Below are 56,685 nucleotides of genomic sequence, written 5' to 3'. Positions count from 1 at the left end.
ACGCAGCCCGGGTTCGTCGAGGCCAGCAGCTGGGAGTGGCCGTCAGCGTGCTGAAGGCCCTCACCCGTCAGGGTGGTCCGCCCGGCGGTCGCCCCGAGGACGAAACCGCGCGCCAGCTGGTCGGCCATCTGCCAGAACTGGTCACCCGTGCGCTGGAAACCGAACATCGAGTAGAAGACGTAGACCGGGATCAGCGGTTCGCCGTGCGTCGCGTACGCCGACCCCGCGGCGATCAGCGAGGCCGTGCAGCCCGCCTCCGAGATGCCGTCGTGCAGCATCTGGCCCGTCGGGGACTCCTTGTACGCGAGCAGCAGGTCACGGTCGACCGCCTCGTACTGCTGGCCCAGCGGGTTGTAGATCTTGGCGCTCGGGAAGAACGCGTCCATGCCGAAGGTGCGGTACTCGTCCGGGGCGATCAGCACGAACCGCCTGCCGATCTCCTTGTCCCGCATCAGGTCCTTCAGGACGCGTACGAACGCCATGGTGGTGGCGATCGACTGCTGGCCCGAACCCTTCTTGGCGCCCGCGTACGCCGTGTCGTCCGGCAGTTGCAGCGGCTTCGCGCGCACCACGCGGGTCGGCACGTAGCCGCCCAGCGAGCTGCGGCGGTCGTGCATGTACTGGATCTCCGGCGAATTGCGGCCCGGGTGGTAGTACGGCGGGGCGCCACCCTCCAACTGCGCGTCCGTGATCGGGATGTGCAGGCGGTCGCGGAAGCGCTTGAGGTCGTCGACCGTCAGCTTCTTCATCTGGTGCGTCGCGTTGCGGCCCTCGAAGTTCGGGCCGAGCGTCCAGCCCTTGACCGTCTGCGCCAGGATCACCGTCGGCTGACCCTTGTGGGCCTTGGCCGCCGCGTACGCCGCGTAGACCTTCTTGTGGTCGTGGCCGCCGCGGCCCAGGTGCTGGATCTGCTGGTCGCTCATGTTCTCGACCATCGCGCGCAGCCGCTGGTCGTCACCGAAGAAGTGCTCACGGATGTACGCGCCGGACTCGGTGGCGTACGTCTGGAACTGCCCGTCGGGGGTGATGTTCATCTTGTTGACCAGGATGCCGTCCCGGTCCTGCGCCAGCAGCGGGTCCCAGGAGCGGTCCCAGATCAGCTTGATGACGTTCCAGCCGGCGCCGCGGAACTGCGACTCCAGCTCCTGGATGATCTTTCCGTTGCCGCGCACCGGGCCGTCGAGCCGCTGCAGGTTGCAGTTCACGACGAAGGTCAGGTTGTCCAGGCCCTCGCGGGCGGCGATCGACAGCTGGCCGAGCGACTCCGGCTCGTCCATCTCACCGTCGCCGAGATACGCCCAGACGTGTGACGTGGAGGTGTCGGCGATCCCGCGCGCCTCCATGTACCGGTTCATCCGGGCCTGGTAGATCGCGCCGAGCGGGCCGAGGCCCATCGAGACGGTCGGGAACTCCCAGAAGTCCGGCATCGAGCGCGGGTGCGGGTAGCTGGACAGGCCGTACGGGGCCTTCGACTTCTCCTGGCGGAAGGCGTCGAGCTGCTGCTCGGAGAGCCGGTCCAGCAGGTAGGCGCGGGCGTAGATGCCGGGGGAAGCATGGCCCTGGAAGAAGATCTGGTCGCCGCCGTCGCCCTCGTCCTTGCCCCGGAAGAAGTGGTTGAAGCCCACGTCGTAGAGGGAGGCGGAGGAAGCGAACGTGGCGATGTGGCCGCCGACGCCGATACCGGGACGCTGCGCGCGCGAGACCATCACGGCCGCGTTCCACCGCGTCGCGTTCAGAACCTTCCGCTCGATCTCCTCGTTGCCGGGGAAGAACGGCTCGTCCTTGGTGGCGATCGTGTTGACGTAGTCCGTGCTGCGCATCTCGGGCACGGCCACGCGCTTCTCGCGGGCCCGCTCGATCAGGCGCAGCATCAGGTAGCGGGCGCGCTCGCGGCCCCGCTCGTCGACGGCGGCGTCCAGGGAGTCGAGCCACTCCTGCGTCTCTTCCGGATCGAAGTCCGGGACCTGGCTCGGCAGGCCGCCAATGATGATCGGATTGCGATCGGATGCGGAAGCCACGCTGTTCCTTCGCTGTCAGGGGAGTCGTGCCTTGGGTTCGCCGCCTCCCATGGTCTTACGCTCGGTCGGAATCGTCACCCGTACCACTGGGTAACCGCTGGCATCGGCGGCGATTCGGGGCGTCGTCGACGAGAGGTCCGGCCAAATCGCAACCTTACGCCCAAGAGGATCAGTCGGTTCGGAAGGCCGTTCGTCCCTCAAACAGGTAGGAAAGCCGGTAAGGGTTGCCGATGATGTCGTATGAGCTGGAATGGTGTGGGATGAATCACCAGAGGTGCACACGGGGAGGCTGAAAGTTGCGGCGAGACGGCCGCAATCGTCACCGTTTCGACGGTCTCGACGGCCGGGTACTTGCGCGATCCGCCGCGCCCGTGTGGACTACGCCCAATGCTGCGCGTACGCGCGCCGCCAGAAGACATTCACCGAACATGAGCAGGAGGCACCCCGTGAGCGCGACCGCGGACCACGCGGAGAGCCTGGCCGCCCGGCTGGGTTTCCAGTCCGAACAGGTGGTCCAGGAGATCGGCTACGACGAAGATGTCGATCAGGAGTTTCGCGACGTAGTCGAGGAACTGATCGGCAACGACCTCGTCGACGAGGACTACGACGACGTGGCCGACGCGGTGCTGCTGTGGTTCCGCGACGAGGACGGTGACCTGACGGACGCCCTCGTCGACGCCACTGAGCTGGTCGAGGACGCCGCGCTGATCCTGCTGCTGACCCCCAAGACGGGCCGCCCCGGCTACGTCGAGGCCAGCGACATCAGCGAGGCCGCCCAGACCGCCGGCCTGTCGCAGACCAAGAGCGTCAGCGTGGGCAAGGAGTGGAACGCCAGCCGCTTGATGACCCCGAAGGCCGCCAAGTCCAAGCGCTGAGCCGCGCCCCGCAGCCAAGCGGACACACACCCCGCCAGCCGGAATCACCCCGGTCGGCGGGGTGTGTGCGTTCCCGGCACCCGGTCCCCCTAGGCTGGGACCCACCCGAACGGCCCAACTCCCCCGGACTTCGTCCGGGGGCCCCAGATGCAGGAACGAAGGGATGCGACAGATGGCGATCGAGGTCGGCAGCAAGGCCCCGGACTTCGAGCTCAAGGACAACCACGGTGCCACCGTGCGGCTCTCCGACTTCCGGGGGGAGAAGGCCGTGGTGCTGCTCTTCTACCCGTTCGCCTTCACCGGTGTCTGCACGGGCGAGCTGTGCGAGCTGCGCGACCAGCTGCCGCGGTTCCAGAACGAGGACGTCCAGCTCCTCGCGGTCTCCAACGACTCGGTGCCGACCCTCCGGGTCTTCGGGGAGCAGGAGAGCCTCGAATACCCGCTGCTGTCGGACTTCTGGCCGCACGGCGAGACCTCCCGGGCGTACGGCGTCTTCGACGAGGAGAAGGGCTGTGCGGTCCGCGGCACCTTCATCATCGACAAGGACGGCATCGTGCGCTGGACGGTCGTCAACGGCCTGCCCGACGCGCGGGACCTGAACGAGTACATCAAGGCCCTCGACAGCCTCTGAGCACTCCGGGCGGGTTCCCGGCGCAGTTCGCCGGGAAAGACGCCGGCAGGCGGGAACCCGTCACTAGGATCGGAACGTTGATCCCGGTAGTAACCGCACGACGGGGCACCGCCCCACACTTGAACCCAATGGAGGACCCGTGGGAGTCAGCCTCAGCAAGGGCGGCAACGTCTCGCTGACCAAGGCCGCGCCGAACCTGACGGCGGTCATCGTCGGTCTGGGCTGGGACGCTCGCACCACCACCGGTGTCGATTTCGACCTCGACGCCAGCGCGATCCTGACCAACGACCAGGGCAAGGTCGCCAACGACTCGAACTTCGTGTTCTTCAACAACCTGAAGAGCCCCGACGGCTCGGTCGAGCACACCGGTGACAACACCACCGGTGAGGGCGAGGGCGACGACGAGGCGATCAAGGTGAACCTGGCCGGTGTCCCGGCCGACGTCGCCAAGATCGTCTTCCCGGTCTCGATCTACGAGGCCGAGAGTCGCCAGCAGAGCTTCGGGCAGGTCCGCAACGCGTACATCCGCGTCGTGAACCAGGCCGACAACTCCGAGCTCGCGCGCTACGACCTCTCCGAGGACGCCTCGACCGAGACCGCCATGGTCTTCGGCGAGCTGTACCGCAACGGTGCCGAGTGGAAGTTCCGCGCCATCGGCCAGGGCTACGCGTCCGGCCTGCGCGGCATCGCTCAGGACTTCGGCGTCAACGTCTGAGCCCGCCAGCTTCACCCGTCCGGCGCCGTGCACTGTGTGTACGGCGCCGGACGTGCTTTGCAACGTTCCACCGTCGGCCCGCCGCGCGAGCGTGCCGCGATCACCACGTCGTCCGGGGAGGACCACAACATGGGCGTCACACTCGCCAAGGGGGGCAACGTCTCCCTGTCCAAGGCCGCACCGAACCTCACTCGGGTCCTGGTCGGTCTCGGATGGGACGCGCGTTCGACCACGGGGGCCGACTTCGACCTCGACGCCAGCGCGCTGCTGTGCCGCGACGGCCGGGTCCTGGGGGACGCGTACTTCGTCTTCTACAACAACCTGAAGAGCCCCGAGGGCTCCGTCGAGCACACGGGCGACAACCTCACTGGTGAAGGCGAGGGCGACGACGAATCGATCATCATCGACCTGACCAAGGTCCCGGTCGAGGTCGACAAGATCGTCTTCCCGGTCTCGATCCATGAGGCAGAGGCCCGCCGCCAGAGCTTCGGCCAGGTCAGCAACGCCTTCATCCGCGTCGTGAACGAGTCGGACGGCCAGGAGTTGGCCCGCTACGACCTCACCGAGGACGCCTCCAACGAAACCGCGATGATCTTCGGCGAGGTCTACCGGTACGGAGGCGAATGGAAGTTCCGTGCAGTGGGACAGGGGTACGCGTCGGGGCTGCGGGGCATCGCTCTAGACTTCGGGGTCAACGTTTCGTAAAGCCTTACAAAGACGATGGGATGCCAGTGGTTCTCAAAACCTTCGGCTGGTCGTTCGCAGTCACTGCGCTCGGTCTGGTCGCAGCGGTGTTCTACGGGGGGTGGACCGCGTTCGGGATCGTCGCGATCCTGTCCATCCTTGAGATCTCGCTGTCCTTCGACAATGCGGTGGTCAACGCCGGAATCCTGAAGAAGATGAACGCCTTCTGGCAGAAGATCTTCCTCACCGTCGGTGTGCTCATCGCCGTGTTCGGCATGCGCCTGGTCTTCCCCGTCGTGATCGTCGCGGTCACCGCCAAGATCGGGCCCATCGAAGCCGTCAACCTGGCACTGACCGACAAGGACCAGTACCAGCAGTTGGTCACGGACGCCCACCCGGCGATCGCGGCCTTCGGCGGTATGTTCCTGCTGATGATCTTCCTCGACTTCATCTTCGAGGACCGTGACATCAAGTGGCTCGCGTGGCTGGAGCGCCCGCTCGCCAAGCTCGGCAAGATCGACATGCTGTCGGCGTGCCTTGCGCTGATCGCCCTGCTGATCACGTCCATGACCTTCGCCGCCCATGCGCACCAGCACGGCGGGGCCCACGTGGACAAGGCGCAGACCGTCCTGGTCGCCGGCATCGCCGGCCTGATCACGTACATGATCGTCGGCGGTCTCTCGGGGTACTTCGAGAACCGACTCGAAGAGGAGGAAGAGGCCGAGCACGAGGCCGAAGAAGCGGCCAAGAAGAGCGGCAAGCCCGTCTCGGCCGTCGCCATGGCAGGCAAGGCCGCCTTCTTCATGTTCCTCTACCTCGAAGTCCTCGACGCCTCCTTCTCCTTCGACGGGGTCATCGGCGCCTTCGCCATCACCAACGACATCGTGCTGATGGCCCTCGGCCTCGGCATCGGTGCCATGTACGTCCGATCGCTCACGGTCTACCTGGTCCGCCAGGGCACCCTCGACGACTACGTCTACCTGGAGCACGGCGCGCACTACGCCATCGGCGCCCTCGCCGTGATCCTGCTCGTCACCATCCAGTACGAGATCCACGAGGTCATCACCGGCCTCGTCGGCGTGGTGCTCATCGCCTGGTCCTTCTGGTCCTCGGTGCGCCGCAACAAGCGACTGGAACTGGAGGGTTCCACTGCCGAGGCATGACCGCGGCGGTAATGCGGGAACGCTCCATGCGGGGCGGCCGGGCAGGTCCACGGACCGGCCGGGCCGCCCCGTCCGCGTAGGAAGAGGGGGGTAGGGGAATGGGATTCTTCGACGGGATCCGGGGCAGCCGAGCCCTGCAGTTCGATTCGGGCAGCGCCTCGTCGAACGCGATCGAGCTGACCAAGCGACATCCGACGGTGTCGCTCACCAAACAGGGTGCGGTCCACGGCAATCTTCGAGTCAACCTGTCCTGGCGCATGCGCACCTCGGACATCGGCGGTCGCGGCGGCCGGAGCGGCGGGCTCCTGCGCCACCCGTTCAAGCTGTTCAAGCCGGACATGGTGCAGGCGCACACCCAGGGCATGGTCAACGTCGACCTCGACATCGGCTGCCTGTACGAGCTGGCCGACGGCACCCGCGGCGTCGTCCAGCCGCTGGGCAACCTGCTCGGCGACATCAACAGCCCGCCGTACGTCAAGCTCAGCGGCGACGACCGCTTCGGGGCACCCTCCGGGGAGACGGTCTTCGTCAACCTCGACCACGCCGACGAGATCAAGCGGCTGCTGGTCTTCGTCTACATCTACGACCAGACCCCGGCCTTCGACCGGACGCACGCCATGGTCACCCTCTACCCGATCACCGGGCCACGGATCGAGATCCCACTGGAGGAGCGGCACCCGCAGGCCCGCTCCTGCGCCGTGCTCACCCTGGAGCACGTCAAGGGCGAGCTGATCGTGCGGCGCGAGGTGAAGTTCGTGTACGGGTTCCAGGCCGAGCTCGACCGGCTGTACGGGTGGGGCCTGCAGTGGGGCCGGGGCTACAAGAGCAGCAAAGCCTGACCGGAGGGGGCGGGGCGGGGACGCGGAGGGGGAGCGGGCGGGACCCCGGTCTTCCGCGGCCTCCCCCCCCGGCCTGCCCCCCAGCCTGCCCGCGGCCTGCCTGGAAGGCGCCGGGCAGGGAACCCCGGCGCCTTCCGCGTCAGCGGCGGATGAACTGCGGGCCCTGCACCGGCAGCCGGAACGTCGGGTCGCCGCCCGGGCTCGGCACCGGGGCCGGGGACACCGGCTGTGGGTACCCGTACGCCGGCTGCTGGGCCGGCGGGGCCTGCGTCGGTGGGGCGTGCGGGGTCGGCGGGCGCATCGCGGCCGTCTGCTCGGCGGTGGGCCCGGCCGCGGCCCCGGACGCATCCTCGGCGGCGTTCTCGTCCACGGAGATCCCGTGGTCGGTGGCCAGCCCCACCAGTCCGTTCGAGTAGCCCTCGCCCAGCGCCCGGAACTTCCACCCGTCGCCCCGGCGGTACAGCTCCCCGCAGATCAGCGCCGTCTCGGCGCCGGTCTCGGGCCGCACGTCGAAGTAGGCCAACGGCTCGGAGCCGCCGCTCGCCGTGGCGTCGTACAGCAGGATCCGCAGGTCCTGGACCTGCTGGAAGGGCACGTCCTCGGCGGACGCCACCACCAGGATGCGGTCCACGACCGCAGGCACCGCGCGCAGATCCGCCTGCACGGCGTCGGTGATCCCGTCGCCGAGCTGCTTCTTGCCGAGTCTCCAAACGGCCCCCGAGGGGTGGCGGGGCTGGTTGTAGAACACGAAGTCCTCGTCCGAGCGCACCCGCCCGTCCGGGCCCACGAGCAGCGCCGAGGCATCGACATCCGGCACCTCGGGGCCGTCGGTCCAGCGCAGCACCGCCCGGACCGCGACGGCGGTCACCGGGATGTTCGAGCCCTTCTGCATCGCGTGCGTCATGCCCGTCATCCTGCCCTCCCGGGGCGGCGCGGAACAACGCGGCCCCCCGCAGGACCTTGTCGCGAACGAAAGACCTGGGCATGGTGCAAGAGGGTTACCTGAACTTCATGTGCTTGGGGAACTCTTGACCCACATTCGTACGTACTATTACCGGCCACGCCAGTTGGGCCGCCGAGGCAGTACGGGGGAAGCACATGCGTCACTTTGGGCACATATCGCCCGCTGTCCGAAAGGACCTCTTCCACCAGGAGCCGGTCGAGTTCACTGCCGCCTCCTCCGCCCGCATTCTCGCCGCCGCCCTCGGGGCCACCCTCTACAGCCCGGCCACCCGACCGAGCCTCGCCGCAGACGTCCACAAGCAGGCCGGCCGCGGAGTCGTCTCCATGGTTCTCTGCCTGGAGGATTCCATCAGCGACGCCGAAGTCGCGGACGCCGAGCAGAACCTCGTACGACAGTTCGCCGACCTCGACGCGGACGGGAGCGAGCTGCCGCTCCTCTTCATCAGGGTGCGTACGCCCGAGCAGATACCCGACCTCGTGCACCGCCTCGGCGGCTCCGCACGGAGGCTGGCCGGATTCGTGCTCCCCAAGTTCACGGAGGGTCGCGGAACCGCCTTCCTCGACGCCGTGGCCCAGGCCGAGACGGAAAACGGGCACCAGCGGCTGTACGCGATGCCCGTTCTGGAGACCCCCGACCTCCTCCACCTCGAAAGCCGCGTCGAAACCCTCGCCGGCATCTCCCGCACGGTCAACCGCTACCGCGATCGCGTACTGGCCCTGCGCCTCGGCGTCACCGACTTCTGCTCGGTCTACGGCCTGCGCCGCACCCCGGACATGACCGCTTACGACGTCCAGATCGTCGCCGGCGTGATCGCCGACGTGGTGAACGTGCTGAGCCGCGCCGACGGCACCGGCTTCACCGTGACCGGACCCGTCTGGGAGTACTTCCGCAGCCAGCAGCGCCTCTTCAAGCCCCAGCTGCGCCGCAGCCCCTTCCTGGAGGAGGGCGCCGAAGAACTGCGCACCGCCCTCATCGAGCACGACCTCGACGGCCTGCTGCGCGAGATCGAACTCGACCGGGCCAACGGGCTCCTCGGCAAGACCTGCATCCACCCCGCCCACGTCACGCCCGTCCACGCGCTGTCGGTGGTCTCCCACGAGGAGTTCAGCGACGCCCAGGACATCCTGCGCCCGGAGCGCGGCGGCGGCGGAGTCATGCGTTCCGCCTACACGAACAAGATGAACGAGGTGAAGCCCCACCGGGCCTGGGCCGAGCGCACCATGCTGCGCGCCGAGGTCTTCGGCGTGGCGAAGGAGCAGGTCGGCTTCGTCGACCTGCTCACGGCCGGACTTCAGGTGTGAGCGGACCCATGACGGCAGCGAGTGCGGAGAGTCCGGCGGATACGGCGAGTACGGAGAGCCCGGCGAGCCCGGCGGGTACGGAGAGAGGCAAGACGATCGACGCGGTGTGGTCGGGAACCTGGGTGGCGGACCGACTGGGCGTACGCCTGGAAGAGGCTGGCGCCCCGGACGCGCCGCGGCTGGACGAGCTCCTCGGGCTGGCGCTGCGGCGCAACCCCAAGCGGGCCCACCTGCTGGTCTCGCAGGTGCTGGGCAAGCACGTCCCGCAGTCCCCGCAGACCGTCTACGCCGCCGGGTACGGGCTCGGGCAGCGGGTCCGGGAGCTCCTCGGCGAGGACGCCGCCCGGGCGCTGGTCCTCGGGTACGCCGAGACCGCGACCGGGCTCGGCCACTGCGTGGCCGACGGCCTCGGGACGGCCCCCTACTTGCACTCCACCCGCCGCCCCGTGCCGGGCGTGGATCCCGCGGGCGGGTTCGAGGAGGCCCATTCGCACGCCACCTCGCACCTGCTGCTGCCCGAGGATCCGCAGCTACTGGCCGGAGACGGGCCCCTCGTCCTCGTCGACGACGAGTTCTCCACCGGCAACACGGTCCTGAACACCATCCGCGACCTGCACGCCCGTCACCCCCGCACCCACTACGTGGTCGTCGCCCTCGTCGACATGCGCTCCCCGGCCGACCGCGACCGGCTCACCGACTTCGCCGCCGAACTCGGTGCGCGCGTCGACCTGATCGCCCTGGCCTCCGGCACGGTCCACCTCCCGGACGGGGTCCTGGCCAAGGGCCAGGCACTGGTCGAGCGGCACGAGACCCAGGGAGCGGAGCCTCCGGCTGCCGGAAGCCGGCCCCCGGTCGGGCGCATCGCACTGGACTGGCCCGCCGGGGTCCCGGACGGAGGACGGCACGGTTTCACCCCCGAGCACCGCGCCCGGCTCGACGCCGCCCTGCCGGCGCTGACCCGCCAGCTCACCGACGCACTGGGCACCGAGTCCGGCCGGGTCCTCGTCCTCGGCAACGAAGAGCTGATGTACGCGCCGCTGCGCCTCGCGCGGGCTCTGGAGGCCACGGGCACCGCGGCCGAGGTCCGGTTCTCCACCACCACCCGCTCGCCCGTGCTCGCCGTCGACGACCCCGGCTACGCCATCCGCACCCGGCTCGTCTTCCCCGCCCACGACGCCCCCGCCGACGGGCCCGGCGACCGGTACGCGTACAACGTCGCGGGCGCCGGCTTCGACACCGTCGTCGCCGTGGTCGACGCGCACGGGGACACCGGCGCGCTGCACGCCCCCGACGGGCTCCTCGCCCGCCTGGCCCCGCACGTGGGCCGGGTCCTGCTCGTGGTGGTCCCTTCGTACGCCCCGGCCGTTGCCGGGGGCGCTTCCCCCGAGGCCGCCCCCGACGACGCTTCCGACGAGACCCCTGTTACCTCCGGCGTTATCTCCGGCATTTCCTCCGGCGTTCCATCCGACGTTTCCTCCGACCGGCGGGAGCCGATCATGCCCGAGCCGATGTTGCCCGAGCCCCTGCGCGGACCCGACTTCTCCTCGTACGCCGCCGAGGACGTCGGCTGGCTGCTCCAGGACCTCTCGGACGTGGCGCTCGAGGCCCCGACCGAGGAGCGGGAGGAGGCCATCCAGGCCGGCGGCGCGCACTACGCCGAGTCACTGCCCGTCGAGTACCAGCCGTCCCCCCGGTACCAGGAGCTTTACCAGAGCGCGCTGATCGCCTCGGCCGCCCGGATGGCCCGGGCCGTCGGCACGGTCACCGAGACCGTCCTGGCCGAGCGGTCCCCCTCCCCGGTCCTGGTCTCGCTGGCCCGCGCCGGCACGCCCGTCGGCGTCCTGATGCGCCGCTGGGCCCGGGTCCGGCACGGCCTGGACCTGCCGCACTACGCCGTTTCGATCGTGCGGGGCCGCGGCATCGACGCCACCGCCCTACGCTGGCTCGCCGCCCACCACGACCCCGCCGACGTGGTCTTCGTGGACGGTTGGACGGGCAAGGGTGCCATCACCCGCGAACTGTCCGCCGCCCTGGAGGAGTTCCCCGGCTTCAACCCGGAGATCGTGGTCCTCGCCGACCCCGGCTCCTGCGTGTCCACGTACGGCACGCGCGAGGACTTCCTGATCCCCTCCGCCTGCCTCAATTCCACCGTTTCCGGACTGATCTCGCGTACGGTGCTCAGGTCCGACCTGGTCGGACCCACCGATTTCCACGGCGCGAAGTTCTACCGCGAACTCGCCGGAGCCGATGTCTCCGTCGACTTCGTCGACACCGTCGCCGCCCACTTCGACGAGGTGGCCGAGGCGGTGGACGCCGAGGTCAAGGAGCTGCTGGCGGCCGACCGCACGCCCACCTGGGAGGGCTGGGCGGCGGTGGAGCGGATCAGCGAGGAGTACGGCATTCACGACGTGAACCTGGTCAAGCCCGGTGTCGGCGAGACGACGCGGGTGCTGCTGCGGCGCGTGCCGTGGAAGATCCTGGCCCAGCGCGGCGCCGGGGCCGACCTGGACCACGTACGTCTGCTCGCCGAGCAGCGGGGCGTGCCGGTGGAAGAGGCGGACGGACTGCCTTACACGTGCGTAGGACTCATCCACCCCCGCTTCACGCGCGGCGCGACCGGCGCCGACGGAAAGGCTGTGGCCTCCAAGTGACTGTCCTGGTAGCCAGTGATCTCGACCGTACGCTCATCTACTCGACGGCCGCGCTCGGTCTCACCATGCCCGACCCGGTGGCCCCGCGGCTGCTGTGCGTCGAGGTACACGAGAGCAAGCCGCTGTCGTACATGACGGAGACCGCGGCGGCCCTGCTGGCCGACCTGACCGCCGATCCCGCGGTGGTCTTCGTCCCGACCACGACCCGGACGCGCAAGCAGTACCAGCGCATCCGCTTCCCCGGCCGCCCGGCGAAGTACGCGATCTGCGCCAACGGCGGGCAACTACTCGTCGACGGGGTGCCGGACCGGGACTGGCGGCGCCGGGTGGCGGCGCAGCTCGCGCATGAATGCGCCCCGCTGGAGGAGGTGCACGGGCACCTGCTGGCGACGGCGGACCCGGCATGGCTGCGCAAGGCGCGGGTGGCGGAGGACCTGTTCGCGTACCTGGTCGTCGAACGGGATCTGGTGCCGCCGGAGTGGATCAAGTCGTTGACGCGGTGGGCGGAGGGGCGGGGCTGGACGGTCTCCCTCCAGGGCCGCAAGATCTACGCGGTGCCGCGCCCGCTGACGAAGAGCGCGGCCATGCGCGAGGTGGCCCGCCGTACGGGCGCCTCCACGGCGCTCGCCGCAGGCGACTCCCTGCTGGACGCGGACCTGCTGCTGGCGGCGGACGCGGCCTGGCGCCCGGGCCACGGAGAACTGGCCGACGCGGGCTGGAGCGCACCGACGGTCACCGCCCTGGCCACGGCGGGGGTCCAGGCGGGCGAGGAGATCGTGCGCGCCTTCGCCCGGGCCGTCCGGGAGGCGCGCGAAGTCGGCACACTGGGCGCATGACCAAAGGCAACAGCACCAAGATCACCGACGAGCTCTACCGTTACATGCTCGACCACAACCCTCCGCTGGACGCGATCCAGGAGGGCCTGGTGGCGACGACGTACGAGAAGTTCCCGGACGTCGCCGGCATGCAGTCGGCGCAGGAGCAGGGCCCGCTGCTGGCCTTCCTGGTCCGGTTGACGGGCGCCCGTCACATCGTGGAGATCGGCACGTTCACCGGTTTCTCGACCCTGTCGATGGCCCAGGCGTTGCCGGCGGACGGCGTGCTGATCGCGTGCGACATCTCGCAGGAGTGGACGGCGTACGGTCGCGAGGCCTGGGAGGCGGCGGGCGTCGCCGACCGGATCGACCTGCGGATCGCCCCGGCGCTGGAGACGCTGAAGGCGATGCCGCAGGAACCGCACATCGACATGGCCTACGTGGACGCGGACAAGGAGAGCCAGATCGCCTACTGGGAGGAACTGGTTCCGCGCATGCGCCAGGGCGGGCTGATCGTCACGGACAACACCCTGTTCCACGGCACGGTCCTCGACGCATCGGCCACCGGTTCGGCGGCGGGCGTACGGGCCTACAACGACCACGTCTCGGCGGATCCCCGCATGGACTCGGTCCTGCTCGCGATCTCGGACGGCATCACCCTGTCGCGCAAGCGATAGCTAGCAGCAACCGCCCCCGCCGCAGCAACCTCCTCCAGAGGGTGCGGGGGCACTGCTGGTCCCGCCGACGGCGACGGCGGAGAGCAACTTGACGGTGTCGGCGTGCCCGGCCGGGCAGTCTGCGGGAGCGGACGACTCGGCCATGGGCCGGCTGACCTCAAAGGTGTCGTCGCAGGTCCGGCAGCGGAATTCGTAACGAGGCATGGCCCAAGGCTACAGAGCCGGCCGCCTTCGGCTCCAGCGCCCGCCGGACGTCGCCGTAGACCGCGCCCCGGACGAGGCCCGGTCCTGGCACCGGGCCCGGTCAGGCCTGTGCCGTGCCCCGGTCAGGCCCGTGCCGGGTGGGTCCCGGCCCGTGCCCGGTCCTCCCGGGCGGCCTCCTCGGGGTGGCGGGCGCGCCAGTACGGATTGTCGTGCGGCAGCGCGCTGCCCACCCGCCCGTACATCCCGAACCACATCAGCATCACGCCGACGACGAAGCTGAACAGCACGTTCTGGATCCTGAAGGCCAGGAAGTTCAGGCCGGTGTCCAGCAGGGCCAGATTGACGAAGCCGCTCAGGATGAACGCCACCCCGAGCACGATGTTCAGAGTGGAGGCGAAAGTGCCGCCGATCACCATCCCGACGAACAACAGCCCTCCGATGACGATCGACAGGACACTCAGCGCGCCGTTGGTGTTCAGGGCGAGCACCGTGTCTCCGCCCGTGTCGAAGAACCCGATCCGGTCGATGATCCCAAGGATGCCGAAGGCGACCAGCAGTAGCCCGGTCAGGCCGGCGCCGACCCGGTAGACCTTGCTGAGCTTGTGATCGGTGGGCAGATGCTCGTCGAGCCGGGCGTTGACGGGGTGCAGAACGCGTCGCAGCATCTCGGTCCCGCGCGAGCCCTGCGGTGCGTGGGTCGGATAGGGCTCATGGGCTACGTACGGTGCATAGGATTCATGAGGCTCGTGGCACCCGTACAGCGCATGAGGCGCGTATGACTCGTGCGACTCGTGCGACATAGGGGGTACCTGGGAATTCTGAGATCCCCGAGACGCCCGCGGCGCACGATGCTTGTGAGAAGTGTGGGCAGACATACCGCCCTCCTCTGCTCCGTTCCCGGCACCTCCAGCATCCGCCGCTGCCGCCCCCAGGACAACTCCGCTCTCACCCGACGACGCGTCGGCCCCGCATCTCCGCCACCACCCGGCCCACTGCCACCCGGACCTCCTCCATCTCCAGGAGGAAATGCCAGTAGTCGGGATGCCGCCCCTCCAGCCCTCCCAACGCCCGATCCACCCGGGCCACCGCCTCGTCCAACGGCCTCGCATGCCGCGGATCGGGCACACTGCGGCCCTCCATCGCCAGACGCTGCGCATCCCGGATCGCGAACCGCGTCCGCTGCACCTCCGCCTGCGGGTCCCGCGCCACCGCCTCCAGCCGGGACAGCCGGTCCTGCGCGGCCGACACCGCCTCGTCGGTGGCGTCCAGCGCACCCCGGACCGACTCGATCAGCGCAGCCACGTCTGCCCAACGCTGCTCATCGCGCGCCCGGGCGGCCTGCCCCAACTGCTCCTCGGCCCGCGCCACGTCCCGTACCGCCTGGTCCGGCACCTGCTGGAGGTCCTGCCAGCACGCCGCACTGAACCGCCGACGCAGCTCACTGAGGACCGGATCCACCCGGTCCGCCCGATTGCGCAGCGCCTGTGCCCGGGTCCGCAGGCTCACCAGCCGCCGGTCAATCTCCGCAGCCCGCTCCGGCAGCCGAGCGACCTCGGCCCGTATCGCCTCCGCATCACGCAGGATGCGGTCCGCCCGCTGGACGGTCTCCTGCACCCCGTGCTGCGCGGCGCCCTGGTTCAGCAGGGTCAGCTCCGGCCCGAGCGCGGCCAACCGCGCCGCGAACTCGTCGGCCCGCATCCCCTTCCCGCGTACCTCGTCCAGCGCCGCACTCGCGGCGAGCAGCGCGGCCCTGGCCCGCTCCCGGGCGGGCGCCACGCGCGCGAGCTGCGTCTCGGCCCGGTCCAGCAGCGGCTGCAACCCCTGCGCGAACCGGTCCAGCTCTTCCCTGACCCGCACGAGCTCGTCCCGCGCCCGCACCAACTGATCCCGCGCCCGCGCGGCGACGGCCCCTTCGAGATCCACCCTGTCGAGATCGTGCGCGTCGACGGCCTCGATGTAGACCTGGCTGACCTGGTCGATCCGCTGCCCGAGCGCGGCGAAACCCTCCCCGGCCTGGCGCGCCGCGGGCGACCCGTCGGCAGCCGCGATGGTCTCCATCGAGATCCGCAGATCCCGCTGCGCCGTATCCAGCTCGTAGAACGCGGCCGCGGCGGCATCCTTCGCCGCCTGCGCGTCCGCCCGCCGACTCTCGTCCCGCCCGCCGAACCACCGCCGGGATGCCGTCGTCACAATCCCTCTCCCGTACCGTGTCCGCCATGCCCCGGTCCATTCTCCTCTACGGGAACGGGTTTGCGTGGGGGGTGTGCCTCCCGTGTACGCTGTCCACTCATCCACGGGTGCGTAGCTCAGGGGTAGAGCGCTGCTCTTACAAAGCAGATGTCGGCGGTTCGAAACCGTCCGCGCCCACCAGTACGAAGGCCCCCAACCAATCTTGGTTGGGGGTCTTTGACATCTATATCTGACATCAACGGGGACGGTCAGGAACGGCCGCGCCGGGTCCTGAGCAGCCGATCCATGTGCCCGACCGCCTCGCGCTGCGTGTCCTGCACGACGTGGGCGTAGACGTTCATGGTGACGGCGATCTGCGAATGCCCGAGGATCTCCATCACGACCCGGGGCGGTACGCCGGCGGCGGTCAGCAGCGTCGCAGTCCCGTGCCGGGCATCGTGCAGCCGGACGACCCGGAGCCCAGGAACATCGAACCGGCTCAACCTTGACCACGACGCTACAACCGACCACTGACAACGCCCGAGACAGGTTTCGCATCATGGCTGACTGGCCGCTTCCGTGCCCCGACTGTGACCGGCCCATGCAGTGGAAGGGGTACGTTCTTTGCAAGCGCGAGGAGGACGACAAGCGGGTCTGTCGCTCCCTGTGGCGCTGTCAGGACCGGACCCTTTGGTGGCACTGGGCCGACCGCCAGGATGAACCGCTGGAGCTCTGCCCCTTTCCCAACCTGGTCCGCTGACATCCAGCGTTGGGTATCGTCCGACCCGGTCAATCAGCCGATAGCGGGGGTGGCATGCACAACGAGCGGCTCGACGAGCGGCTGTCGGACGAGGAGCTGGCGTTGTTCGTCCAGTACCTGCACCGGTTCGCCAACCACGACGTGGACATCTTCCTGAACCCGGAAGTCGGGGACCCCGAGCACCCCGTCTACGTGATGTTCGGCAGGGACTATCCCCCGGTCGGGGAGGCTGCGGACTACCGGCGGCCGTTCGCGGACCGGCGACAGGTGACATCCGCATCTGACATCAACGACGGGACATGACAGCAGCTCTTCATAGCCCCTCACGGCTCCGCGAACTACGCCCATCTCCTGGCCAGGACCGCACAGCCGAACTGGGTTGTCAGTGCTGCTGCGTACTTTCTCGCTATGGCGAACAGACCCCCTGAGAACTGGCGTGCCTGGATGGCGCAGGTGGCCCGCGACGTCGAGGCCGGGATGCTGGAGCCCGAGTGCGCCGGTGCGGCGGAGATGTACTCGGAGTCCTTGCTGAGGGCGACGGACTCGGCGTTGGAGGCATTTGAGGCGGAGGTGCGGGGGTTTGTGAAGCCTTCCGACGAGGAGGTCCTCCGGGCGGTCGAGAGGGTCGTTCTGGCCCTCAACGCTGTCGACCGCGATCCCCGCCACAGTGGGATGCGTTTCTGCACCGAAGAACGAGAGCAGTTGTGCGAGTACGTCGACCTCACTTTGGGCGAGCACGGTGTGGACGTGGCAGCTCTGTTGGCAAGGAAGGGCATCATCCGAGCCGGGATCACCGACGCCTGGCGTGACTGGTGACCGTTGCTTCCTGGGCGCCCGCCAGTGTGCTGGGCGCTAGGGACAAGCCCCGGTTTCTGGGACCCTGCCCGTGCAGCGGCATCATGGGTTCCATGACTTCGGGAACCGGCTCAGCGCCGATCGAGAGCACTCACGTCACGGCCGCCGTCGAGGGCACGGGGCTCCGCTTCTCCTGGGATGCTGATGCCCGGATCGAGGTGCGGAACCTCGGGTCCGAGGTCGTCATCGAGGCGAATGCTGCGGGTCTCAGGACGCTTGCCGGGCATCTTCTGGTGCTGGCCGGCGAAGGGGTTCCGGATGGGGCTCATCTGCACCTCGAAGACAACAACGGACTGGAAGACGGATCCGTCGGCCTGGTCTTGGAGCGTAGCGACGAAGAGTGACCGGTTCCTCGCGGTTGTCACGGGAGCGGACATCCAAAACTGACATCAACGACGGTCGATGACGGCGGCCATGCGCGGTTGCCGTGGCAGGAGGAGCCAGTGGTCCGCTTCTGAACGGGGCACGGTAGACGGACTTACAAAGCAGGTGTTGGCGCCAGGGCCCGTGCCAGATCCGTGCCAGATCGAGCAGTCAACCACGGTCAATTGGGGTCCGCAGCGGTGCAGGCAAGCACGGGGCGCCCAGCGCTGCTGTACGCCCGTTGACCAGCCAAGACTGCTGTGTGATCGGCGCCAGGCTTACAAAGCAGATGTCGGCGGTTCGAAACCGTCCGCGCCCACCAGCCAGGAGACCCCCCGTCGATCACGGCGGGGGGTCTCCTGCATCTACAAGTGACATCCGTGCGCCGATCACGGGCGGGGGGTGTCGGGTCACCCCGTCCCCACCTGCTGACGAACTCCACCACGAAACCCCAGGCCGCACCGAGCGAAATGGCCTGTCATAACTGCACGGTTGATGTGACGGGAGGCTTGACGGCTTGTCGAGGGCTCGTGGGATCGTCGTCGCATGGGCGAGTGGATAGCGGGCGGTGTCGCGTGCCTGGCGGTTGTGGCCGGGGGCGTGGTGTACGTCGTGCTGAAGCAGATGGCCGGAAAGAAGTTCGACGAGCAGCGGGAAGCCGAGCGGGTGCGGCTGCTCGCGCAGGTGGCGGAGCCCGCGCCGGTCGTGGGGGATCCGAAGTACGCCGATGTCGGAGGGATCACGGCCGGGCGTGAGGAGAGCGACGCCGACTTCACCTCCGTCCTCGTGGAGTACTACGCGTACGGGCTGACCCAGGCCCGCACCAGCTTCGCCACCAGTCAGGGGTTCGCCGGGGCAGGAGCTGCCGTCCTGCTGCTCGGCGTGGCGCTGGCCGTGTGGAAGGCCGAGAGCAGCGGGGACCTGTACCTCGGGGTGGTGACAAGCTCGGTCGGGCTCGTCGTCACGCTCATCGGACAGCTCTTCCACCGGCGGGCCGACGCCGCGCTCAAGCACATGGCCGACCAGACCGCCTCGCTGCGGGAGGACCGGCGGGCCGCCGCCGCGCTGCGGCAGGCCGTGGAGCTGCTCGACGAGGTTGCGGATCCCGTGCTGCGGGCGCGCCTACAAGCCGGTTTGATCATGAAACTGTCCGGGGCTGAGCTGCCCCAGTAGCGCGATAGTGGGGGTATGTGCCGTTCCATTAAGACGCTGCGCCCGCCCGCCATCCCCGAAAAGGCCACCGAGGAGGAGATCCGCGCCGCCGCGCTGCAGTACGTACGGAAGGTGTCCGGATTCCGGGCGCCCGCCGCGCACAATGTGGAGGTCTTCGACTCCGCCGTGGACGCGATCGCGGAGGCGACGCGGGACCTGCTCGACGGGCTCCAGGTCAGGGGCGCACCGGCCCCCGCATAGAACCTAGACCGCCGCCGGTACGGCGTCCTCCTCCAGGGGGACCACCCCCACCGGGCAGCCGGCGTACAGCAGGACCGCGTGGTGACCGAACCCAGCCGTGGGGAGAGGGGGCGCCTGCGGTGGCGGCCGATGACGATCAGGTCCGCATCCCGGGAAGCGGCCACCTGGTGGCCGGCCGCGCCGGGGGCGCCATCAGCAGTTCGACCCGTACGTGGGGGAAACGCTGCGCGTGCGGGCGCAGGTGGGCCCAGACCGCTGTGGTCGGGTCGGAGTTGCCACGCGTGCCGGGCGCGTCCCCGGGTGCGCCGCCACGACCCGGAGCCGGAAGCCGCGCCGAGCCGCCTCGCGGAACCCGAAGGAGGTGGCGCTGTCGTCCGGGACCGTGGTGTTCAAGCCGAGTACGACCTGCCCGTACGGGTCCCGTACCGGCGGCCGAGCGAGCGGTACGACCACCACCGGGCAGGCGGCGCGGTGCGCGCAGGACAAGCCGTTCGGTGCGCGGGTCATGAGGGCCTGGGAGACGGCCCATTCCAGCGCGCGGTTGCCGTTCGGCGAACCGTCGACGGCGGCGATGACGGGGTGCCGTCCCCGGTGCTCGGTGTCCGACCGGGGGCCGGGAGACCGGGGGACTGGGGTGGGGTGGGGCGGCGTGTGCGGGACGGAGCGTGGCGGGCGCGGCCGGGGGTGGGGGAGCCGGCTGGGTAAGGCGGGCAGGTGGGTTGGGTAGGTGCGGCGCCTGCCGGGCGCGGGTCCGGTCTCCGCAGCCGCCCGGGCGGGGGAGCCAGGCGCTCGGGGCGGGCGGGTGGGGGTCGGTCAGGCCGCCGGGGCCGCCGTGGGGGTGGGGCGGCGGATGACGAAGGCGGCCAGGGCCCCCGCCGCGAAGAGGGCGATCACCGAGACCGCCGTGCCGAGCCAGGTGGCCCCGAGCCACTGGGCGCCGAAATACCCCAAGGCCACGCTGTAGCCGGCCCAGGCCATGCCCGCTAGGACCGACCAGGGCAAGAACTCCCTGACCTTGCGGTGCGTCTTGCCCGCGCCCAGGGACACCACCGAGCGGCCGGCCGGGGCGAAGCGGGCGATCACCACCAGGGCGCCGCCGCCCCGGGCCAGGGCCGTACCCAGGCGTTCGTGCGCCCGGGTCAGCCGACGGGACCGGGCGATGGCGCGGTCCAGCCAGGCTCCACCGCGGCGGGCCAGCCGGAACGCGGCCATGTCGCCCAGTACCGACGCGGTCGTCGCGATCACCAGCAGGGCCAGGATGTCCGGCACCTGCGCGGGAACCGGTACCGGCCCCGCCGCCCCGGCAGCCGCCGCAGCCGCCGCCGCGGTGATCACCAGAACCCCACTCGGCAGCACCGGCAAGAAGACGTCGAGCACGACGGACAGCGCCACCACGGCGTAGATCCATGGGCTCGTGGTCAACGACCCCAGAGTCTCAAGCAAAGCGGGACTCCCCAGTCCGATTGACGTGCTTCGGCGTGAAGCGCCGCGACGTCGCGGGGGAGCGGCAGGGGCGGCTTGACAGCCATACAGCGTACGCCTGGCGTTGGCCCGCCGTACGCCCGGGGGCGTCGCGGGCCCATGGTGTGTCAGCCCCCGAGCACGGCTCGCGAACCGCGCCCCGGCCTCCGTACCGGCCATCGGCTTGCCCGCCGCACCGCTGTACAGCCGCCCCCGGCCCACCGCATCAGTCCGCCGCTGTCAGCTCCCGGTCCAGGACCGTCACCAAACGAGCTCCGTTCTGCCCCCTCTGCCCCTTCTCTCCCCTCTGTCCCTTGTGTGCCTGATCCAACTGCAGCCGCGCCGACCGGCCCACCAACGCCAAAGTCATCAGCTGGTTCCCGAACCACGGCCCACCCGTACGCCGCCAGCTCAGCGGCGGCCGACCCGTCCGCCCGTGCCGCGAGAACCCCCGCCCCAGCCACCGCCCCGCCCGGGACCAGCCCAGCCGGAAACCCCACTTCACCGCCGTGTGGATCGAGTTGTGCACCGGCGAGCACGTCAACTGGAACACCCGCGCCGTACTGGGTATCCGGGGCTCGGCCACATACGCGTGATGCACGTCCCCCGACAGCACGCACACCGTCGCCGGAGCCCGCGGCCCCGTACCCACCTCCTCGATCAGATCACTGAGCGCCGCGAACGACGCCGGAAACGCCGCCCAGTGCTCCAGATCGCTGCGCCGCCGAAGACTTTCCCCGAACCGCGCCCACCGCGGCCCCCGCTCTCCCCGACACAGCGCCGCGTTCCACGCTTCCGCGTCATGGACCAGCGGAGGCATTAGCCACGGCAGCGAGGACCCGATCAGCAAATGGTCATAACTCCCGTGCCCGGACAGCGCATTGTCCCGGAGCCACTCCTGCTCCGCCGGATCGAGCATCGCCCGCCCGTCCTCGGCCAGCACCCGCGCCGCCCGCGTGTCCACCATCAACAGCCGCGACCGGCCGAAGTCGCGCCGGTAACTCCAGCGCACCGAACCCGGATCGGCATCCGCCGCGGCCGCGAACGCCCGGAGCGCATCCGTACCGTCCGGAGCCTCCCGTACGGCCTCGTACAGCGCGTCGGCCGCGAGCTCGGCCGGCGAGAGGTTACCCAGGTGCTGGTACACCCAGTACGACATCAGCCCACCGAGCACCCGCTCCTGCCACCACGGCGTCGCCCGCATCTCCGCCAGCCACGCCGCGCTGGTGTTCCAGTCGTCCACGACATCGTGGTCATCGAATATCTGCAGGCTGGGCACGGTGGAGAGCAACCAGCGGATCTCCGGGTCGAGCCAGGACTCGTAGTACAGCCGGGTGTACTCCTCGTAGTCCGCGACCTGGGCGCCGGGCGCCTCCCGCAGATCCCGGCGGGCCGCCAGCCACTGCCGCATCTCCCGCGAGAGGTGGTCCGCGTACACCTGGTCACCCAGCAGAAGGAGCACATCCGGCCGCACCGCATCCGCATCGGCGGCCAGTCGCGCCGCGAGGGTATCGAGCGCGTCGGGGCCGTGCGGCCCTCGCCGACCGGCGGGCGGCGCAGCCTGCCGACACGACCCGAACGTGACCCGCAGCGCCGGGGCCGGCCTCCCGGCCGACGTGACGGCGGGCGTCGTGATCGTGCTCTGCGGGAAGGCGCTGTCCTGTAGCGGCCAGACGCGCACGCCGTCGAGCAGCACCTCGTACGCCGTGGTGCTCGCCGGAGTCAGGCCGGTCACCGGCACCAGCGCGTAGTGGTGCCCGGCGACCTGGAAGGTGCGCACGCTGCCGCCGGCCCCGTCGGCGCAACGCACCTCGGCCGTGCACGGGCGGTCGGTCTCGACCCATATCGTGGCCGAACCGCCCGTGTCCCAGTCGACGTAGCGCAGCAGTGGTCCAAGGCGCAATCCGGCCATGCGACTCCCCCTCCTCCGTAGCCCCTTGGATCACGGTACGACGGGGAGGGGGAGCCTGGCCTCCCCCTGGCGGGGGATAGGGCGGGGGACGGAGCGAGCAACGACCGGCAGGCGCAACGGCGTCCGCTCGGTGGTCGGCTCAGCGCCCGCCCGCGCCGTGGTTGCGGGCACGGTTGCGACTGCGGGACCGGCCGCGGGCCGAGCCGACCGTCAGCAGCCGTTGAGGACGTTCACCAGGGCCGACTTCTCGCCGGAGTCCATGCTCAGGCCCCAGTACTGCTTCACTTCGACCCACATCCGGGCGTAGGTGCAGCGGTAGGCGGTCCGCGGCGGCAGCCACTTGCCGGGGTCGAGGTCGCCCTTGGCCTGGTTGACGTTGTCGGTGACCGCGATGAGCTGCGGGCGGGTGAGGTCGTTGGCGAACTGCTGGCGCTTGGAGGTGGTCCAGGAACTGGCACCGGAGCGCCAGGCCTCGGCGAGCGGGACGACGTGGTCGATGTCGAGGTCGGCGGCGGCGGTCCAGGTGGCGCCGTCGTACTCGGAGTACCAGCTTCCGCTGACGGAGGCGCAGGAGGAGTCCGTGACGACGTTGACGCCGTCGCGCTTGAGGACGGTCTCCCGGGTGTTGCACGTGCCGGAGACGGTGGTCCAGTGCGGGAACAGGCTGCGGCTGTAGCCGCTGGTGGAGCCCTCGGCCTGCGGCGTGACCGTGGCGAGGTAGGAGCGGGCGGCGGCGGCGCTGATGGGGGTGGGTGGGGCTGCCTGGGCGACGGGCGCGTTCACGATCGAGGTGAGGGCGGCGAGCGTGGCCGCCGACGCGAGCACGCCCATTCGACGCGCGTAGACAGAGGGTATGAGGGTCTTGAGGGCCATGAGGGGGCTCCCTGGATGCGGGGGGTGTGTGGCCGGACGGCCCCGGAGGGGCGCGGCCATGGTGGCGGCGCCAGATTGCGTGGCGGCGGGCGCAAGGTTACAGGCTTGCGACATGAGCACGTCAGGCCTGGGTCGCTAACTACCCCTGGTTTAAATGGAAGTTGGAATTCCATGCGGGAAGGGGGTGAAGCTGGACGTATGGATCGGGCCGGGCGAGTGCAGCGCTGTGGGAAGGCGAGAGGGGCGGCCCGAAGGTGCGAGGGGATCGATGTCACATTCCGGGCACCGGTGGGCTTCGCGTATTCTGGGGGAGCAGAAGGGGAGTAGCTCTTCGCCGGACCGTCGACATACTGCTGGGTCACCCCAGCCGGCGCCCGGAGGCAGGCCGCACGTAGCGGTCGGCCAGCGAGACCTTCGGCCGCAGTGTCCTGTTCCTGTTCATCTGCACCCGTTCACAATCGGGTGCATGGACGCAGTCAGGGCGCCGCCGAGCCGAAGCGACCCCTGAAGAACCCCAGGTCTCTCGGTATCGATGGCACCCTGCCCGACCGATTGAGGTTCCGCCTCCGTGTTCAGCACGAACTTCAGCTTCGCCGTCACGGCCATCGCCTTCGGCGTCGTCTTCCTCGCCGAACTCCCCGACAAGACGGCCCTCGCCGGCCTGATGCTCGGCACACGCTACCGCGCCTCCTACGTCTTCGCCGGTGTCGCCGCCGCCTTCGCCGTACACGTCGCACTCGCCATCGCCGCGGGCAGCGTGCTCACCCTCCTTCCGCATCGACTCGTCCAGGCCGTCGTCGGAGTCCTCTTCCTCGCGGGCGCGGCGATGCTGCTCCTGAAGAAGAGCGAGGGGGAAGAGGAGGTCAAGGCGCCCGCCGACCAGTCCTTCTGGAAGGTCTCGGGAGCCGGATTCATGCTGATCCTCGTGGCCGAGTTCGGTGACCTGACGCAGATCATGACCGCCAACCTCGCAGCACGCTACGACAACCCCGTCTCGGTCGGCGTCGGCGCCGTGTTCGCCCTGTGGGCGGTCGCGGGCATCGGCATCCTGGGCGGGCGCACCCTGATGAAGTACGTGCCGCTGCGGCTGATCACCAAGGTCGCAGCCGGCGTGATGGCGGCGCTGGCAGCGTTCTCGCTGTACGAGGCGATCGCGGGCTAGCGGGGGCGGAGCCCGTTCGGGGTGGGCGGTGGGCTGGGCGGGTGTAGCGGCTCGGCTCGGCTCTGGTCCGGCCCCGGGCGGGCATCAGTCCTGTGCCCGCGCCGCGGCCCCGGCCGGTGCGGCCGGTGGTGGCGCGGGCGATCGGGCCGGGCTCCGGAGGGGAAGGCGGGGGTCCCCGGCCATTCGCCGCCGACGGGCCGCGCCCGAATCCAGGCCTTTCGCGCCGAATCCGGGCCTTCCGCGCGCGTCCTCGCGTGCGGCCGCGGGGCACGCCCTCGCGTACGGCCCCCGCCTGGCAGCCCCGCCCCTCAGGCCGCCGGGTCCAGGGTGAGGCGGATCGAGCCGTCCGGGGTGTACGCCACCTGGATCGACGTCAGGTCGGGGGCATGGGCCGTCGGGGCGTGGGCCGTGGCCCGGGGGCCGATGCCGATCACGCGCATGCCGGCTGCCCGGCCCGCGGCGATGCCCGCCGCGGAGTCCTCGAAGACGATGCAGTCGGCCGGGTCCACGCCCAGTTCGGCGGCGCCCCTGAGGAAACCCTCGGGGTCGGGCTTGCTGGCCTGGACCGACTCGGCGGTGATCCGCACCTCGGGCATCGGCAGGGCCGCGGCGGTCATGCGGGCCACGGCCAGGGCCGCGTCGGCGGAAGTGACCAGGGCGTGCGGGAGTCCGGCGATCGCCGCCATGAACTCCGCGGCTCCGCCGACCGGGACCACTCCGTCGGTGTCGGCGGTCTCACGGGCGAGCATCACGGCGTTCTCGGCGTGGTTGAGCTCCATCGGGCGCTCCGGCAGCAGGATGGCCATGGTGGCGTAGCCCTGCCGGCCGTGGACCACCTTGAGGGCCTCGTGCGGATCCAAACCGTGGGAGACCGCCCAGTCGCGCCAGCAGCGCTCGACCACCGCGTCCGAGTTCACGAGGGTGCCGTCCATGTCCAGGAGCAGGGCCTTGGCGGTGAGGACGACGCGTGCGGTGGTGGGGCTGGCCGACATCGGCGGTGCTCCAGACGGGGCGGGAAAAGAGAACAAGCGGTTCCGCCCACCGGTCAGGGAGTGCGGGCGGAACCACTTTGTTTCTACACGATACAAAACAATGAGCGGTTCGCGCCACCACGCGAGCGTCAGCCCGTGCCCTCCAGGGCCCGGCGGGTCTCCGGACCGTAGACGCCGTAAGGGTCCCCGTAGATTTCGTTGTACGCCTGAAATGTCGACACGGCCTCCTCCGTACGGCTGTCGAACCTGCCGTTGAACTTGCCGCGGTAGATGCCCTGCCCCGCCAGGAGCCGCTGCATCTTCTCCACCTCCGGGCCCGTATCCCCGTACCTCAGCGTTGGCGCCTTCGAGGGGGGCGGGGTGCTGGGCGCGCGGCTCTTGCTCGCCGACGGACTCGGAGAAGCCGAGGTGCGGGAGGGGCTGGGCGAGGGGGACGCCGACTTGGAGGCGCTCCGCGAGGGTGAGGCCGAAGCCGAGGCCGAGGGGGACGGGCTGCCCGCGGACGCAGACTGCGTCGGGCCCGCTGGGTCCAGGCTCACCGCGGGAGCGGACGGCTTGGCGTCCAGCAGCACGGTGTCGCTGTCACCGGAGCGGGGGAGCATCCCCAGCGCCAGGGCCGCCGTGCCGACGGCGACCACCGTGCCGGCGCCGGCCAGGATCGTCGGGAGCCGCTTTCGGCTGCCGGCCCCGGACCGCTTCTCGGGGCCCCCACCCCCACCCCTCCCCCCGAAACCGTCCCTGCCGCCTGCTGCCGGGTCGAACGCCCGGAGCTGTACCGTCTCGGCCGGCCAGAGCGCATGCGGCGGCGTATCCGGCCAGGCCGCGGGTATGCCATACGCCGGGGTGTCGTCCCCCCGCGGCGCATCGCCGGGAGAGGCGTACCCGCCGGGGGCCCCGTCCACCACGCCCCGCACCGCTTGCGGGGGCGGCGGGGCGTCGGACCGGCCGGGGTCGGGAAGCGTCACGTACGGACGGATGCGCAGGGGCTCGAACCCCGTGCCCGCCGTGCACCCGCAGTCGACGCCCACGGCGCCGCATTCTGGACAGCGCTCAGCGCTCACTGGAATCCCTTCCTGGCCATTGCCAGCGATTATGCAGACCCGCGGGGGCCCGCCCAACCCGCCCGAGAGGCCATATCCGGCCACACCGCTCAGGATGGACATGTTGATCCGGCCTGAGGAGGAGCGGATGGCTCAGGATGTGACTGCGGACGCCGTGAACCCGCCTCCCGACCCCCGAAAATCCGACCCCGCCGCCCAACACACCTCCCGTGAGGTACTCGTCTCCATCGGCGCCCTGCTGCTCGGTCTGCTGATCGCCGCCCTCGACCAGACCATCGTCTCCACTGCCCTACCGACGATCGTCAGCGACCTGGGCGGCATGGCGCACCTGTCCTGGGTCGTCACCGCTTACATGCTGGCGTCCACTGCCGCCACGCCGCTGTGGGGCAAGCTCGGCGACCAGTACGGCCGCAAGAAGCTGTTCCAGGGCGCCATCGTGCTCTTCCTCATCGGGTCGGCGCTGTGCGGGCTCGCCCAGGACATGCCGCAGCTCATCGGGTTCCGCGCACTCCAAGGCCTGGGCGGCGGCGGACTGATCGTGCTGTCGATGGCGATCGTCGGCGACATCGTCCCGCCCCGCGAGCGCGGCAAGTACCAAGGCCTCTTCGGCGCGGTCTTCGGCGCGACCAGCGTCCTCGGACCGCTGCTGGGCGGCCTGTTCGTCGACACCCTGTCCTGGCGCTGGGTCTTCTACATCAACCTCCCCATCGGTCTCGTCGCGCTCGCCGTCATCGCCGCGGCCCTGCACATCCCCGCACGCCCCTCCCAGCACACCATCGACTACCTCGGCACCTTCCTCATCGCCTGCGTCGCCACCTGCCTGGTGCTCGTCGCCTCCATGGGCGGCACCTGGGGCTGGGGCTCGGCCCGGATCATCGGCCTGGCCGTGCTCGGTGCGGTGCTACTCGCTGCCTTTCTCCTCGTCGAACGGCGCGCCGTCGAACCCGTCCTGCCCCTGGGACTGTTCAGGATCCGCACCTTCACCCTCTGCTCGGTGATCAGCTTCGTCGTCGGCTTCGCGATGTTCGGTGCGATGGTCTACCTCCCGACGTTCCTCCAGGTGGTGCAGGGCGTCTCCCCCACCATGTCCGGCGTCCACATGCTGCCGATGGTGCTCGGCATGCTGATCTCCTCCACCACCTCCGGTCAGATCGTCAGCCGCACCGGACGGTGGAAGGTCTTCCCGATCGCCGGTACCGCGGTGACCGCGGTCGGGCTGCTCCTGCTGCACCGCTTGGAGCGCACCAGCGGAACCTGGGAGATGAGCACCTACTTCTTCGTCTTCGGTGTCGGACTGGGCCTGGTCGTGCAGGTGCTGGTGCTGGTGGTGCAGAACGCCGTCAGTTACGCCGACCTCGGCGTCGCCACCTCCGGGGCCACGTTCTTCCGTTCCATCGGCGCCTCCTTCGGCGTCGCGATCTTCGGCACGGTCTTCACCAACCGGCTCGACGACGAACTCACCACCGTCTTCGCAGGGCTCCGGGTGCCGCCCGGTACGACCGCGCAGGTGGAGGCCGATCCCCGGGCCATCGCCCAGCTGCCCGCCGCGTTGCAGCCCCGCGTGCTCGACGCCTATTCCGCCGCCATCACCGACGTCTTCCTCTACGCCGTCCCCGTCGTCCTCCTCGCCTTCGTCGTGGCCTGGTTCCTGAAGGAGGACAAGCTCCGCGGCTCAGTCACCGCACCCGATGTCACCGAGACCCTCGCCTCCAACCCCGTCCAGCGCTCCTCGCGCGAAGAGGTCGCCCGCGCACTGTCGGTGCTCGGAACCCGGGAGGGCCGCCGCCACGTGTACGAGAAGATCACCGAGAGGGCCGGCTTCGACCTGCTGCCCGCGGCCAGCTGGCTGCTGCTGCGGATCAACAGGTACGGCTCAGGCGACCCCGCCGTGCTCGCGTACCGGACCACCGTGCCCCTGAAGGTCATCACGGACGCCGCCCGCCAGCTGGAGGAACAACAGCTCGCGGTACGGGACGGACTGTCGTTGGTTCCCACCGCGCGCGGGCGGGGGCACGCCGAGAAGCTGGCCGAGGCTCGCCAGGAGTCGCTCGCCGAACTCCTCGGTGACTGGTGGGGCCCCGACCGCCCGACCGACCTGGTCGAACTGGTCAAGGAGATCAACACGGAGCTCTGCGGATCGGATGCCGAGGAGCCCTACGACGCCGCCGCCCGCCGGGACCACGCCGCGCCCTGATCCACCCTGACCCACCCCGAGCCGTCCTGACCCATCCCACTGGGCGACCTCGGCCGGGGTCGGCGGCTTCCGAACGGGGAGAGCCGGCCCAGCCGCGTTCAGACCATGGGCTTCTCGAACCAGTGCTCCGCGTACGGGCCGGAGTTGTACGCGGGTATCTCCACATACCCGTGCCGTGCATACAACGCCCGAGCCTCCACCAGGTCCGACCGGGTGTCCAGCCGGACCCGCTCGGCGCCCAACGCGCGCGCCTCGTCCTCCAGGGCGGCGAGCAACGCCGCCCCGCCGCCGGTGCCCCGGGCGCGCGGGTCCACGTACACCCTCGTGAGCTCGGCGGTGCCGAGGTCGAGCAGCCGTACGCCGCCGCACGCCAGGGGTGCGCCGGCCAGCCTGCCGACCACGAACCGGCCCGTCGGCGGGACGAGCCCGTCGGCCGGATCGTCGCGCAGGCCCTGGTCGATCTCGGCATCGGTGACGGACCGCTTCCAGTACCGGCCGGCGACCTCCGCGTAGTAGGCGCGGCGCAGGGCAGTGGCATCGGCGGTGGCGAAGTGCTCGGCCACGACGGTCCACGTGTCCGCTGCCGGGGCGGCGGCGGTGGAGCTGCTGCTGCTCGTTTTGGTGTTCATGGCGTCATTGTGGAGTCGGCGTGCGTCCCGCCGCGTGGAATATCCACAGGCACGGGCCGATGATGGGAAAAGGTGTAAATCACTCACACGGAAGGCGTGAGACGCCATGTCCGAGCACCCTGACGCTGCCCTGATCCGCCGCGGTTACGAGGCCTTCGGCAAGGGCGACCTGGAGACGCTGGGCTCGCTGATGACCGCCGACGTCATCCATCACGTGCCCGGCAACAACCCGATGTCCGGACACCACAAGGGTCGCGAAGCGGTCCTCGACCTGTACCGGAGGCTCGGCGAGGAGACCAACGGCACCTTCCAGGCCGATCTGCATGCGGTGCTGGTCGACGGGCGCGGGCACGGCATGAGCTTCCACACGGTGCGGGCCGACCGGGGCGATCGGGGGATCGAAATCCAGGAGGGCCTCTTCTTCACGATCGTCGGCGGGAAGATCACCGACATCGACGAGTGCACCCAGAACATCGACGAAGAGGACGCCTTCTGGAGTTGATCCCCGGCTCTGGTCCTGATGATCGGCCCTGGTCCCTGATGGCCGACCCCGGTCCTTGGTTCCCCGTCCTGCCCGTTCCCGTATCCAGCCGACCCGGCGTCGCCCGCCTCGCCTCGCCTCGCCCCGCCACCGTCCCGCCGGGTGGGACGGAGGCGAAGGCTGCTCGGGCCCGATGGGCCGGGTCCGAGCTCAGGCCTGCGGCTTCGGCGCCGCCTGCTGGACGACCTCGAACGACCACACCGTCGACCCCGAAGCCGCAGGCTTCGGCCGGTCGCCCGCGCCCGCGCCACCGCCCTGGTGCGCCGCCTTCATGGGCCCCTCCATCCACGCCTGGAAGTCCTCCTCCGAGCGCCAGCGCGTGTAGACGAGGTACTGGTCCGTGCCCTCCACGGGCCGCAGCAGTTCGAACCACTCGAAACCGTCCGAGCCTTCGACGGCACCCGCCCGCGAGGCGAAGCGCTGCTCCAGCACCTCTCGCTGCTCGGCGGGGACGGTCAGTACGTTGATCTTTACCACACTAGGCACATGGCACCTCTCAGGAATCACAGGCCGGGCCTTGCGCCTAGCCTTGACGACGTGCGTGCAGTCTCCTACATCCGTCAGTCGAAGCGTCGTGAGGACGATTCCCAGGCGTCCCCTATGGCGCAGCGCGAGCCGATGCGCGTCACCCAATAGCGCGAAGGGGTGGAACGACGCGGGTCACTTCGAACTGCAATCGCACGGCGTCCGGCTGGTCAGTATCGAAGCGCCGTACCGTGCTTCGACACGTCCACGCCGGTCGGTGGCGGAATCCTCGCCACCATCGCGGATCTGGCGCAGCAGGAATCCGACATGAAGTCGGCCTATGTGTCCGCCGCCCAGGACACGGTCCGGCGGCCCGGTAGCCACGTGTCCGGTGTCGCCCCGTACGGCTTCACGACGGAGCGTGAGATCCGGGGCAAGCTGCTGCCCGTCATCCGGCTCGTGCCGGACCCCGTAGAGGCCCCGCACGTCCGTGACATGGCCGAGTGGGCAGCAGACGGCCTGTCCGCCTCGCAGATCGCCAAGAGCCTCAATGAAGAGGGCGTGCCGACCACGCCCGAATCCCTGGGAGAGGCGGGGATGGAGCGGCTTGCCGCGCGGCGCGCTCGGGCGGTCTCGGAAGCCGCGGACCGACCTGCGTGGGTACTAGCGGAAGCCACGGTTCGAGTTCGCGCATCCCGCTCTAACGGGCTGTCCACCAGGCCGCCCCGGTTCCGGCTGTTGTTGTCACCAGCGTGACCAGCCATGCGGGGACTCGCTGAATCGTCAAGTGGAGTCCACCGCAGCGAAGTTCGAAGGCGGGTCGGAGACTCGGGAGCTTTGTTGTCTGCGTCATACCTCTGGTCCTTCCACCCCCCTACCCGCCGTAAGCGTGACCTAACCCACGGTGGCGGAGCATGAGGGGCGCATGGGGGCGCACAGTCAGAGCGACTGTCCTGCAGTCAAGCGATATGCGCGCTTTGCCCTGCTGGAAGTGTGGGGGTTCCGCGCTTCTGAGTTTTGTCAAGGTTCGTCATTTCCTTGGTGGATGAGCGCGCGTCTCAGGAGGTACCTCCGTGCCCCGAAAGCCCCGCCCCCCTTGCTCGGTACCCGGAGGCCCGGAGCTGGCCCGAGCCGGCGGACGCTGCGCCGAGCATGAGCGCGAGGCGAACGTGGACCGTGCGTCACGTGGTGGCGCTGTGCATGACCCGCACTGGCAGCGCATGCGTCGGGCCTACCTGTACCGGCATCCGTGGTGCGTGCTGTGCGGTCGACTGGCGAACATGGCGGATCACTTCCCGCTGCCTCGAAGGGAGTTGATCGCACGGGACGAGGCGAGCCCTGAGGGACCGAGTCATTTCGGTCGATCGGCTCGAACGCGCTGGCAGAGACCCGGAAGCGACGGGCACCAGGACCACGCGCAGAGGAGCAAGAGGAACGCGTGAGCCGTGACCCTCAGGGCGGTCGCGTGGATCGCCTGTGTGGTGTTCATCGTTGTTCGGGGTCGGGGCGCGTGAGCGGATGATCTCGGCAGGCGGTCCGGGTGATCAACGGCGACTCAGCCGGCCCGGTCCTGGTCTTTCGTTCGGGGGAATCCGTGCGCCCCGTGGCCCGGTTCCGCCGTGAGGGCTACTGGGACGGCTGGGGCGACGTCAACCCGTCGTGCGAGTGTCTGTGCTGCGCACTGGCCGAGTGGAGCACATCGGACGCCCCCCCCCGCTGAGGCCCCGTCGGCGACGGCGAGCGTCATCGCCGGATCGGGGCTTCTATGCTGATCAGGCCTGGGCGGATCAGTCGCAGGTCAGGGCCTGTGTGAATGCCTTGACGCCCTTGTTGATCTTCGCGATGTTCTTGCCCGCCATTCTGGGGATCCCGTGGGAGATATCGTCGTCCCCGGTAATGAAGTGGTGCACGAAGCGCGGCAGCCAGGCGAAGTCAAGGTTGCGGTCAACAGGGCGGGAGGCCTGCGAGGCGTGGCTAACGCGGCAGAGCACAGTGGTGCGAACGGACATGCCGGGGTCATAGGCAGTAGCAGCAGGTTGGGGGCGGCGCGCTTCTTCCTGTGGGCGCTGGCCGGGCTCCTCGCCGTCAGACAGGCCGCCGCCGTGCTGCGCGTGCCGCCCAGCGAATGGCTCGGCGCCTTCCGGCTCCCCGGCGGCCTTGCCGGTTCGCTCTACGACGGCGGCCAGTTCACCGGCACCCCCTTCGCCGGGCTGGTCCTCAGGCCGTTCCTCGGTCTTGCGGCGCCTTCGCTGGAGGTGGCCTGGACCTGCGCGACGCTGTTGCTCGTCGCCGCCGTCGGGCTCGTCGCCGCGCGCGGTCTGCCCGATCCGGTGCCGCGGCGCACCGCGCTGCTGGCCGCGCCCGCGTTGGTCGGCCTGATGATGGTTTCGCTGCCCGTCCGCGAGGCCGCCTCACCGGGGCAGACCGCCGTCCTGCCCGTACTGCTGGTGCTCCTGGCCGTCTTCAGGGTGCCCGGCGAGCGGCCGGCCGGCTTCCTCGTCGGTCTCGCCGCCGCGCTCCAGCCGGCGCTGCTGCTCTTCGCGCCGCTCCTGTGGCTCACCGGCCGCCGGCCCACCGCGAAGGCCGCCGCCGTGACGTTCGCCGGAGCCACCGCACTGTCCTGGGCGGCGCTGCCCCGCGACGCGTGGGCGTACTGGGTCCACCACCTGGCCGGCACCGGCCTCGGCGGCGCCCCCGACGGCCTCGCCAACCAGTCCGTGCACGGCGCGCTGCTGCGGCTCGGCCTGACCGGCCCCGGCGAGATCCTGCTGTACGTGGCCCTCGCGACCCTGATCGGGTGGATCGGGCTGCGCCGGGCGGCCCGCTACGCCCGTGACGGCCAACTGCTGCTCGCCGTCGCGATCACCGGCTGCGTGGCCGTCGCCGTGACGCCGACGGGCTGGCGTCACCAGTTGGTGTGGGTGCTGCTGGCGGTGGCCGGCAAGGTCGGCGCGCGGGCCGCGGACCGGCCCGTATGGCCGGTGGCCGTGGTGCTCGCCATGTCCCTGCCCAGCGATGTGCTGCTGCCCAACCTGGCCGCGCTGGCCCCGGTCCGCGACAACGTGCTGCTGCTCGCCGCGCTGGCCGCGGCCTGTGCCGTGCCGTTCCTGGAGCGGTCGTCGCCCTACTGGCGCGCGCCCGTACCCACCGCGTACGGGCAGCCCGCCGCCGCCCGCTGGGCGCGCGTGCCGCTGCTGCCGTTCTGGCGGCGCGTGCTCTCGCGCCCCAACCTGCTGCTGGAACTGCTGCTGATACGGGTCGGGTACTCGATGTACTCGCACATCCGGGCTGCCGCGCCGACCAGCCGCAGCCTCGCGGAGGCCAACGGGAGCCAGATCCACGGCATCGAGCGGGCACTGGGCATCGACATCGAGCATGCCGTCAACCACGCGGTGGTGAACACGCCGTGGGTGGAGAAGTTCTTCAACTTCTACTACACGTCGTTCCACTTCGTCGTTCCGCTGACGATCCTGGCGGTGCTGTACTGGCGCCGGCCCGGGGACTACCGCTGGGCGCGTGCCTCCCTGGGCCTGGCCACGCTCCTCGCACTGGTCGGCTTCTGGCTGTACCCGCTGTCGCCGCCGCGCCTGATGCCCGGCCTCGGCTTCATCGACACCGTGCACGGACCGCAGGACCTTGCCCATCCGCAGTACGGGGCGATGACCGCGATCTCCAACCAGTACGCGGCGATGCCCTCGCTGCACTTCGGCTGGTCACTGTGGTGCGGGATCGTGATCATTGTGCTTGCGCCGAAGGGCTGGCAGAAGCTCCTCGGGGCGCTGCACCCGCTGATCACGGTGTGCGCGATCGTCGCCACCGCAAACCACTGGGTGCTCGACGCGGTGGGCGGCGCCCTGGTGGTGAGCGCCGGTTTCGGGCTCGTGCACGTCCTGTCCGGGCCGCGCCGGCTCCAGCTGACGTTGCCGGTGCAGCGCCCCACCACTGCTCCGGAGGAGGAGCCCGCCGTACGGTCGGGGTCGGGGTCGGGCTCTGGCTCGGGGTCTGAGGCGGGAGCGGGGTCGGTGCGCGCCCGTATCTGAGGATGGCGGGCGCGGATGGCGGCGGATTCGTACGAGCCGCCGTCGCCGGCCAACCCGTCCCTGTTCACGACGAGGTGTCGGACCGTCGTCTGACCGGGCGTCAAGCTCGGGGCTCTTGCGCCGCTCGCCGCGCGTCCGGTCGGTGAGCCGGGCACACCATGGGGCACGGGGATCCTGAGTTCGGCATCGCGCCCAGGGGCGGCGCGGCCGACCGCGCGGAGCCCGGGTTCGCGGATGCGGGGCGTACGGGGGGGCACACTCGGGCGGCGCCAAGAGCAGTCACGGGCGAAAAGAACGGGCCGACGGGCCGGCGGGACGCCGAAGGGGCGCCGGGGCAGGGGACCGCCCCGGCGTCCCTTCGGTGGATCGTCGCGTCCTGTCAGGATCCACCCGGCGGGGCGATCCCGCCACCGCAACCAGCGGACGGCAGGGGCCGGGGCGTGGGAGGAGCGGCCCCTGCCGCCCTGGACTGCGGGTCAGCTCGCGCTGACCCGGAGCTCCTTGATGCCGTTGAGCCAGGCCGCGCGCAGCCGGCGCGGTGGCTCACCGGTCAGCCGCAGGTCGGGCAGGGCGTCGGCGAGCGCGTTGAAGATCAGGTCGATCTCCATGACGGCCAGTGACTTGCCGAGGCAGAAGTGCGGACCGCCGCCGCCGAAACCCAGGTGGGGGTTGGGGTCGCGGGTGATGTCGAAGGCATCCGGGTTCTCGAAGACCTCGGGGTCGTGGTTGGCGGAGGAGTAGAACAGCCCCACCCGGTCGCCCGCCTTGATCTTCTGTCCGCCCAGTTCGGTGTCCTGGGTGGCGGTCCGCTGGAAGGACACCACGGGGGTGGCCCAGCGCACGATCTCCTCGGCGGCCGTGGCCGGCCGGGTCGCCTTGTAGAGCTCCCACTGCTCGGGGTGGGTGAGCAAGGCGTGCATGCCGTGGCTGATGGCGTTGCGGGTGGTCTCGTTGCCCGCGACCGCGAGCAGCAGGACGAAGAAGCCGAACTCGTCCGAGCTCAGGTTGCCCTGGCCCTCTGCGGCGACGAGCTGCGTGACGATGTCCTTGGCCGGGCACTCCTTGCGGGCGGCGGACATGTTCATCGCGTAGCCGATGAGTTCCATCGCCGCGTGGGAGCCGACCTCTTCGGTGATCGCGTACTCGGGATCGTCGTACGCGACCATCTTGTTCGACCAGTCGAAGATGCGCAGCCGGTCCTCCTGCGGTACGCCGATCAGTTCGGCGATGGCCTGGAGCGGGAGCTCGCACGCCACCTGCGTGACGAAGTCGAAGCTGCCGTCGCCCCGGTCCGAGAGGGCCCGCGCCTGCGCGACGATCTTTTGGGCCCGGTCCCGCAGGGCCCCCTCCAGACCCCGGATCGCCCGCGGGGTGAAGCCGCGCTGCACGATCTGGCGGACGCGGGTGTGTTCCGGCGGATCCATGTTCAGCATGATCAGTCGTTGGGCGTCGATCTGTTCGCGCTGGATGTGTTCGTTGAAGCGGATGATCGCCGTGTTGGTGGCGGACGAGAACAGTTCCGGGTGTGTGGAGACGTACTTGACGTCCGCGTGCCGGGTCACGACCCAGTAGCCCTCGTCGTCGAAGCCCGTGATGCCGCGCGGCTGTGGGCACCACCACACGGGCGCGGTCTGCCGCAGCTGTGCGAACTCGGGGAAGGGCACCCGGTCCTGGAGGAGGTCGGGGTCGGTGGCGTCGAAGCCTTCGGGCAGCGCGGGACAGGGCATCGGGCGACTCCAAAGTCTGACGGCCCATCAGAAGTTGGCTCGAAGGTAGTAACGAGTTCTAGAAGTGACAAGGGCCCACGCGCCAACTGTTGCGTGTGGAATCCGTGCAGGGCGCGTGCAAGACCCTTGCGCGCCGGGGTTCCAGGTCATAAGACTGCGGGGAGAACTAGAACGCGTACTAGTTCGGGCGGGGCGCCGGGACGGCCCGCCGCGCCGGCGCAGTGCCGACACAGTGCAGGAGAGGACGAGCTCATGGCCGCGGAACCCGTCATCGTCGAAGCCGTACGCACCCCCATCGGCAAGCGTGGGGGTGCGCTCGCCAACCTCCATCCCGCCTACCTCCTCGGCGAGACGTACCGCGAACTCCTCGCGCGGACCGCGATCCAGCCCGACTGCGTCGAACAGATCGTCGGCGGCACCGTCACCCACGCCGGCGAGCAGTCCATGAACCCCGCCCGCAACGCCTGGCTCGCGATGGGCCTGCCCTACGAGACCGCCGCGACGACCGTGGACTGCCAGTGCGGCAGCTCCCAGCAGGCCAACCACATGGTCGCCAACATGATCTCCGGCGGGGTCATGGACATCGGCATCGCCTGCGGCGTCGAGGCCATGAGCCGGGTGCCGCTGGGCTCGGGATCCAAGCACGGCCCCGGAAAACCCTTCCCGGACGAGTGGAACGTCGACCTCCCGAACCAGTTCGAGGCCGCCGAACGGATCGCCCGCCACCGGGGTCTGACCAGGGAGGACGTCGACCGGCTCGGGGTGCTCTCGCAGGAGCGGGCCGCCACCGCGTGGGCCGAGGAGAGGTTCAAACGCGAGACGTTCGCCGTCCAGGTCCCCACCACCGAGGAGGAGCAGGCGGCGGGCCAGGGCATGTGGCGCCTGGTCGACCGCGACGAGGGGCTGCGCGACACCACGATGGAGGCGCTCGCCCGGCTCAAGCCGGTCATGCCGACCGCCGTGCACACCGCCGGGAACTCCTCGCAAATCTCGGACGGGGCCGCCGCCGTGATGTGGGCCTCCCGCAAGATGGCCCGCGCGCTCAAGCTCAAGCCACGCGCCCGGATCGTCGCCCAGACGCTCGTCGGCGCCGATCCGCACTACCACCTGGACGGCCCGATCGACGCGACGCGGGCCGTCCTCGGCAGGGCCGGCATGTCCCTCAAGGACATCGACCTGGTCGAGATCAACGAGGCCTTCGCCTCCGTCGTCCTCAGCTGGGCCCAGGTCTTCGACCAGGACCTGGAGAAGGTCAACGTCAACGGCGGCGGGATCGCGCTCGGCCATCCCGTCGGTGCGACGGGAGCCCGCCTGATCACCACCGCACTGCACGAGCTGGAACGCCGCGACAAGGAGTTCGCGCTGATCACCATGTGCGCCGGCGGTGCGCTGGCGACCGGGACGATCATCCAGCGGCTGTGAACGCGCACGGCGCGCACTGAGCCCTGTGGGATGGGAAGCCGAAGGCCCCGGTGGCCGGCCTGGGGAGGCCGGCCACCGGGGCCTTCGCACTACTCGTACTGCTCGTTACTACTCGTACCGCTCTTTACTGATCGTCCTGCTACGGAGCCACTGGTGGCTTAGTACCAGTGGTTGGCCTGCCAGAAGTTCCAGGCGCCGACCGGGCTGCCGTAGCGGGAGTTCATGTAGTCCAGACCCCACTTGATCTGCGTGGCCGGGTTGGTCTTCCAGTCGGAGCCCGCCGAGGCCATCTTCGAGCCCGGCAGGGCCTGAGCCAGGCCGTACGCACCCGAGGAAGCGTTCGTGGCGGTGGGGTTCCAGCCGCTCTCGTGGGAAATGATCTTGTCGAAGGCGGCGAACTGGGCCGGGTCCTTGATCATCTGGTGCGCGATCGCCTTCGCGTCCATCGGAGCCGCCTGGGCGGGAACGGTGGCGAGCATGGTGCCGGCGACGCCCAGGGCGACGATGGAGCCGGCGAGGGTCTTCTTGGAGGCGGCGATGCGGCGGATGACGGCGTTGGACACGGGTGGACCTTCCGAAGGGGGCAAGGGCGGTCGCGGCATGCCGAAGACATGCGTGAGCCACTCACGCGGAGGAGAGGGGTTCGTGGGCGGCGGTGGAGTTCGGGGATTGAACCCGGGGGAAGCTCCGTCCGCCCTGCGACTCATCCAGTTCTACAGACCTGCCGAAGGCCTGGCAATGACCCCCTCCTACTAGCACTCCTCGCAGTGGGGGGCCCGCAGCGACCCCGCACCGACCCCGCGCCGACCCCCACGGTTCGCGCAGTGGGCGCCCGCATCCGGAGGTCGGATATGTCGGCTTCGGGTCTACTATTCCGGTTCGTGTGTGACGTAGGTCCTGTGGGCCGCCTCACCGCCCGACCCCCCGAATGTCACCCTCCGCGTCCGTTCATGTCTTGTTGTGGGTGTGTCCCGGGCCACTTCCAGCCCCTGGATCGAAGGAAACGGGGGCGTCGAACGCCGCTTTCCTCGTGGCCCGCCGCAGCGCCTTCAGCAGGGTGGCGCCCAGCGCGAGGGTCAGTACGACCGTCAGCGCGGCCCGGCCCAGATCCCAGCCCAGCGACGTCGCCCCGCAGTACGCGAGGAAGCGCGCCAGGTTCGCGGCGACCGGATCCCCCGGACGGAACGAGACGCCCTGGCCCATGCCCTGAAGGATCACCCAGCCCTGCAAGTTCATGATCGTGCCGTACGCGAACGAGCCCACGAAGCCGTACGCCGCCAGCATCAGCAGCTCCGCCCGGCCCCGGATCCGCTCCGCGCCGGGCAGCAACCCCGCACCCAGGGAGAACCAGCCCATCGCCAGCATCTGGAACGGCATCCACGGGCCGACCCCGCCGGTGAGCAGGGCGGACGCGAACATCGTGACTGAGCCGAGGACGAAGCCGAAGCCCGGGCCGAGGACGCGTCCGCTGAGCACCATCAGGAAGAACATGGGCTCCAGGCCGGCCGTACCCGCGCCCAGTGGCCGCAGCGCGGCCCCGACGGCGGCGAGCACGCCGAGCATCGCCACCGCCTTGGCGTCCATCCCCTGGTCGGCGATGGTCGCGACCACGACGGCGACGAGGAGGGGGAGCAGGGCCGCGAAGAGCCAGGGGGCGTCCTGCGCGTGGGCGAGGCCGGACTGGCGGTCGGCGAGGAGGGGCCAGCCGAAGGCCGCGATGCCGATGAAGGTGACGAGGACCAGCGCGATGCCGGCCCGGGGGCCGATCCGCAGGGGGCCGGTCGCTGCGCGGCTCATGCGGGGTCCGTCCCGGGGGCGTCGGTCGCGGGGGCCGTCGGGGCCGTCGGGGTCGCGGGGGCGGTCGGGGTCGCGGGGGTTTGCGCGGCGTCGGAGGCGGCCTCCAGGGCTCGGGCGACCTGGGTCACCGTGAGCCAGTGGCCGGGGGCCAGGACCTTCGCCACCTGGGGGGCGAAGGCCGGGGACGACACGACGACCTCGGCCGTCGGGCCGTCCGCGACGATCTCTCCGCCCGCCAGGATCACGACCCGGTGGGCCAGCTCGGCGGCGAGCTCCACGTCGTGCGTGGCGAGGACGACGGCGTGCCCGTCCGCGGCCAGGGCCCGCAGGATCTCGATCAGGCGGCCCTTCGCGGCGTAATCCAGACCGCGCGTCGGCTCGTCGAGCAGGAGCAGGGATGGCCGGCCGGTGAGCACCAGGGCCAGCGCGAGGGTCAGGCGCTGACCCTCGGACAGGTCTCGGGGATGGGTGTCGTCGGGAACGTCGGGCAGCAGCTCGCGGACCAGAGCCCGACAGGTACCGGCCGGCCGGCCGGCATCGGCGTCGGCAGCGGCGCACTCGGCGGCCACGGTGTCGGCGTAGAGGAGGTCGCGGGGCTCCTGCGGGACGAGCCCCACGCGGCGCACCATCTCCCGCGGTGCGCCGTGGGGGGCCCGGCCGCAGACGGACACCGTGCCGGTGGTGGGGGCGAGGATGCCGACGAGGGCGCCGAGAAGGGTGGACTTGCCGGCGCCGTTGCGGCCCATGAGGGCGATGGTCTCGCCCGGCGCCACGGTGAGGTCGATGCCGTGCAGGACCTCGGCGCGGCCTCGGCGGACCGAGAGCCCCGCGACCCGGGCCACGGGCCCGCCCGCGGGGGCAGCGTCCGCGCCCATGCCCATGCCCGTGCCCGGGCGGGCGGCTGTGCCTATGCCCGTGCCCGTGCCCGTGCCCGTGCCTGTGGCTGTGGCTGTGGCTGTGCCCATGCCCATGCCCATGCCCATGTCCGTGCCCGGGCTGGTGCTGGGGGCTGGGGTCGTGCCCTTGTGCGTGCCCGTGGCCGTGCCGGTGCCGGCGCGGGTGACCGTGCCTGGGGTTGTGGTGGGGTTGGTGGCTCGGCGGCGTAGCCGGGACAGGATTCCGGGACGGCGGGCCGCGCCGCTGCGCGGGGGCTCCTCCTCGGTCCGTCCCGTACCGGGAACGGGGCTCCGCTGCCCGGCTCGGGGGCCCGACCCCTGTTCCGCGGGATTCGGGACGGCGTCCCGGGAGGCGCCGCCGACCGCAGGCCCGGGCGTGCCGGACCTGTGGGGCTGGGGGGTGTGGGGTTGTTCGGGTGGGGGGTTCAGGCGGGTGCGGAGGGGGGTGGACAGGCGGCGGGCGTCGCGGACCGAGAGGGGGAGGGGGGACCAGCCGGCGAGGCGGCCCAGGGAGACGACCGGCGGGTGGACCGGGGAGACGGACATGATGTCCGCCGGAGGTCCGAGGACGGGGGCGGCGCCGGGGGCCGGGAGGAGCAGCACCTGGTCGGCGTACTGCACGACCCGCTCCAGCCGGTGTTCCGCCATCAGCACGGTGGTGCCCAGGTCGTGGACCAGGCGCTGGAGGACTGCGAGGACCTCCTCCGCCGCGGCCGGGTCCAGTGCGGAGGTCGGCTCGTCCAGGACCAGGACCTTCGGGTGGGTGGTCAGGACCGAGCCGATCGCGACCCGCTGCTGCTGGCCGCCGGAGAGGGTGCCGATGGGGCGGTCGCGGAGCTCGTTCAGGCCGAGCAGGTCCAACGTCTCCTCGACCCGGCGGCGCATGACGGAGGGGGCCAGGCCGAGGGATTCCATGCCGTAGGCGAGTTCGTCCTCGACGACGTCCGTCACGAAGTGGGCCAGCGGGTCCTGACCGACCGTGCCCACGACATCGGCGAGCTCGCGCGGCCTGTGCGTACGGGTGTCCCGGCCGGCGACGGTGACGCGGCCCCGCAGCGTGCCCCCGGTGAAGTGCGGGACCAGCCCGCTGACCGCTCCGAGAAGCGTCGACTTGCCGACCCCCGACGGACCGATCAGGAGCGTCAGCTCACCTTCCGGGATCACCAGGTTCACCTCGCGGAGGCTGGGCCGCGCGGCTCCGTCATACGTGACCGACACCTGCTCGAAGCGGATCACTGCGAAGCCTCCTTGGGCGGTACGGGTGCCACGAAGGCGGGGAGCAGGCCGATCAGGATCGCTGCCGCCGGCCACAGCGGCAGCGTGGGGGCCACGAGCGGGACGACGCCGGGCTGCAGGCCGTCCGGGTCGAGGGTCCCGGCGCGGACGAGGAGGGCGGCGACGGCTGCGCCCGACCCGGCGACCAGCCAGGCGCGCAGTCCCCAGCGGTCGGGCCGGTAGCGGGTGCGGATGCTGCGCCGCCCGCCCAGCCGTAGTCCCGCGAGGGCCAGGACGAGGCCGAGGAGCAGGACGGGTAGCCCGTACCGCGCGCCCTCGGCGGCGAGCAGTCCGTACGTGCCCGCGCACATGCCGAGCAGGCCGCCGAGGGTGAGGGCGCTGGTGGTGTGCCGGACGGCGGGCGGGACCTGCGCGGTGCGGCCGTATCCGCGGGCGTCCATCGACGCGGCGACGGCGACGGACCGTTCAAGGGCGCCCTCCAGGACCGGCAGGCCGATCTGGAGGATCGCCTTGATGCCGCGGGTGGGCCGGCCGCGCAGGCGGCGGGCGGCCCGCAGGCGGGCGACGTCGGCGACCATGTTCGGCGCGAACGTCATCGCGACGACGACGGCCACGCCGGCCTCGTACAGGGCGGCCGGCAGGGATTTCAGCAGCCGGGCCGGGTTGGCGAGGGCGTTCGCGGCGCCGACGCAGATGAGGAGGGCGGCCAGCTTGGCGCCGTCGTAGAAGGCGAAGACGAGCTGTTCGGCGGTGACCCGGCCGCCGAGGCGGATGCCCTGGGCCCAGGCGGGCAGGGGGACCTCGGGGAGGGTGAAGAGGGTGTGCGCGCCGGGGAGCGGGGAGCCGAGGAGGGCGGAGAAGAGCAGCCGCAGGGCGATGACGAAGAGGCCGAGCTTGAGGAAGGCGCCATAGGAACGGGCCCAAGGGGCGTTGGTGCGGCGGGCGGCCACCACGTAGCCGGCCACGCCGATGATCAGGCCGAGGAGGAGGGGGTTGGTGGTGCGGGAGGCGGCGGTGGCGAGGCCGAGGGCCCAGAGCCACCAGGCTCCCGCGTGCAGGGCATTGCCCCGGCGGGCCAGCGGGGGCGCCACTCGGCGGATCCGGTTCTTCCTGTACGTCGGCCCCGGCGCGGTGTCGGCGTGCGCGGCGGCGGCCGGGCCGGCCGGGGGCACGACGTCGGGTGCGGGACGGCGGGTCCGGGGCCCGGCCTGCGGCCGGGCGGCGCTCCCCGCCCTTCGGGCCGGGGCGTCCCCGGCGGACGACGGCTGCGCGGGGCGCGGGACTCCGATGGGGGCGCCCGAGGCGGGCCGCTCGCCGGTCATCGAGGCCGGTGCCGTCGAGGCCGGTGCCGTCGATGACGGCGTCGTCGAGGTCCGTGTCCCGTCGACCGCCGCCTTCGCCGGGCCCGCCCCCGCGGCGGCCGGGTCCGGGTTCGGGCTGGTCATCGGGTGCGGCGGCGGGATTGCCAGACTGCGGCCGCCGCCAGGGCGGCGAGCGCCGCGAGGCCGGCCAGCAGGCCCGCCGATGGGCCGCCGCCCTCGTCCTTCGCCTCCTTCGCGCCCTTCGCGTCCTCGTTCTTCTTCCCGGCTGCGGAGGTCGAGGACGGGGTGGATTGCGTGTCGGCGACCTGTTCGCCGCAGCCCTGCTTCGGGTAGCCCGAGACCGCGCACAGCAGCGCCGCGCTGTTGTAGCGGAGCGGCTTGGCGACCTCCGCCAGGGCTTCGGCCGCCGTCGCGTCCGGGGCCACCCGGGCGCAGGCGGTGCGGGGGGCCTCCTGCGGCGGGGCTTCGCCCGCCGGGGCGTCCGCCGCGTCGCCGAAGTCGACGACCACGGCGATCCGCTTGCGGCCCTCCACGGCAGGGGTCGAGGCACAGACGGCGGCGAAATCGGCTGCCGCGCGCGGCTGAGCCGCCTCCGCCGCCGCGTCCTTGCTCACCGCGAAGCGAAAGCCCAGGGCCGAGCCGTCCGCCGGGCGGGCCGTCGAGGGGCCCTGCGTGGCGTACTGCCACGGGCCGCCCGTGCCCTCCCAGAACGACCAGTAGCGGTAGCCCGCAGCCAGGGCGGGAGAGGACGCGAGGACGGTCAGCAGGATGCCGAGCGTGCACGCGAGCGCGAGCGCCAGCGGGGCCGGCCCCCGGCCGATCGGGCTGCGGCCCGTCAGGCTGCGGTCCATCAGAGCTGGTTCTTCTTCCGGCGACCGCTCAGCAGGATGCCGATGCCCATGCCGGCCGCCGCGCCCGCGCCCACGATCCACCAGATGTTCTGGTTCGAGTCGTCGCCGGAGTCCTTGTCGCCCTCGGCCGCCTCGGCGGAAGGAGCGTCACCCGCCTGCGGGGCCGGGCCCGTCGCGTTCAGTGCCGTCACCAGGTCGGTGCCGCCGAACGACTTCGGGTCCGTGCCCGTCGCGTGCGCGGCCAGCACCAGGGTGCCGAGCGCTGCCGGGCTGCCCTTGGCCCACTCAGCCGAGTTGGCCTTCAGCCACTCCAGCGCGCCCGCCGCAGACTGCTTGTGCCCGGCCGCGGCCAGGGCGATCACGGCGTCGGCGGTGTTGCCGGTGTCCGGCGTCGGCTGGTCCGCACCCGGGGTGGCGGCCATGAGGTGGCCGTCCTTCTTCAGCGTTTCGGCGAGGTAGCCGGCCGCGCCCTGGGCGGCGGCGGCCGGGTCGGCGGCGTCCGCCGGGCAGGCCAGCGGGGCCGCGGGGGTGTCCGTACCGGCAGGGGCGACGACCGGTCCCTTGCCGAGTCCGGCCAGGACCGCGGCGGCGGTGGCGTCGGCGTTGGCCGGGAGCTTGCCGTCGGCCGGCTGGTACCCGAAGGCGCCCCGGTCGGCGGCCGGCTCGGCGGTGCAGCCCAGCTGGAAGGCGAGCAGCCCGGCGTACGCGGACTTGCCCGCCTTCGAGGTGACCTCGGCCGGCTTCTCGCCCGCCGCTGCCAGCGCGCTGATGACGACGGAGGTGGAGCTGGCCTCGCTCGGGGAGCCGGGGACGAAGGCCCAGCCGCCGTCCTCGTTCTGGACGGACTTCAGCCAGTCGACGCCCTTCTTCACCGCCGCGTCCTGGCCGCCCAGCGCCTTCAGGGCCTGCACGGCGACCGCGGTGGCGTTGGTGTCGTACATCGTCTTGTCGTCGCAGGCCGCACCCGCGTCCGCGCGGAAGGAGGCGAAGCCGCCGTTCGCGCACTGCTGGCCGACGAGCCAGCCGACGGCCTCCTTGGCCGGCTTGACGCCGACCGTGTGCTGGGCGATGAGCGCGAAGGACTGCCGCCACACGCCGTCGTACGTCGGGTCCTTCTTGCCGTAGAGCCCGGAGGGGATCACCGGGGCCGGCGAGGTCGAGGGGGCGGGCGCGGCGAGGGCTGCGGGCGCGGCGCCCATGCAGAGCACGGCGGAGGCGGCGAGCGCGGCGGCGCTGCGACGGACGTTCATGGGGGTGGGTGCCTCTCCTGCTGGGGACCCGAAGGCAGGCACGCGAAAGGCACCGGGCTCCGGCTCCGTTTACCTCGACGGTGCCGGCCGCCGGAGGCTCCGGCGGCACGAGCCGCGCACGTTCCGTACGGGGCAGTCCGGCTCCCCGCCCGGCGGGGGCCGGGGCGGGTCACGGTTGCGGGTCAGCGCCGGAATCGCACCGGCTTCCCCCCGTACGAAAGGGTGGACGACGCGCTTACTGTACCGGCCCGTAGCGCAGCGGAAAGGGGGCCGCCCGGCCCTAGCACCCCTTACCGCACGCCGTGGCCCGGCCCCTGGGGGGCCGGTCACAGTGCGCGGTACGCGACCGGATCGCTGCCCGGGACCGGCTCCGCCCGCCCCTGCTTCACCAGCCTCCGCAGATGGGCCTCCGCCTCGGAGACGGCGATGTTCCGGGAGGCGTACGGGATCTGCTCCCAGGGCCGGTTCCACTCCATCCGCTCCGCCAGCGCCCACGGGGTCAGCGGCCGGGCCAGCAGTTCCCACAGCCCGGTCAGCCGTTCCTCGTGGTGGCGCAGCAGTTCGCGCACCCGGGCCGGGGCGTCGGTGAAGGCGTGCTGGTGCGCGGGGAGCACCTCGGCCGGGTCGAGGCGGCCGATCCGCTCCAGGGAGTCGAGGTAGTCGCCGAGGGGGTCGGTGACCCGGGTGTCCTCCGGGTCCTCGTACAGCCCGATGTGCGGGGAGATCCCCGGGAGCAGGTGGTCCCCGGAGAAGAGGCGGCCGTTGCCCGGCAGGTTCGCCGGGTGCTGTTCCTCCAGGTGCAGGCAGACGTGGCCGGGGGTGTGGCCGGGGGTCCAGATGGCGCGCAGCCGGCGTCCGGCGAGGGGAAGCAGTTCGCCGGGGACGATCTCCCGGTCGGGGACGGCGGCGCGCAGTCCGGGCAGGGTGCGCAGTCGGCCGCCGGTGCGGGCGGCCCGCAGGGGTGCGAGGTGTTCCTCGGGGGCTCCGGCGGCGGCGAGCTTCCCGCTCATGTAGTCGAACCAGACGCCGGGTTCGGCGGAGCGGGTCCGTACGACGACCTCGGTGTCGGCTGCGTGCATGGCGATCCACGCGCCGGAGGCCTCGCGGACCCGCCCGGACAGGCCGTGGTGGTCCGGGTGGTGGTGGGTGATGACCACGCCGTGCACCTCGGTGACCGCGGTGCCGAGGGCGTCGAGGCCGGCGACGAGGGTGTCCCAGGACTGCGGGTCGTCCCAGCCGGTGTCGATGAGGACGGGGCCGCGGTCGGTGTCGAGGACGTGGACGAGGGTGTGGCCGAGGGGGTTGTCGGGGATGGGGACCTTGATGCCGCGGACGCCTCCGCCGTGATCGGTGACGTGCGCCCGGAGCGGCGGTGCCGGTGGTGCCTGGGGTGCGGGCGGTGCTGTCGGCGGCGGCGGCGGCGGTGCGGGCGGTGCTGGCGGTGGTGCGTGCGGGGCGGCCTGCGGTGGTGCGTGCGGGGCGCCGCGGGGCGGCACCGGCGACGTGTCCTGGGGCATGAGGGGCTCCCTGTCTGCGTCTGGCCGCGCCTGTGTTGCCCGGCCCAGTGTGACGAGAACGTGTTGCAGTAGTCGCCCAAGTCGACCATCTGTGGGCCGTCCTGACCAGTCGTCGGCCCCTCCCGGGCCGTTCCGTCCTGGCCGTGGACTCCTAGAACTAGAACTGGTATCAGTTCGGGAACGTCAAGCCGCAGGAGGCATCAGCCATGACCGAGCTCGTGGAACACGGACACCTGTTCATCGGCGGGGAGTGGACGGATCCGCTGGGCACCGACAGGATCACGATCCTCTCCCCCCACACCGAGCAGGTCATCGGCAGCGTCCCGCACGCCTCCCGCGCGGACGTGGACCGTGCCGTCGCCGTCGCACGCAAGGCCTTCGACGAGGGCCCCTGGCCCCGGATGTCCCTGGACGAGCGGATGGCCGTCGTCACCCGGATCAAGGACGCGATCGCCGTCCGGCACGAGGAGATCGCCCGGTCGATCAGCTCCCAGAACGGGTCCCCGTACTCCTGGAGCGTCCTCGCCCAGGCGCTCGGCCCGATGATGGTCTACGACGCCGCGATCCAGGTCGCGCGGGCCTATCCGTACGAGGAGCACCGCCAGGGCGTGCTCGGGCCGATCCTGGTGCGCCGGGAGCCCGTGGGCGTGGTCGCGGCCGTCATCCCGTGGAACGTGCCGCAGTTCGTGGCCGCCGCCAAGCTCGCGCCCGCGCTGTTGACGGGATCGACGGTGATCCTCAAGCCGTCCCCCGAGGCCCCGCTGGACTCGTACATCCTCGCCGACATCGCGCGCGGGGCCGGGCTGCCGGAGGGCGTGCTGTCGATCCTGCCCGCGGACCGGGAGGTCAGCGAGTACCTGGTCGGCCACCCCGGCATCGACAAGGTCGCCTTCACCGGTTCGGTCGCCGCGGGACGGCGCGTGATGGAGGTCGCCGCGCGCAACCTGACCCGGGTCACGCTCGAACTCGGCGGCAAGTCTGCCGCCGTGATCCTGCCGGACGCCGACCTGGAGCCCACCGTCGCCGGGATCGTCCCGGCGGCCTGGATGAACAACGGGCAGGCGTGCGTGGCCCAGACCCGGGTGCTCGCTCCGCGCAGCCGGTACGAGGAGGTGGCCGAGGCGCTCGCCGCGGCGGCCGGTGCGCTGGTGGTCGGCGACCCGCTGGACCCGGCGACGCAACTCGGGCCGTTGGTGGCCGAGCGGCAGCGGCAGCGGTCGCTGGACTACATCCGGATCGGTCAGGAGGAGGGCGCGAAGGTCCTCGCGGGCGGTGGTCGCCCGGCGGGGCTGGAGCGGGGCTGGTACGTGGAGCCGACCCTCTTCGGGGACGTGGACAACTCGATGCGGATCGCCCGGGAAGAGATCTTCGGCCCGGTCGTGTGCCTGATCCCGTACGGGGACGAAGCGGAGGCGGTACGCGTCGCCAACGACTCGGAGTTCGGGCTGAGCGGCAGCGTGTGGACGGGGGACGTCGAGCACGGCATCGACTTCGCCCGGCAGGTGCGGACCGGCACGTTCAACGTGAACACCTTCAGCCTGGACATGATGGGGCCGTTCGGCGGCTACAAGAACAGCGGCGTGGGACGGGAGTTCGGGCCCGAGGGACTGGGCGAGTACCTGGAGCACAAGATGATCCACCTGCCGGCGGGTTACGGGGCGGGTGTGTGACCGTCATGGGCGACCGGTGGCACGTGGAGGTGGACCGGGGGGTCTGCATCGGCTCCGGGATGTGCGTGAACCACGCGCCGGAGGGCTTCGCGCTGGACCCGGCACGCCAGTCGCACCCGCGGGAGCCGGAGACGGACGCGAACGAGCCGGTCCTGACCGCGGCGGAGGGCTGCCCGGTGGAGGCCATCTTGATCACCCTGGCCGCCACCGGCGAGCCGGTGTTCCCGCCGGAGGAATGAGGAGCGCTGGAGGTCGGGCCCGTGGCCCCGCTCCTGGCGACCGCCGGACGCACGGTCCGGCGGCACCGTCAGGGGCGGGGCCACCGGGCTGTGGGCCCCACCCGTGTGCCGAAGGCATACGCGTGCGCTACCGAAGGCTTTGTGGCGACCTGCGGCCGTGGGTTGTCGCGGCACGGCCGCGGTTGATCACATGGGCTGACGGTGTGCGACCAGGAGGCGGTTGCCGGCGCGCGAGGACGGTCCGGGCTCACGCGTCGACGACGGGTCGGCGCGGGCTGCCCGACGACGGTTCCCCTTCGGTCGTGTGTGACGGCGGGCCCCGCGTCCACCAGGACCGCCCACCCCGTCCACGCACTGCACATCACCGCTCCGGGCCGCCCGGGCGGATGGACCCGCAAGGAGAAGCCGGCCGTGAACGGCGCAGACACCGCGTTCGTATTGATCAGTTCCGCACTCGTCATGTTGATGACGCCCGGCCTGGCCCTGTTCTACGGCGGCATGGTGCGGGTGAAGAGCGCCCTCAACATGCTCATGATGTGCGTCGTCTCGCTCGGCATCGTCAGCGTCCTGTGGGTGCTGTACGGGTACTCGCTCGCTTTCGGTGACGATCTCGGCGGCGGCCTGCTCGGCAACCTCGACCACATCGGCCTCAAGGGCATCGGCGTCGACACGGTGACCGGGGGCCAGGGAGCAATCCCGGTCTTCGCCTTCGTGTTGTTCCAGCTGATGTTCGCGGTCATCACCCCCGCGCTGATGAGCGGCGCCCTGGCCGATCGGGTGAAGTTCAGCGCCTGGGCACTCTTCGTCACCCTGTGGGTCTCAGCGGTGTACTTCCCCGTCGCGCACTGGGTGTGGCAGCCCGACGGCTGGCTGCGCCAGCTGGGGGTCATCGACTTCGCCGGCGGGACGGCGGTCCACATCAACGCCGGTATCGGTGCCCTCGCCGCGGTGCTGGTGGTGGGCAGGCGGATCGGCTTCCGGACGGAGCCGATGCGTCCGCACAGCCTGCCGCTCGTGATGCTGGGTGCGGGTCTGCTGTGGTTCGGCTGGTTCGGGTTCAACGCCGGTTCCGCGCTCGCGGCCAACGGCACGGCCGCCGCCGTGGCGCTGAACACCCAGGTCGCCACGGGTGCTGCGATGCTCGGCTGGCTGGCGTACGAGCGCATTCGCCGCGGCGCGTTCACCACGCTGGGCGCCGCCTCCGGCGCGGTGGCAGGCCTGGTGGCGATCACCCCTTCCGGTGCACACGTCGGTGTCCTCGGCGCCCTGCTTATCGGTGTGGTGGCGGGCGTGCTCTGTTCATGGGCGGTGGGCTTGAAGTACAAGCTGGGTTACGACGACTCCCTGGACGTCGTCGGTGTCCACCTGGTGGGCGGTGTCGTCGGCACGCTGCTCGTGGGCGTCTTGGCATTCCACGGGGTCGGCGGTGCGCAGCAGCTCGGCAAGCAGGCGATCGGCGTGTTCTCGGTGATGGCGTTCTCCTTCGTCGTGTCCTGGACCCTGGCGAAGACCGTCGATGTGACGATCGGGTTCCGCGCGGTCGAGGGGGACGAGACGTCCGGGGTGGACCAGGCCTTCCACGCCGAGACCGCCTACGACTTCAGGGTGCTGGACGGTTCCCCGGTCGGACTGGGCACTGCTCTGGCCGCCCGTATGGATGCGCTGTCCGTGACCGAACCGCTGAGCCGGAAGGTGGGCGCTTGAAGGCGGTCTGCAAGCGGAGGGGCTCAGCGGTCCTCCGTCCGCGTCAGTGCCTGCGCGAGGCCGCGACGGCCGTCGATGTCGAGCTTGCGGTAGGCGTGGGTGAGGTGCACCTCCACCGTGCGCAGACCGACGAACAGGTGCTGGGCGATCTCCCGGTTGGTCATCCCCAGGGCGGCCAGGTCCGCCACGCGCCGTTCGGTGGGTGTCAGGGAGTCCACGCCGTGGAAGGCGCGGGTGCGCGGACGGTCGCCGAGGGCCCGGAGTTCGGCCATGGCCCCTTCGGCGACGACCGTGGCGCCGATCCGGTGCGCGACGCTGACGGCCTGCTGCAAGTGGATCCGCGCCTCGCCGAGATCCCCGGCCGTGCGCGCGTGGGCACCGCAGTCGGCCGATGCCCGGGCGTAGTGGTACTTCGCCGCCGTGCCCTCCAGGATCCCCACGGCGTCGCGCAGCATGGCCCATCCCTCGGCGCCTCCGGTGACGAGGCCCAGGGCGCGCAGGGCCGAGCCCTCGAAGTCCGGGACTCCTCGGGAACGGGCGAGGGCGAGCTCTTCCGTCGCCAACGCCAGGGCCGCGTTCCGGTCGCCGAGTGCCGCGTACGCCAAGGCCGCCTCCGTGCGCCAGGGCAGTACGCCCGCTCCGGCCAGTTGGCGTGCGCCGGCCCGGTGACCGCTCAGCAGGAAGTCGGCCAGGCCGTCCTGGGTCCTGCCCTGGGCCATGCGCAGGCGTCCGCGCACCAGCAGGACGTGGTCGTTGATCCAGTGGCCGTTCAGGTCGCCGGTGAGCCCACCCCGTTCGAGCAGCCCGGCCGCCTCGTCGATCCGGCCCCGTTTGGTCTGGGCGTCCACCAATGTGGCGAGGGCGTCGACGCTGTGCGTGCTGCGCGGGTCGACACCGATCCCGTCGAGTGCCGCCAGGGCGGTCCGTGCGTCGTCCCGGCACTCCAGCACCTGGCCCAGCCAGCAGCGCAGGCGGGCACGGGTGCTGACGGCGTACGCGTACGCGAGCGCCGATCCGCGGGCGCGGGCCTCGTCCGCGGCGGCATCGGCGTGGGTGAGCGCCGCTTCGGCCTGGCCGGCGGCCCCGAGGGCGAGGACGGCGCCCAGGTGGACGAGGGACTCGGCATCGGCCGGGTGCTGGCCTCGGTCGAGCGCCTGCCGGGCGAGGGCGGTGACCTCGTCGGGGTCCTTGCCGGCCATGAGCGCCCGCACACTGAGAAGTGCGGCGAGCGGTCGCTCCGCGCCGCCGCCGTTCGCGTCGGAGATCTGGAGCGTGTGCAGCCGCTCCACCGCGGCTGCGGACGGGGCGGGCAGGCTCACGCTGCCGTACAGGAAGTCGATCTCCAGGCGCAGGGCGTTCGTGCTGTCCACCGGCCGCAGGTCCGCGCCGGTGCTCTTGAGTACGGCCAGCCCCTCGGGGTACTGGTCGAGCGTGAAGAGCGCCCGGGCGAGCGCACGCGCCGCGGCGGTCCGCTCGGTCGCGTTCCGCGACAGCTCCAGGCCCCGCCGCAGGTGGCGGACCGCGTCCGGGACGCTGGTGGAGAGTTCCGCCGTGCCGAGGGCGATCAGCAGCGAGGCGCGCGGCTCCTCGGCGAGCACTTCGCGCAGGGCGCGCCGGAGCAGGGCGACCGCGTCCTCGGGGACGGAGCGCCGCATCGCCTGTGCGGCGGCCGTGCGCAGCACCTCGGCGGCACCGGGGATTCCCAGCGGGGCCCGCAGGAGGTGGGCGGCGACGTCCTCCACCGGGGCGTCCTGCGCCAGCAGCAGACGCGCCGCCCGGGCGTGCAGCTGGTGCCGCTGGCCGGGTGCCACCTCGTCGGCGAAGGCTGCCGCGAGGACGGGGCACGCGAAGGCGACGACGTCCCCGGAACGCGTCATCAGCCCGGCTCGTACCAGTCCGTGCACGGCGTCCAGGGCGGCGTCATCCGCCAACCCGGCGACCCCGGCCACGAGGGTCGTGTCGGCCGATCCGTCGAGCACCACCAGGGCTTGGGCCGTCGCGAGCGGGTGCGGACCGGAGTTCCTGATCAGGCTGTGCAGGGCCCGCCCGACTCCTGCGGGAACGTACCGGGTCAGGTCTTGCGCGGTGAGAGCGGCGGGAGTTGCTCCCGATGCCCGCACCGTCCGCAGCAGGGCCTGCAACAGAAACAGGTTGCCGCCCGTCGCGGCGCGGCAGGCCGTCAGGAAAGAGGTCTCCGCGGCCGTTCCCAGGACGTCCTGGGCCACGGCGGCGACGGCGTCGTCCGCCAGGGGGCGCAGGGCGAGCTGGTGGGGGAAGAGCCGCAGCACGGCAGCCCGCACCTCTGTGTGGTCGGGTGTCTGATCCGGCCCGATCGAGGCGAGGACGACCAGCGGCAGGTTGCCCGCGCGCCGGAGCAGGAAGTGCAGCCAGCGCACCGAGGCCGGGTCCGCCCACTGCAGATCGTCGATGACGACGATCAGCCGGCCGTTCGCGGTGAGGTTGACCGCCAGCCAGTAGAGGCTGCTGAGGATCTCCTCGTCCTGTCGGCTGGCCGGGACGCTGCTGCGCCGGGGCCCGGGAGGGCCGAGTAGGTGTGCGGCGCCGGCGGCGTGTCCGGAGAGCGGCGAGTCGGGGCCGCTGCCCGTGGTCCGGCCCAGGTGCTCGAACATCTGGCGGACCACGCCGTAGGCGAAGCCGCTCTCCATCATGTCTCCGGATGCCGACACGACGGTGTCGCCCTCCTTGCGGATGGCCTCCACGGCCGCCCGCAGCAGGGCGCTCTTTCCGCTGCCCGCCTCGCCCCGGACGAGAACGGCAGTGCTGCGCGAGGTCTCGTCGCAGAACAGCTGCTCGATGGCGTCGAGTTCGCGCTCCCTGCCGATCAGAACCGGGGCGGCCCGACGTTTCGGCTGGTCAGCCGGCACACTGTCCGCATTCCGAACAGCCCGCAAGGTGCGCAGCGGTCGTACGGTACTCTGCGCGGCGTCGCGTCCACCGGCGCGGCGACCACCGGGATCGCGCGATCCCGGTGCGGCAAGGGGAACGGGTTTCGGGGCGATAGGGGACAAGGCTACCCAGGGGTGTGAGAGCGGGTGGTCGGCTCCAGCGGGTCGTCACCTGCTGGAGCCGCCAGCAGCAACCACCGGTGCGAACCGGGCGGCGCAGCAATACGAACGCATCGTGACCCCGCGTCCATGGCGGCGCCGCAGACGTCGAGGCACCGGAAGCGGTGCGGCACTGACGTCTGACGGACATCCGACAGCACTGCAACTCGCTTGGATCGAATTCTGCGGACCAGGTGTCAAGGGCCCGTAACTTCCAGGTAAGTGACGATTTGTATATGGCTCGTCACGCACTACGGCGGGGTACTACAGGGGCAGTTACAGGAGTAGATGACGTGGGTGGGCTGAGAATCGCCGTGCTGGGGCCGCTGCGGGCGTGGCGGGGCAATCGCGAACTGGACATCGGACCTGCGCAGCAGCGCGCGGTCCTCGCGGCGCTGGCGCTGCGCGGCGGCCAGGTGGCCCAGGTGCAGGAACTGCTCGACGGCATCTGGGGATGGGATCCGCCGGCGAGCGCGGCGGCGGCGCTGCGCAACTACGTCTCCCGGCTGCGTACGGTGCTGGAGCCCGACCCGCGCGCCCCGACCGCCCTGCTCTCGGTGGCCGGCGGCTACGCGCTGCGACTGGACGAGCGAGCCCTCGACGCCACGCTCTGCGAACGGCTGGCGGCCGACGCGGAACAGGCACTGGAGGCGGGGTCCCCGGAACGGGCCACCGGACTGCTGGGCGAAGCGCTCGCTCTGTGGGGCGGAGTACCCCTCACGGGCGTGCCCGGGGACTACGCCGATCGCCAGCGCGACCGGCTCGCCGAACGCCGGCTGGTCCTGCTGGAGAAGCGACTGGCCCTGGAACTGGAACTGGGCCGACACGCCGAGGCCACCGCGGAGTTGTCCGCGCTGGCCGACGAGCATCCGCTGCGCGAAGGGCTGCGCGCCCTCCAGATGCTCGCCCTGTACCGCTGCGGTCGCCAGGCCGACGCGCTCGCGGGGTACGGCAGGACCCGTCGATTCCTGTCCGAGGAACTCGGCATAGCGCCGGGCCCCGAACTGGCCCGTCTGCACCAGCGCATCCTGCAGTCCGATCCGGGACTGGCCGCGCCGGACGCCGCCGCGTCGACGACCGCTGCGAACACCGCCCCCGAGGCCGCCCGGGCTCCCGCCCCGGTGTGGATACCGGCTGCTCAACTACCTCCGAACATACCGGACTTCACCGGCCGTCAGGAGACCGTGGCGAACCTTCGCCGCACCCTGTGCGACGCCGCCGAGCAGACCGCCGTGTCCGCGGCCGTGTGCGTCGTCCACGGCATGGGCGGGGTCGGCAAGACCACCGTGGCCGTCCACGCCGCCCACGGGGCGCGCGACCGGTTCCCCGACGGTCAGCTGTACGTCGACCTCCGCGGCGCCAGCAGCGACCCGGCGGACCCGTACGCGGTCCAGCAGTCGTTCCTGCTCGCTCTGGGCATGTCCCCGCGCAACATTCCCGCCGACCCCATCGAGCGCACGGCGCTGTACCGGACCCGGCTGGCCGGTGGGCGCCTGCTGCTGCTGCTCGACAACGCTGTCAGCAGTGAACAGGTCCGGCCGCTGCTGCCCAGCACGGCCGGGTGCGCGGCCCTGATCACCAGCCGTTCCCCGCTGGCCTGCCTCCCCGTCACCAGCCGCACCGGCCTGGAGCCCTTCACCGAACAGGAGGCACTCGCCCTGCTCGAACGGATCGCCGGCCCGGAACGGCTGCCGAAGGAACCCGAGGCGGCGCGCAGCCTGGTGCACGCCTGCGGGCTCCTGCCGCTCGCGGTGCGCATCGCCGCATCGCGGCTGTCCGTGCGCCCTCGCTGGACGATCGCCTCGCTGACCAGCAGGCTGACCGACCGCTCGCGCAGGCTCACGGAACTGCAGGCGGGCGGGCTGGCCGTGGAAGCGGCCTTCGAGCTCGGCTACACCTCTTTGACGACCGCCCAGGCGCGGGCCTTCCGGCTGCTGGCCATCCCGGAGACGCCGGAGATCACCCCGGGTTCCGCGGCAGCCCTCCTGGACTGCACCGAACACGCCGCCGAGAACATCCTGGAGTCCCTGACCAACGCCGGTCTCCTGGAGTCCTGCGATCCCGGCCGCTACCGCTACCACGACCTGCTCCGGCTGTTCGCCCGCCACCGGACCCTGAAGTCCGACGCATCGGCCGAGCGGAAGGCCGCCCTCAGCCGTCTGGCCCGCTTCCACCTCGCCGGCCTGAGTGCCGCGATGCGCGCCGTGCGGCCCTACAGCCGGTTGGCCGAGGCCCTGGACCCCCGCATCCCGGGCGGGCCGCGCTTCACGGAGCGCGCCGAAGCGCAACGGTGGATGATCAGCGAACAGGCCGCCATCCTGGGCGTAGCCGCCCAGATGGCCCACCATCCGACGCGTCCGATCTGCGCCGACGACGCACGCACCCTGGGGAGGACGTTCGTCCTCCTCCTGCCCTTCACCGAGCTCCAGATCGCCTGGGGGTCCCTGTTGGGGCTCGGCCACGTACTGCTGGACGAAGCGGAGGACGACGACGATGCCCCCGCGATCGTCAACGCGTGCGCGCTGCTCGCCCTGGCGTACGCATCGACCGGACAGCACGAGCAGGCCCGGAACCTCGCGCGGCGCGGGTACCTGACGACGGCGCCCGACGACCGGGTGTTCAAGCACCGCCTGGCCTACGTGATGGGGACGGTGGCCGCCATGGATCCGAACTCCCTCGACGAGGCCGTCACCCACTTCGAGGAGGCCGCCCGGCTCTGCCGGGCCGTGGGGGAGACCGGCTTCGAGGCGCAGTGCATGCTCGGGCTGGCCATGACCCACCTCGCCCGCAAGGAACCCGACCGGGCGCTGGGACACTGCCGTGAAGCCTTCGCCCTCAACCAGGCGGCGCAGTGTGCGCTGGGCACCGTACTCGCCCTGTGCCACCTCGGGCGGGCCCTCAACGAGCTCGGGCGGCACGACGAAGCCGTGGAGCAGTACTCCGAGGCCCTGGCGACCTGCGACGCCCATGACCTGCCGACCCAGCGCGCCCATACGCTGCTGGGCCTGGCCCTCGCGCACTTCGAGGCGGGCCGTCCGGCCCCGGCCGCCGAGGCGGCCGAGGCGGCGGTTCCCCTGCTCGCCGTGCTGGGCGACACCGCCGGCCGGCGGCGGGCCGAGGAACTCCTGGGCCGCATCGACGGCGGCGGAGAACACCCGTAGGGATCGCTGTCCGCACACGGCTCAGCCGTACCTGTGCCGCCGCCGCGGCACAGGTACGGCTGATGATCGTGGATGTGGAGGTGGATGTGGACGATGCGGAGGATGCCGGACAGTGGGGGGAGCACTGCCCGGCATCCCGTTCACGGGGCGGCGACCCGAAGGCCGGGCCGCCGCAGTCGGGCCGCGATGTGCGGCCCTCGTCAGTCCTCGCTGGAGGCGTCCGGCAGCTTGTTCTGGATGAGGTCCATGACGGAGGAGTCGGCCAGCGTGGTGACGTCGCCGACGGCGCGGTTTTCGGCGACGTCACGCAGCAGGCGGCGCATGATCTTGCCGGAGCGGGTCTTGGGCAGTTCCTGTACGGGGAGGATCCGCTTGGGTTTGGCGATCGGGCCGAGGGTGGC

General features: G+C 71.3%; 48 protein-coding genes, 1 tRNA gene, 2 pseudogenes and 1 riboswitch (1 of these 52 only partly in view). Of the genes and pseudogenes, 26 read left to right on the top strand and 25 right to left on the bottom strand.

Annotated features, from left to right (window positions below; all coding sequences use genetic code 11):
* A protein-coding gene (gene aceE, locus ABZZ20_RS10045; protein WP_356868715.1) for a pyruvate dehydrogenase (acetyl-transferring), homodimeric type crosses the window boundary here: on the bottom strand, positions 1–2,018 show its 5' portion. 715 nt of this gene lie to the left of the window's left edge; the window shows 2,018 of its 2,733 coding nt (coding positions 1–2,018); it begins with the start codon at positions 2,016–2,018; its stop codon lies off the left edge, out of view.
* Positions 2,019–2,464: 446 nt separating this feature from the next.
* On the opposite strand from aceE, the gene ABZZ20_RS10040 reads away from it, so the two are divergent.
* The 6 genes from ABZZ20_RS10040 (at position 2,465) to ABZZ20_RS10015 (ending at position 6,925) form a co-directional block, all read left to right on the top strand.
* Entirely contained in the window at positions 2,465–2,893 is a 429-nt protein-coding gene (locus ABZZ20_RS10040; protein ID WP_356868713.1) for a DUF3052 domain-containing protein, read from the top strand.
* Positions 2,894–3,065: 172 nt separating this feature from the next.
* The gene (locus ABZZ20_RS10035; protein WP_356869126.1) at positions 3,066–3,524 is read left to right on the top strand and encodes a peroxiredoxin; all 459 of its coding nucleotides are present in this window, start codon (positions 3,066–3,068) and stop codon (positions 3,522–3,524) included.
* 139 nt (positions 3,525–3,663) lie between these two features.
* Positions 3,664–4,239, top strand: a complete 576-nt coding sequence (locus ABZZ20_RS10030; protein ID WP_030160471.1) for a TerD family protein — start codon at positions 3,664–3,666, stop codon at positions 4,237–4,239.
* A 129-nt stretch (positions 4,240–4,368) separates the two neighbouring features.
* Positions 4,369–4,944 (top strand): TerD family protein, encoded by a 576-nt coding sequence (locus ABZZ20_RS10025; RefSeq protein WP_356868711.1) that lies wholly within the window; start codon positions 4,369–4,371, stop codon positions 4,942–4,944.
* Positions 4,945–4,970: 26 nt separating this feature from the next.
* Positions 4,971–6,086: a DUF475 domain-containing protein gene (locus ABZZ20_RS10020; protein ID WP_356869124.1), complete on the top strand. Its 1,116-nt coding sequence runs from the start codon at positions 4,971–4,973 to the stop codon at positions 6,084–6,086.
* 98 nt (positions 6,087–6,184) lie between these two features.
* The gene (locus ABZZ20_RS10015) at positions 6,185–6,925 is read left to right on the top strand and encodes a Tellurium resistance (RefSeq protein WP_356868709.1); all 741 of its coding nucleotides are present in this window, start codon (positions 6,185–6,187) and stop codon (positions 6,923–6,925) included.
* A 139-nt stretch (positions 6,926–7,064) separates the two neighbouring features.
* On the opposite strand, the gene ABZZ20_RS10010 is transcribed toward ABZZ20_RS10015, so the two are convergent.
* Complete coding sequence (locus ABZZ20_RS10010) at positions 7,065–7,829, bottom strand: TerD family protein (RefSeq protein WP_356868707.1); 765 nt, start codon at positions 7,827–7,829, stop codon at positions 7,065–7,067.
* 194 nt (positions 7,830–8,023) lie between these two features.
* Here ABZZ20_RS10010 and ABZZ20_RS10005 point away from each other — a divergent pair, with 194 nt between their 5' ends.
* The 4 genes from ABZZ20_RS10005 to ABZZ20_RS09990 are packed head-to-tail and all read left to right on the top strand — an operon-like array spanning position 8,024 to position 13,333.
* Positions 8,024–9,190, top strand: coding sequence for an HpcH/HpaI aldolase/citrate lyase family protein (locus ABZZ20_RS10005; RefSeq protein WP_356868705.1), 1,167 nt, complete (start codon positions 8,024–8,026; stop codon positions 9,188–9,190).
* 8 nt (positions 9,191–9,198) lie between these two features.
* Positions 9,199–11,841, top strand: coding sequence for a phosphoribosyltransferase (locus ABZZ20_RS10000; RefSeq protein ID WP_356868703.1), 2,643 nt, complete (start codon positions 9,199–9,201; stop codon positions 11,839–11,841).
* Positions 11,838–12,677, top strand: coding sequence for an HAD family hydrolase (locus tag ABZZ20_RS09995; protein ID WP_356868701.1), 840 nt, complete (start codon positions 11,838–11,840; stop codon positions 12,675–12,677). The genes ABZZ20_RS10000 and ABZZ20_RS09995 overlap by 4 nt, the downstream gene beginning before the upstream one ends.
* Entirely contained in the window at positions 12,674–13,333 is a 660-nt protein-coding gene (locus ABZZ20_RS09990; RefSeq protein WP_356868699.1) for an O-methyltransferase, read from the top strand. Before ABZZ20_RS09995 ends, ABZZ20_RS09990 begins: the two co-directional genes overlap by 4 nt.
* On the opposite strand, the gene ABZZ20_RS09985 is transcribed toward ABZZ20_RS09990, so the two are convergent.
* The 3 genes from ABZZ20_RS09985 to ABZZ20_RS09975 all read right to left on the bottom strand — a co-directional run bounded on the left by ABZZ20_RS09985 (position 13,334) and on the right by ABZZ20_RS09975 (position 15,727).
* Complete coding sequence (locus tag ABZZ20_RS09985; RefSeq protein ID WP_266629577.1) at positions 13,334–13,537, bottom strand: zinc ribbon domain-containing protein; 204 nt, start codon at positions 13,535–13,537, stop codon at positions 13,334–13,336.
* 122 nt (positions 13,538–13,659) lie between these two features.
* A complete protein-coding gene (locus tag ABZZ20_RS09980; RefSeq protein WP_356868697.1) occupies positions 13,660–14,202 on the bottom strand; it encodes a DUF4383 domain-containing protein in 543 nt (180 codons plus the stop codon).
* 280 nt (positions 14,203–14,482) lie between these two features.
* Positions 14,483–15,727, bottom strand: a complete 1,245-nt coding sequence (locus ABZZ20_RS09975) for a hypothetical protein (RefSeq protein ID WP_356868695.1) — start codon at positions 15,725–15,727, stop codon at positions 14,483–14,485.
* Between the two features lie 105 nt (positions 15,728–15,832).
* Here ABZZ20_RS09975 and ABZZ20_RS09970 point away from each other — a divergent pair.
* Positions 15,833–15,907: transfer RNA gene (locus ABZZ20_RS09970), tRNA-Val, on the top strand.
* Between the two features lie 68 nt (positions 15,908–15,975).
* Here the strand turns inward: ABZZ20_RS09970 and ABZZ20_RS09965 are convergent.
* Positions 15,976–16,221: pseudogene (locus tag ABZZ20_RS09965) on the bottom strand (tyrosine-type recombinase/integrase); the annotation flags it as partial.
* A gap of 299 nt (positions 16,222–16,520) precedes the next feature.
* Here ABZZ20_RS09965 and ABZZ20_RS09960 point away from each other — a divergent pair.
* From ABZZ20_RS09960 to ABZZ20_RS09940, 5 genes are all read left to right on the top strand, one after another.
* On the top strand, positions 16,521–16,769 hold the full coding sequence (locus ABZZ20_RS09960; protein ID WP_356868693.1) for a hypothetical protein: 249 nt from the start codon (positions 16,521–16,523) through the stop codon (positions 16,767–16,769).
* Positions 16,770–16,874: 105 nt separating this feature from the next.
* Positions 16,875–17,282, top strand: a complete 408-nt coding sequence (locus ABZZ20_RS09955) for a hypothetical protein (protein WP_356868691.1) — start codon at positions 16,875–16,877, stop codon at positions 17,280–17,282.
* Positions 17,283–17,374: 92 nt separating this feature from the next.
* A complete protein-coding gene (locus ABZZ20_RS09950) occupies positions 17,375–17,665 on the top strand; it encodes a hypothetical protein (RefSeq protein ID WP_356868689.1) in 291 nt (96 codons plus the stop codon).
* 565 nt (positions 17,666–18,230) lie between these two features.
* Positions 18,231–18,857, top strand: coding sequence for a hypothetical protein (locus ABZZ20_RS09945; RefSeq protein WP_356868687.1), 627 nt, complete (start codon positions 18,231–18,233; stop codon positions 18,855–18,857).
* A gap of 15 nt (positions 18,858–18,872) precedes the next feature.
* Complete coding sequence (locus tag ABZZ20_RS09940) at positions 18,873–19,097, top strand: DUF2277 domain-containing protein (protein WP_356868685.1); 225 nt, start codon at positions 18,873–18,875, stop codon at positions 19,095–19,097.
* 192 nt (positions 19,098–19,289) lie between these two features.
* On the opposite strand, the gene ABZZ20_RS09935 is transcribed toward ABZZ20_RS09940, so the two are convergent.
* The 4 genes from ABZZ20_RS09935 to ABZZ20_RS09920 form a co-directional block, all read right to left on the bottom strand.
* On the bottom strand, positions 19,290–19,604 hold the full coding sequence (locus ABZZ20_RS09935; protein ID WP_356868683.1) for a hypothetical protein: 315 nt from the start codon (positions 19,602–19,604) through the stop codon (positions 19,290–19,292).
* Between the two features lie 306 nt (positions 19,605–19,910).
* The gene (locus tag ABZZ20_RS09930; protein WP_356868681.1) at positions 19,911–20,540 is read right to left on the bottom strand and encodes a VTT domain-containing protein; all 630 of its coding nucleotides are present in this window, start codon (positions 20,538–20,540) and stop codon (positions 19,911–19,913) included.
* 244 nt (positions 20,541–20,784) lie between these two features.
* The gene (locus ABZZ20_RS09925; protein WP_356868679.1) at positions 20,785–22,470 is read right to left on the bottom strand and encodes an alkaline phosphatase D family protein; all 1,686 of its coding nucleotides are present in this window, start codon (positions 22,468–22,470) and stop codon (positions 20,785–20,787) included.
* 210 nt (positions 22,471–22,680) lie between these two features.
* Positions 22,681–23,325 (bottom strand): HNH endonuclease family protein, encoded by a 645-nt coding sequence (locus ABZZ20_RS09920; RefSeq protein ID WP_356869122.1) that lies wholly within the window; start codon positions 23,323–23,325, stop codon positions 22,681–22,683.
* Between the two features lie 586 nt (positions 23,326–23,911).
* Here ABZZ20_RS09920 and ABZZ20_RS09915 point away from each other — a divergent pair.
* A complete protein-coding gene (locus ABZZ20_RS09915) occupies positions 23,912–24,505 on the top strand; it encodes a TMEM165/GDT1 family protein (RefSeq protein WP_356868677.1) in 594 nt (197 codons plus the stop codon).
* A 308-nt stretch (positions 24,506–24,813) separates the two neighbouring features.
* Here ABZZ20_RS09915 and ABZZ20_RS09910 read toward each other — a convergent pair whose 3' ends face one another.
* Together ABZZ20_RS09910 and ABZZ20_RS09905 are read right to left on the bottom strand one after the other, a co-directional pair.
* Positions 24,814–25,497 (bottom strand): HAD-IA family hydrolase, encoded by a 684-nt coding sequence (locus tag ABZZ20_RS09910; RefSeq protein ID WP_356868675.1) that lies wholly within the window; start codon positions 25,495–25,497, stop codon positions 24,814–24,816.
* 128 nt (positions 25,498–25,625) lie between these two features.
* Entirely contained in the window at positions 25,626–26,099 is a 474-nt protein-coding gene (locus ABZZ20_RS09905; RefSeq protein WP_356869120.1) for a peptidoglycan-binding domain-containing protein, read from the bottom strand.
* Positions 26,100–26,685: 586 nt separating this feature from the next.
* On the opposite strand from ABZZ20_RS09905, the gene ABZZ20_RS09900 reads away from it, so the two are divergent.
* The gene (locus tag ABZZ20_RS09900; RefSeq protein WP_356868673.1) at positions 26,686–28,752 is read left to right on the top strand and encodes an MDR family MFS transporter; all 2,067 of its coding nucleotides are present in this window, start codon (positions 26,686–26,688) and stop codon (positions 28,750–28,752) included.
* Between the two features lie 98 nt (positions 28,753–28,850).
* Here the strand turns inward: ABZZ20_RS09900 and ABZZ20_RS09895 are convergent, their stop codons facing one another.
* Complete coding sequence (locus ABZZ20_RS09895; RefSeq protein ID WP_356868671.1) at positions 28,851–29,381, bottom strand: GNAT family N-acetyltransferase; 531 nt, start codon at positions 29,379–29,381, stop codon at positions 28,851–28,853.
* 106 nt (positions 29,382–29,487) lie between these two features.
* On the opposite strand from ABZZ20_RS09895, the gene ABZZ20_RS09890 reads away from it, so the two are divergent.
* A complete protein-coding gene (locus ABZZ20_RS09890; RefSeq protein ID WP_356868669.1) occupies positions 29,488–29,883 on the top strand; it encodes a nuclear transport factor 2 family protein in 396 nt (131 codons plus the stop codon).
* Between the two features lie 189 nt (positions 29,884–30,072).
* Here ABZZ20_RS09890 and ABZZ20_RS09885 read toward each other — a convergent pair whose 3' ends face one another.
* On the bottom strand, positions 30,073–30,408 hold the full coding sequence (locus ABZZ20_RS09885) for an antibiotic biosynthesis monooxygenase (RefSeq protein ID WP_356868667.1): 336 nt from the start codon (positions 30,406–30,408) through the stop codon (positions 30,073–30,075).
* 159 nt (positions 30,409–30,567) lie between these two features.
* On the opposite strand from ABZZ20_RS09885, the gene ABZZ20_RS09880 reads away from it, so the two are divergent.
* Positions 30,568–31,143, top strand: a complete 576-nt coding sequence (locus ABZZ20_RS09880) for a recombinase family protein (RefSeq protein ID WP_356868665.1) — start codon at positions 30,568–30,570, stop codon at positions 31,141–31,143.
* Positions 31,144–32,174: 1,031 nt separating this feature from the next.
* Here ABZZ20_RS09880 and ABZZ20_RS09875 read toward each other — a convergent pair.
* Positions 32,175–32,396, bottom strand: coding sequence for a hypothetical protein (locus ABZZ20_RS09875; protein ID WP_356868663.1), 222 nt, complete (start codon positions 32,394–32,396; stop codon positions 32,175–32,177).
* 27 nt (positions 32,397–32,423) lie between these two features.
* Here ABZZ20_RS09875 and ABZZ20_RS09870 point away from each other — a divergent pair, with 27 nt between their 5' ends.
* A complete protein-coding gene (locus tag ABZZ20_RS09870) occupies positions 32,424–34,427 on the top strand; it encodes a bifunctional glycosyltransferase 87/phosphatase PAP2 family protein (protein ID WP_356868661.1) in 2,004 nt (667 codons plus the stop codon).
* Positions 34,428–34,903: 476 nt separating this feature from the next.
* Here the strand turns inward: ABZZ20_RS09870 and ABZZ20_RS09865 are convergent, their stop codons facing one another.
* Complete coding sequence (locus ABZZ20_RS09865; protein WP_356868659.1) at positions 34,904–36,154, bottom strand: cytochrome P450; 1,251 nt, start codon at positions 36,152–36,154, stop codon at positions 34,904–34,906.
* Positions 36,155–36,406: 252 nt separating this feature from the next.
* Between ABZZ20_RS09865 and ABZZ20_RS09860 the strand changes: the two genes are divergently transcribed.
* Entirely contained in the window at positions 36,407–37,576 is a 1,170-nt protein-coding gene (locus tag ABZZ20_RS09860; RefSeq protein WP_356868657.1) for a steroid 3-ketoacyl-CoA thiolase, read from the top strand.
* 158 nt (positions 37,577–37,734) lie between these two features.
* Here ABZZ20_RS09860 and ABZZ20_RS09855 read toward each other — a convergent pair whose 3' ends face one another.
* The 7 genes from ABZZ20_RS09855 to ABZZ20_RS09825 form a co-directional block, all read right to left on the bottom strand.
* Positions 37,735–38,139, bottom strand: coding sequence for a transglycosylase SLT domain-containing protein (locus ABZZ20_RS09855; protein ID WP_356868655.1), 405 nt, complete (start codon positions 38,137–38,139; stop codon positions 37,735–37,737).
* A gap of 385 nt (positions 38,140–38,524) precedes the next feature.
* A complete protein-coding gene (locus ABZZ20_RS09850; RefSeq protein WP_356868653.1) occupies positions 38,525–39,373 on the bottom strand; it encodes an ECF transporter S component in 849 nt (282 codons plus the stop codon).
* Complete coding sequence (locus tag ABZZ20_RS09845) at positions 39,370–41,505, bottom strand: ATP-binding cassette domain-containing protein (protein WP_356868651.1); 2,136 nt, start codon at positions 41,503–41,505, stop codon at positions 39,370–39,372. Before ABZZ20_RS09845 ends, ABZZ20_RS09850 begins: the two co-directional genes overlap by 4 nt.
* Positions 41,502–42,605, bottom strand: a complete 1,104-nt coding sequence (locus tag ABZZ20_RS09840; RefSeq protein WP_356869118.1) for an energy-coupling factor transporter transmembrane protein EcfT — start codon at positions 42,603–42,605, stop codon at positions 41,502–41,504. The genes ABZZ20_RS09845 and ABZZ20_RS09840 overlap by 4 nt, the downstream gene beginning before the upstream one ends.
* A 341-nt stretch (positions 42,606–42,946) precedes the next feature.
* Positions 42,947–43,678 (bottom strand): SCO2322 family protein, encoded by a 732-nt coding sequence (locus ABZZ20_RS09835; RefSeq protein ID WP_356868649.1) that lies wholly within the window; start codon positions 43,676–43,678, stop codon positions 42,947–42,949.
* A complete protein-coding gene (locus tag ABZZ20_RS09830) occupies positions 43,678–44,928 on the bottom strand; it encodes a prenyltransferase/squalene oxidase repeat-containing protein (RefSeq protein WP_356868647.1) in 1,251 nt (416 codons plus the stop codon). Before ABZZ20_RS09830 ends, ABZZ20_RS09835 begins: the two co-directional genes overlap by 1 nt.
* Positions 44,929–45,037: 109 nt before the next feature.
* A riboswitch (cobalamin riboswitch) is annotated at positions 45,038–45,172 on the bottom strand.
* 82 nt (positions 45,173–45,254) lie between these two features.
* Positions 45,255–46,445, bottom strand: a complete 1,191-nt coding sequence (locus ABZZ20_RS09825) for an MBL fold metallo-hydrolase (protein WP_356868645.1) — start codon at positions 46,443–46,445, stop codon at positions 45,255–45,257.
* 206 nt (positions 46,446–46,651) lie between these two features.
* On the opposite strand from ABZZ20_RS09825, the gene ABZZ20_RS09820 reads away from it, so the two are divergent.
* The 3 genes from ABZZ20_RS09820 (at position 46,652) to ABZZ20_RS09810 (ending at position 50,058) form a co-directional block, all read left to right on the top strand.
* On the top strand, positions 46,652–48,115 hold the full coding sequence (locus tag ABZZ20_RS09820) for an aldehyde dehydrogenase (protein WP_356868643.1): 1,464 nt from the start codon (positions 46,652–46,654) through the stop codon (positions 48,113–48,115).
* Between the two features lie 5 nt (positions 48,116–48,120).
* Positions 48,121–48,354, top strand: a complete 234-nt coding sequence (locus tag ABZZ20_RS09815) for a ferredoxin (RefSeq protein WP_356869116.1) — start codon at positions 48,121–48,123, stop codon at positions 48,352–48,354.
* A 411-nt stretch (positions 48,355–48,765) separates the two neighbouring features.
* Positions 48,766–50,058, top strand: coding sequence for an ammonium transporter (locus ABZZ20_RS09810; protein ID WP_356868641.1), 1,293 nt, complete (start codon positions 48,766–48,768; stop codon positions 50,056–50,058).
* A gap of 23 nt (positions 50,059–50,081) precedes the next feature.
* Here the strand turns inward: ABZZ20_RS09810 and ABZZ20_RS09805 are convergent, their stop codons facing one another.
* Complete coding sequence (locus ABZZ20_RS09805; protein WP_356868639.1) at positions 50,082–52,943, bottom strand: AAA family ATPase; 2,862 nt, start codon at positions 52,941–52,943, stop codon at positions 50,082–50,084.
* Between the two features lie 473 nt (positions 52,944–53,416).
* Between ABZZ20_RS09805 and ABZZ20_RS09800 the strand changes: the two genes are divergently transcribed.
* Positions 53,417–56,284, top strand: a complete 2,868-nt coding sequence (locus ABZZ20_RS09800) for a BTAD domain-containing putative transcriptional regulator (protein ID WP_356868637.1) — start codon at positions 53,417–53,419, stop codon at positions 56,282–56,284.
* 200 nt (positions 56,285–56,484) lie between these two features.
* Here the strand turns inward: ABZZ20_RS09800 and ABZZ20_RS09795 are convergent.
* Positions 56,485–56,685: pseudogene (locus tag ABZZ20_RS09795) on the bottom strand (acetyl-coenzyme A synthetase); the annotation flags it as partial.

It is taken from the genome of Streptomyces sp. NPDC006430, assembly GCF_040612395.1.
Lineage (GTDB): Bacteria > Actinomycetota > Actinomycetes > Streptomycetales > Streptomycetaceae > Streptomyces.
This window is presented reverse-complemented; position numbering and strand designations above follow the sequence as displayed.

Bases quoted from the DNA above. Each gene is read 5' to 3' on its own strand.
- ABZZ20_RS10035 (WP_356869126.1), top strand. From the start codon at position 3,066: ATGGCGATCGAGGTCGGCAGCAAGGCCCCGGACTTCGAGCTCAAGGAC.
- ABZZ20_RS10025 (WP_356868711.1), top strand. From the start codon at position 4,369: ATGGGCGTCACACTCGCCAAGGGGGGCAACGTCTCCCTGTCCAAGGCC.
- ABZZ20_RS10015 (WP_356868709.1), top strand. From the start codon at position 6,185: ATGGGATTCTTCGACGGGATCCGGGGCAGCCGAGCCCTGCAGTTCGAT.
- ABZZ20_RS10010 (WP_356868707.1), bottom strand. From the start codon at position 7,829: ATGACGCACGCGATGCAGAAGGGCTCGAACATCCCGGTGACCGCCGTC.
- ABZZ20_RS10005 (WP_356868705.1), top strand. From the start codon at position 8,024: ATGCGTCACTTTGGGCACATATCGCCCGCTGTCCGAAAGGACCTCTTC.
- ABZZ20_RS10000 (WP_356868703.1), top strand. From the start codon at position 9,199: ATGACGGCAGCGAGTGCGGAGAGTCCGGCGGATACGGCGAGTACGGAG.
- ABZZ20_RS09990 (WP_356868699.1), top strand. From the start codon at position 12,674: ATGACCAAAGGCAACAGCACCAAGATCACCGACGAGCTCTACCGTTAC.
- ABZZ20_RS09985 (WP_266629577.1), bottom strand. From the start codon at position 13,537: ATGCCTCGTTACGAATTCCGCTGCCGGACCTGCGACGACACCTTTGAG.
- ABZZ20_RS09980 (WP_356868697.1), bottom strand. From the start codon at position 14,202: ATGCTGCGACGCGTTCTGCACCCCGTCAACGCCCGGCTCGACGAGCAT.
- ABZZ20_RS09960 (WP_356868693.1), top strand. From the start codon at position 16,521: ATGCACAACGAGCGGCTCGACGAGCGGCTGTCGGACGAGGAGCTGGCG.
- ABZZ20_RS09955 (WP_356868691.1), top strand. From the start codon at position 16,875: ATGGCGAACAGACCCCCTGAGAACTGGCGTGCCTGGATGGCGCAGGTG.
- ABZZ20_RS09950 (WP_356868689.1), top strand. From the start codon at position 17,375: ATGACTTCGGGAACCGGCTCAGCGCCGATCGAGAGCACTCACGTCACG.
- ABZZ20_RS09945 (WP_356868687.1), top strand. From the start codon at position 18,231: ATGGGCGAGTGGATAGCGGGCGGTGTCGCGTGCCTGGCGGTTGTGGCC.
- ABZZ20_RS09940 (WP_356868685.1), top strand. From the start codon at position 18,873: ATGTGCCGTTCCATTAAGACGCTGCGCCCGCCCGCCATCCCCGAAAAG.
- ABZZ20_RS09935 (WP_356868683.1), bottom strand. From the start codon at position 19,604: ATGACCCGCGCACCGAACGGCTTGTCCTGCGCGCACCGCGCCGCCTGC.
- ABZZ20_RS09925 (WP_356868679.1), bottom strand. From the start codon at position 22,470: ATGGCCGGATTGCGCCTTGGACCACTGCTGCGCTACGTCGACTGGGAC.
- ABZZ20_RS09910 (WP_356868675.1), bottom strand. From the start codon at position 25,497: ATGTCGGCCAGCCCCACCACCGCACGCGTCGTCCTCACCGCCAAGGCC.
- ABZZ20_RS09905 (WP_356869120.1), bottom strand. From the start codon at position 26,099: ATGCTCCCCCGCTCCGGTGACAGCGACACCGTGCTGCTGGACGCCAAG.
- ABZZ20_RS09900 (WP_356868673.1), top strand. From the start codon at position 26,686: ATGGCTCAGGATGTGACTGCGGACGCCGTGAACCCGCCTCCCGACCCC.
- ABZZ20_RS09895 (WP_356868671.1), bottom strand. From the start codon at position 29,381: ATGAACACCAAAACGAGCAGCAGCAGCTCCACCGCCGCCGCCCCGGCA.
- ABZZ20_RS09890 (WP_356868669.1), top strand. From the start codon at position 29,488: ATGTCCGAGCACCCTGACGCTGCCCTGATCCGCCGCGGTTACGAGGCC.
- ABZZ20_RS09875 (WP_356868663.1), bottom strand. From the start codon at position 32,396: ATGTCCGTTCGCACCACTGTGCTCTGCCGCGTTAGCCACGCCTCGCAG.
- ABZZ20_RS09865 (WP_356868659.1), bottom strand. From the start codon at position 36,154: ATGCCCTGTCCCGCGCTGCCCGAAGGCTTCGACGCCACCGACCCCGAC.
- ABZZ20_RS09860 (WP_356868657.1), top strand. From the start codon at position 36,407: ATGGCCGCGGAACCCGTCATCGTCGAAGCCGTACGCACCCCCATCGGC.
- ABZZ20_RS09850 (WP_356868653.1), bottom strand. From the start codon at position 39,373: ATGAGCCGCGCAGCGACCGGCCCCCTGCGGATCGGCCCCCGGGCCGGC.
- ABZZ20_RS09835 (WP_356868649.1), bottom strand. From the start codon at position 43,678: ATGGACCGCAGCCTGACGGGCCGCAGCCCGATCGGCCGGGGGCCGGCC.
- ABZZ20_RS09830 (WP_356868647.1), bottom strand. From the start codon at position 44,928: ATGAACGTCCGTCGCAGCGCCGCCGCGCTCGCCGCCTCCGCCGTGCTC.
- ABZZ20_RS09825 (WP_356868645.1), bottom strand. From the start codon at position 46,445: ATGCCCCAGGACACGTCGCCGGTGCCGCCCCGCGGCGCCCCGCACGCA.
- ABZZ20_RS09820 (WP_356868643.1), top strand. From the start codon at position 46,652: ATGACCGAGCTCGTGGAACACGGACACCTGTTCATCGGCGGGGAGTGG.
- ABZZ20_RS09815 (WP_356869116.1), top strand. From the start codon at position 48,121: ATGGGCGACCGGTGGCACGTGGAGGTGGACCGGGGGGTCTGCATCGGC.